The organism is Paractinoplanes durhamensis (genome assembly GCF_016862175.1).
Lineage (GTDB): Bacteria > Actinomycetota > Actinomycetes > Mycobacteriales > Micromonosporaceae > Actinoplanes > Actinoplanes durhamensis.
This window is the reverse complement of record NZ_BOML01000052.1, coordinates 113,798-171,468: the sequence shown is the minus strand read 5'-3', so window position 1 is coordinate 171,468 and position 57,671 is coordinate 113,798. Positions and strand designations below refer to the sequence as shown.

The 57,671-nt window shown below is 70.9% G+C and carries 50 protein-coding genes (2 of these 50 running past the window's edge); 36 read left to right on the top strand and 14 right to left on the bottom strand.

Features of this window, described 5'->3' with window-relative positions; genetic code table 11:
- Both Adu01nite_RS32675 and Adu01nite_RS32670 read left to right on the top strand, forming a co-directional pair.
- Positions 1–156, top strand: partial view of a histidine phosphatase family protein gene (locus tag Adu01nite_RS32675; RefSeq protein ID WP_203732692.1) — the 3' portion only. It extends 408 nt beyond the left edge of the window; 156 of the gene's 564 nt are visible here — the last part of the coding sequence; its start codon lies off the left edge, out of view; its stop codon occupies positions 154–156.
- A gap of 21 nt (positions 157–177) precedes the next feature.
- Positions 178–1,980, top strand: a complete 1,803-nt coding sequence (locus Adu01nite_RS32670; protein ID WP_203732690.1) for a LamG-like jellyroll fold domain-containing protein — start codon at positions 178–180, stop codon at positions 1,978–1,980.
- An 89-nt stretch (positions 1,981–2,069) separates the two neighbouring features.
- Here Adu01nite_RS32670 and Adu01nite_RS32665 read toward each other — a convergent pair whose 3' ends face one another.
- From Adu01nite_RS32665 to Adu01nite_RS32645, 5 genes are read right to left on the bottom strand one after another with little or no spacing between them, the layout of a single operon-like run.
- On the bottom strand, positions 2,070–2,774 hold the full coding sequence (locus tag Adu01nite_RS32665) for an ABC transporter ATP-binding protein (protein WP_203732688.1): 705 nt from the start codon (positions 2,772–2,774) through the stop codon (positions 2,070–2,072).
- Positions 2,767–3,510: an ABC transporter ATP-binding protein gene (locus Adu01nite_RS32660; RefSeq protein ID WP_203732687.1), complete on the bottom strand. Its 744-nt coding sequence runs from the start codon at positions 3,508–3,510 to the stop codon at positions 2,767–2,769. Before Adu01nite_RS32660 ends, Adu01nite_RS32665 begins: the two co-directional genes overlap by 8 nt.
- Positions 3,507–4,454, bottom strand: coding sequence for a branched-chain amino acid ABC transporter permease (locus tag Adu01nite_RS32655; RefSeq protein WP_203732684.1), 948 nt, complete (start codon positions 4,452–4,454; stop codon positions 3,507–3,509). The genes Adu01nite_RS32660 and Adu01nite_RS32655 overlap by 4 nt, the downstream gene beginning before the upstream one ends.
- Positions 4,451–5,326 (bottom strand): branched-chain amino acid ABC transporter permease, encoded by an 876-nt coding sequence (locus Adu01nite_RS32650; protein ID WP_203732682.1) that lies wholly within the window; start codon positions 5,324–5,326, stop codon positions 4,451–4,453. The genes Adu01nite_RS32655 and Adu01nite_RS32650 overlap by 4 nt, the downstream gene beginning before the upstream one ends.
- A gap of 7 nt (positions 5,327–5,333) precedes the next feature.
- Positions 5,334–6,590 (bottom strand): amino acid ABC transporter substrate-binding protein, encoded by a 1,257-nt coding sequence (locus Adu01nite_RS32645; protein WP_203732680.1) that lies wholly within the window; start codon positions 6,588–6,590, stop codon positions 5,334–5,336.
- 273 nt (positions 6,591–6,863) lie between these two features.
- Between Adu01nite_RS32645 and Adu01nite_RS32640 the strand changes: the two genes are divergently transcribed.
- The 4 genes from Adu01nite_RS32640 (at position 6,864) to Adu01nite_RS32625 (ending at position 10,136) form a co-directional block, all read left to right on the top strand.
- Entirely contained in the window at positions 6,864–7,577 is a 714-nt protein-coding gene (locus Adu01nite_RS32640; protein WP_203732678.1) for a FadR/GntR family transcriptional regulator, read from the top strand.
- Positions 7,578–7,664: 87 nt separating this feature from the next.
- Positions 7,665–9,059, top strand: coding sequence for a DHA2 family efflux MFS transporter permease subunit (locus tag Adu01nite_RS32635; RefSeq protein ID WP_203732676.1), 1,395 nt, complete (start codon positions 7,665–7,667; stop codon positions 9,057–9,059).
- A gap of 133 nt (positions 9,060–9,192) precedes the next feature.
- Positions 9,193–9,438 (top strand): hypothetical protein, encoded by a 246-nt coding sequence (locus tag Adu01nite_RS32630; protein WP_203732674.1) that lies wholly within the window; start codon positions 9,193–9,195, stop codon positions 9,436–9,438.
- A 125-nt stretch (positions 9,439–9,563) separates the two neighbouring features.
- A complete protein-coding gene (locus Adu01nite_RS32625; RefSeq protein WP_203732672.1) occupies positions 9,564–10,136 on the top strand; it encodes a class I SAM-dependent methyltransferase in 573 nt (190 codons plus the stop codon).
- 70 nt (positions 10,137–10,206) lie between these two features.
- Here Adu01nite_RS32625 and Adu01nite_RS32620 read toward each other — a convergent pair whose 3' ends face one another.
- Entirely contained in the window at positions 10,207–12,591 is a 2,385-nt protein-coding gene (locus Adu01nite_RS32620; RefSeq protein WP_203732670.1) for a beta-glucosidase family protein, read from the bottom strand.
- Between the two features lie 36 nt (positions 12,592–12,627).
- On the opposite strand from Adu01nite_RS32620, the gene Adu01nite_RS32615 reads away from it, so the two are divergent.
- On the top strand, positions 12,628–13,620 hold the full coding sequence (locus Adu01nite_RS32615) for a LacI family DNA-binding transcriptional regulator (RefSeq protein ID WP_203732669.1): 993 nt from the start codon (positions 12,628–12,630) through the stop codon (positions 13,618–13,620).
- A gap of 123 nt (positions 13,621–13,743) precedes the next feature.
- Positions 13,744–14,211 carry a hypothetical protein gene (locus Adu01nite_RS32610; protein ID WP_203732667.1) on the top strand — a complete coding sequence of 156 codons (468 nt, stop codon included), beginning with the start codon at positions 13,744–13,746 and terminating at the stop codon, positions 14,209–14,211.
- Between the two features lie 118 nt (positions 14,212–14,329).
- On the opposite strand, the gene Adu01nite_RS32605 is transcribed toward Adu01nite_RS32610, so the two are convergent.
- The gene (locus tag Adu01nite_RS32605; RefSeq protein ID WP_203732665.1) at positions 14,330–14,938 is read right to left on the bottom strand and encodes a hypothetical protein; all 609 of its coding nucleotides are present in this window, start codon (positions 14,936–14,938) and stop codon (positions 14,330–14,332) included.
- 189 nt (positions 14,939–15,127) lie between these two features.
- Here Adu01nite_RS32605 and Adu01nite_RS32600 point away from each other — a divergent pair, with 189 nt between their 5' ends.
- From Adu01nite_RS32600 to Adu01nite_RS32560, 9 genes are all read left to right on the top strand, one after another.
- A complete protein-coding gene (locus Adu01nite_RS32600) occupies positions 15,128–16,432 on the top strand; it encodes an efflux RND transporter periplasmic adaptor subunit (protein ID WP_203732663.1) in 1,305 nt (434 codons plus the stop codon).
- A gap of 69 nt (positions 16,433–16,501) precedes the next feature.
- The gene (locus Adu01nite_RS32595; protein ID WP_203732661.1) at positions 16,502–17,257 is read left to right on the top strand and encodes a response regulator transcription factor; all 756 of its coding nucleotides are present in this window, start codon (positions 16,502–16,504) and stop codon (positions 17,255–17,257) included.
- Positions 17,254–18,789, top strand: coding sequence for a sensor histidine kinase (locus Adu01nite_RS32590; RefSeq protein ID WP_203732660.1), 1,536 nt, complete (start codon positions 17,254–17,256; stop codon positions 18,787–18,789). Before Adu01nite_RS32595 ends, Adu01nite_RS32590 begins: the two co-directional genes overlap by 4 nt.
- 65 nt (positions 18,790–18,854) lie before the next feature.
- Positions 18,855–20,054 (top strand): efflux RND transporter periplasmic adaptor subunit, encoded by a 1,200-nt coding sequence (locus tag Adu01nite_RS32585; protein ID WP_203732657.1) that lies wholly within the window; start codon positions 18,855–18,857, stop codon positions 20,052–20,054.
- Positions 20,051–20,788 (top strand): ABC transporter ATP-binding protein, encoded by a 738-nt coding sequence (locus Adu01nite_RS32580; RefSeq protein ID WP_203732656.1) that lies wholly within the window; start codon positions 20,051–20,053, stop codon positions 20,786–20,788. Before Adu01nite_RS32585 ends, Adu01nite_RS32580 begins: the two co-directional genes overlap by 4 nt.
- On the top strand, positions 20,785–21,993 hold the full coding sequence (locus Adu01nite_RS32575; protein ID WP_203732654.1) for an ABC transporter permease: 1,209 nt from the start codon (positions 20,785–20,787) through the stop codon (positions 21,991–21,993). Before Adu01nite_RS32580 ends, Adu01nite_RS32575 begins: the two co-directional genes overlap by 4 nt.
- Positions 21,994–22,002: 9 nt before the next feature.
- Entirely contained in the window at positions 22,003–22,626 is a 624-nt protein-coding gene (locus tag Adu01nite_RS32570; RefSeq protein ID WP_239132860.1) for a hypothetical protein, read from the top strand.
- A gap of 112 nt (positions 22,627–22,738) precedes the next feature.
- Positions 22,739–25,513, top strand: coding sequence for a LuxR family transcriptional regulator (locus Adu01nite_RS32565; RefSeq protein WP_203732652.1), 2,775 nt, complete (start codon positions 22,739–22,741; stop codon positions 25,511–25,513).
- 173 nt (positions 25,514–25,686) lie between these two features.
- Positions 25,687–25,944 carry a hypothetical protein gene (locus tag Adu01nite_RS32560; RefSeq protein WP_203732650.1) on the top strand — a complete coding sequence of 86 codons (258 nt, stop codon included), beginning with the start codon at positions 25,687–25,689 and terminating at the stop codon, positions 25,942–25,944.
- On the opposite strand, the gene Adu01nite_RS32555 is transcribed toward Adu01nite_RS32560, so the two are convergent.
- Both Adu01nite_RS32555 and Adu01nite_RS32550 read right to left on the bottom strand, forming a co-directional pair.
- Positions 25,932–26,954: a TerC/Alx family metal homeostasis membrane protein gene (locus Adu01nite_RS32555; RefSeq protein WP_203732648.1), complete on the bottom strand. Its 1,023-nt coding sequence runs from the start codon at positions 26,952–26,954 to the stop codon at positions 25,932–25,934. The two genes, Adu01nite_RS32560 and Adu01nite_RS32555, sit on opposite strands and share 13 nt — an antisense overlap.
- Before the next feature lie 81 nt (positions 26,955–27,035).
- The gene (locus Adu01nite_RS32550) at positions 27,036–27,797 is read right to left on the bottom strand and encodes a dioxygenase family protein (protein ID WP_203732733.1); all 762 of its coding nucleotides are present in this window, start codon (positions 27,795–27,797) and stop codon (positions 27,036–27,038) included.
- 461 nt (positions 27,798–28,258) lie between these two features.
- On the opposite strand from Adu01nite_RS32550, the gene Adu01nite_RS32545 reads away from it, so the two are divergent.
- From Adu01nite_RS32545 to Adu01nite_RS32535, 3 genes are read left to right on the top strand one after another with little or no spacing between them, the layout of a single operon-like run.
- Positions 28,259–28,909 carry a GOLPH3/VPS74 family protein gene (locus Adu01nite_RS32545; RefSeq protein WP_203732646.1) on the top strand — a complete coding sequence of 217 codons (651 nt, stop codon included), beginning with the start codon at positions 28,259–28,261 and terminating at the stop codon, positions 28,907–28,909.
- Positions 28,910–28,962: 53 nt separating this feature from the next.
- A complete protein-coding gene (locus tag Adu01nite_RS32540) occupies positions 28,963–30,480 on the top strand; it encodes an APC family permease (RefSeq protein WP_239132858.1) in 1,518 nt (505 codons plus the stop codon).
- Positions 30,477–31,082 (top strand): GNAT family N-acetyltransferase, encoded by a 606-nt coding sequence (locus Adu01nite_RS32535; protein ID WP_203732644.1) that lies wholly within the window; start codon positions 30,477–30,479, stop codon positions 31,080–31,082. Before Adu01nite_RS32540 ends, Adu01nite_RS32535 begins: the two co-directional genes overlap by 4 nt.
- Positions 31,083–31,143: 61 nt before the next feature.
- On the opposite strand, the gene Adu01nite_RS32530 is transcribed toward Adu01nite_RS32535, so the two are convergent.
- Entirely contained in the window at positions 31,144–32,838 is a 1,695-nt protein-coding gene (locus Adu01nite_RS32530; RefSeq protein WP_203732642.1) for a serine/threonine-protein kinase, read from the bottom strand.
- A 179-nt stretch (positions 32,839–33,017) separates the two neighbouring features.
- The gene (locus tag Adu01nite_RS32525; protein WP_203732640.1) at positions 33,018–33,770 is read right to left on the bottom strand and encodes a GntR family transcriptional regulator; all 753 of its coding nucleotides are present in this window, start codon (positions 33,768–33,770) and stop codon (positions 33,018–33,020) included.
- A 242-nt stretch (positions 33,771–34,012) separates the two neighbouring features.
- Between Adu01nite_RS32525 and iolC the strand changes: the two genes are divergently transcribed.
- The 11 genes from iolC to Adu01nite_RS32470 are packed head-to-tail and all read left to right on the top strand — an operon-like array spanning position 34,013 to position 45,840.
- A complete protein-coding gene (gene iolC / locus Adu01nite_RS32520) occupies positions 34,013–34,969 on the top strand; it encodes a 5-dehydro-2-deoxygluconokinase (RefSeq protein ID WP_203732638.1) in 957 nt (318 codons plus the stop codon).
- Entirely contained in the window at positions 34,962–35,834 is an 873-nt protein-coding gene (locus Adu01nite_RS32515; RefSeq protein WP_203732636.1) for a Cgl0159 family (beta/alpha)8-fold protein, read from the top strand. The genes iolC and Adu01nite_RS32515 overlap by 8 nt, the downstream gene beginning before the upstream one ends.
- Complete coding sequence (gene iolB / locus Adu01nite_RS32510) at positions 35,834–36,721, top strand: 5-deoxy-glucuronate isomerase (protein ID WP_203732634.1); 888 nt, start codon at positions 35,834–35,836, stop codon at positions 36,719–36,721. Before Adu01nite_RS32515 ends, iolB begins: the two co-directional genes overlap by 1 nt.
- Positions 36,718–38,586, top strand: a complete 1,869-nt coding sequence (gene iolD, locus Adu01nite_RS32505; RefSeq protein ID WP_203732632.1) for a 3D-(3,5/4)-trihydroxycyclohexane-1,2-dione acylhydrolase (decyclizing) — start codon at positions 36,718–36,720, stop codon at positions 38,584–38,586. The genes iolB and iolD overlap by 4 nt, the downstream gene beginning before the upstream one ends.
- 12 nt (positions 38,587–38,598) lie before the next feature.
- On the top strand, positions 38,599–40,095 hold the full coding sequence (locus tag Adu01nite_RS32500) for a CoA-acylating methylmalonate-semialdehyde dehydrogenase (RefSeq protein WP_203732630.1): 1,497 nt from the start codon (positions 38,599–38,601) through the stop codon (positions 40,093–40,095).
- Positions 40,096–40,148: 53 nt separating this feature from the next.
- The gene (locus Adu01nite_RS32495) at positions 40,149–41,096 is read left to right on the top strand and encodes a TIM barrel protein (RefSeq protein ID WP_203732628.1); all 948 of its coding nucleotides are present in this window, start codon (positions 40,149–40,151) and stop codon (positions 41,094–41,096) included.
- On the top strand, positions 41,083–42,075 hold the full coding sequence (locus tag Adu01nite_RS32490; protein ID WP_203732626.1) for a sugar ABC transporter substrate-binding protein: 993 nt from the start codon (positions 41,083–41,085) through the stop codon (positions 42,073–42,075). The genes Adu01nite_RS32495 and Adu01nite_RS32490 overlap by 14 nt, the downstream gene beginning before the upstream one ends.
- Before the next feature lie 10 nt (positions 42,076–42,085).
- Entirely contained in the window at positions 42,086–43,141 is a 1,056-nt protein-coding gene (locus Adu01nite_RS32485; RefSeq protein ID WP_203732624.1) for an ABC transporter permease, read from the top strand.
- Between the two features lie 3 nt (positions 43,142–43,144).
- Positions 43,145–43,963, top strand: coding sequence for an ATP-binding cassette domain-containing protein (locus tag Adu01nite_RS32480; RefSeq protein ID WP_203732622.1), 819 nt, complete (start codon positions 43,145–43,147; stop codon positions 43,961–43,963).
- 9 nt (positions 43,964–43,972) lie between these two features.
- Complete coding sequence (locus Adu01nite_RS32475; protein ID WP_203732620.1) at positions 43,973–44,989, top strand: Gfo/Idh/MocA family protein; 1,017 nt, start codon at positions 43,973–43,975, stop codon at positions 44,987–44,989.
- On the top strand, positions 44,986–45,840 hold the full coding sequence (locus Adu01nite_RS32470) for a sugar phosphate isomerase/epimerase family protein (RefSeq protein ID WP_203732618.1): 855 nt from the start codon (positions 44,986–44,988) through the stop codon (positions 45,838–45,840). Before Adu01nite_RS32475 ends, Adu01nite_RS32470 begins: the two co-directional genes overlap by 4 nt.
- 15 nt (positions 45,841–45,855) lie before the next feature.
- On the opposite strand, the gene Adu01nite_RS32465 is transcribed toward Adu01nite_RS32470, so the two are convergent.
- Positions 45,856–48,669, bottom strand: coding sequence for a S8 family serine peptidase (locus Adu01nite_RS32465; RefSeq protein WP_203732616.1), 2,814 nt, complete (start codon positions 48,667–48,669; stop codon positions 45,856–45,858).
- Between the two features lie 76 nt (positions 48,670–48,745).
- Here Adu01nite_RS32465 and Adu01nite_RS32460 point away from each other — a divergent pair, with 76 nt between their 5' ends.
- From Adu01nite_RS32460 to Adu01nite_RS32440, 5 genes are all read left to right on the top strand, one after another.
- The gene (locus Adu01nite_RS32460) at positions 48,746–49,993 is read left to right on the top strand and encodes an FAD-binding protein (RefSeq protein ID WP_203732614.1); all 1,248 of its coding nucleotides are present in this window, start codon (positions 48,746–48,748) and stop codon (positions 49,991–49,993) included.
- A gap of 117 nt (positions 49,994–50,110) precedes the next feature.
- Entirely contained in the window at positions 50,111–51,268 is a 1,158-nt protein-coding gene (locus Adu01nite_RS32455) for a hypothetical protein (protein WP_203732612.1), read from the top strand.
- A gap of 106 nt (positions 51,269–51,374) precedes the next feature.
- Positions 51,375–53,408 carry an ATP-dependent zinc metalloprotease FtsH gene (gene ftsH / locus Adu01nite_RS32450; protein WP_239132857.1) on the top strand — a complete coding sequence of 678 codons (2,034 nt, stop codon included), beginning with the start codon at positions 51,375–51,377 and terminating at the stop codon, positions 53,406–53,408.
- A 179-nt stretch (positions 53,409–53,587) separates the two neighbouring features.
- Positions 53,588–54,499, top strand: coding sequence for a glycoside hydrolase family 16 protein (locus Adu01nite_RS32445; RefSeq protein WP_203732610.1), 912 nt, complete (start codon positions 53,588–53,590; stop codon positions 54,497–54,499).
- A 165-nt stretch (positions 54,500–54,664) separates the two neighbouring features.
- Entirely contained in the window at positions 54,665–55,537 is an 873-nt protein-coding gene (locus Adu01nite_RS32440; RefSeq protein WP_203732608.1) for a glycoside hydrolase family 16 protein, read from the top strand.
- Between the two features lies 1 nt (position 55,538).
- On the opposite strand, the gene Adu01nite_RS32435 is transcribed toward Adu01nite_RS32440, so the two are convergent.
- Positions 55,539–56,723: a PucR family transcriptional regulator gene (locus Adu01nite_RS32435; protein WP_203732606.1), complete on the bottom strand. Its 1,185-nt coding sequence runs from the start codon at positions 56,721–56,723 to the stop codon at positions 55,539–55,541.
- Positions 56,724–56,843: 120 nt separating this feature from the next.
- Positions 56,844–57,671, bottom strand: partial view of an MMPL family transporter gene (locus tag Adu01nite_RS32430; protein WP_203732604.1) — the end only. Its footprint extends 1,374 nt past the window's final position; 828 of the gene's 2,202 nt are visible here — the last part of the coding sequence; the start codon falls outside the window, past its right edge; its stop codon occupies positions 56,844–56,846.

The following is a 57,671-nucleotide window of genomic DNA, read 5'->3' as shown; positions in this document are numbered from 1 at the left end:
GCGCTGGTCGCGCACGGGCACTCGCTGCGGGTCGCCGGGGCGCGCTGGATCGGGCTGCCGGCGAGCGGCGGCGGGCTGCTCAAGCTCGGCACCGCGACCATCTCCACGCTGGGCTTCGAACATGAGAACCAGGTGATCGATTCCTGGAATGCCTGATCGCGGGCAGTATTGACGGCTGTGGAACGACGAAACCTGTTGCGCGCGGCGGTGGCCGTGCCGGTCCTCGGCGGGTTGCCCGCGGCCGAGGCGTCCGCGGGCGGGTTCGACCCGCACGATCCGCGCTTCGCGATCGCGGTGCTGCCGGACACCCAGTACCTGTTCGATGCGGACAGCTCCGACCCGGCGCCGCTCCGGGAGAGCCTCGGCTACCTGCTCGAACACCGGGCGGCCGACAACATCGCGTTCCTGGCCCAGCTCGGCGACCTCACCGAACACGGCGTCGAGGCGGAGTTCGACCTGGTGGGGGCGGAGTTCCGGCGGATCGACGGGCGGCTGCCGTACAGCGTGCTCGCCGGCAACCACGACGTCGTCATGGCCACCGACGATCAGCGGGGGCCGACCGCCTTCCTGGCCGCGTTCGGGCCGGCGCGGTTCGCCGGTTCGCCGACCTATCTGGGGGCCAGCGATGACGGCTACAACAGCGCCCATCTGATCACTGCGGGTGGGCGGGCGTGGCTGATTCTGGCGCTCGACTGGCGGATCTCCGACGGCGGGCTGGGCTGGGCCCGGGGGATATTGGCGAAATATCCGACCGTGCCGGCCATCGTCACCACCCACGACCTGGTCCTCGCCCACGACGACGGCGAGGCGTTTCTGTCCAGAAATGGTCATCGGTTGTGGGATCAGTTGATCAACGACAGCGACCAGATCTTCCTCACCCTCAACGGGCACTTCTGGCCGCCGGGCCGGGCCGTGCTCACCAATGCGGCCGGGCACGACGTTCACGTCCACATCACCAACTACCAGGATCGCTACTACGGCGGCGCGGCGATGATCCGGCTCTACCGCTTTGACCTGGGGCGGAACCGGATCGACGTGGAGACGTTGGCGCCCTGGCTACTGGCCCGCGACCCGGAGCGGCGCACTCCGCTCGAAGCGGAGACGATCGAGCTCACCTCCGACGTCGACCGGTTCAGCCTGGAGATCGACTTCGCGGCGCGGTTCGCCGGCTTCGCGCCGCCGCCGCTTCCGGCTCCGCGACCTGCGGAAACGGTCATCAACCGGGACACCGTGGCCTACTGGCGATTTGACGGCGCCGGCCAGTCGGTGGCTGACGGCGCGACCGTTCCGGATCGTACGGGTAAAGGAAATGATCTTTCGGTACGGCGTCTCGCCCACAGTGGTCCCGAGACGCTCATGTTCAGTGGCGACCACCATGCCGCCGCTCCGGGGCAGGCCAGCCTCCGCTTCGACGGCGGCCGGGACCCGGACCGGGGTGCGATCCTGCAGACCGGGCCGCGCGCGCCGATCAACGGCCTGACATTCCTGGACGGCTACACCATCGAGGTGTTCCTCAAACTGCCCGAGCCGTTCGACGGCGACCATGCCTGGATGGGCGTGCTGAGCTGGGAGGGGCGCAGCGGCGACGCCGGCAAACGCAGCGGCTGGTCCCCGCTCGAGCCGACGTGCAGCCTCAACGTCACTTCCGAACGATTTCTTCAGTACGTCGTGTACAGCGCGGACGGCGACCACAACCCGACCTCCTGGAGTCACGCCCTCCCCACCGGTGTCTGGCAGCACGTTGCGATCGTCAACGACGGGCGGCGCAGCATCGTCTGGGTCAACGGCTCCGAGATCGCCCGGAACTCGACCCGGCCGGCTCATGGCATCGCGACCGTCGGCCGGCCGTTCACGCTCGGGGCCACCTCCTTCGACCTCGCGTACGGGCAGGGGTTCTACGGCTGGCTCGGGGACGTCCGGATCACCGGGCGGCCGCTGAGGCCGGCCCAGTTCCTCCCGGCCGGCCACTACCGGCCGTGATCCGCGCGGGATGGCCGTTCGCCACCACCGCCGGTCCGGTGATCGAGGCAGCGAACTGCCGGCCGGCCACCGGCGACCGGCTGACCTCCTCAGACGCCGAGGTAGGCGGCGCGGACGGCGGGGTCGGCGAGCAGTTGCTCGCTGGTACCGGTGAGCGACACCGTGCCGGTCTCGATGACGTAGCCGCGGTCGGCCACCTTCAGGGCCCGGGCCAGGTTCTGCTCGACCAGCAGGATGGTGAGGCCGTCCGCGTGCAAGCGGCGCACGGCGGCGAACATCTGGCCGACCACGAGCGGCGCCAGGCCCAGGCTCGGCTCGTCCATCATGAGCAGCCGGGGGCGGCTCATCAGGGCGCGGCCGATGGCGACCATCTGCTGCTCGCCGCCGGACATGCTGCCGGCGAGCTGGCCGGCCCGGTCCTTCAGCTTGGGGAACAGGTCGTAGACGTGCGCGAAGGACTCGGCGGCCCGGGCCCGGGCCGCTCGGTCGTACGCGCCCAGCTCCAGGTTCTCCCGCACGGTCAGCTGCGGCCAGAGCTCGCGCCCCTCCGGGACCAGCGCGATGCCGAGGCCGGGCCGGCGGTGGGCCGGGACCCGGCGCAGCGGCTCGCCCTCGAACAGCAGGTCGCCCCGGGCCACCGGGCGGATCCCGGCGACCGCGCGCAGGATGGTGGTCTTGCCGGCTCCGTTCGCGCCGACCAGGGTCACCAGCTCACCCTCGGCAACGGTGAAGCCGACCCCGTAGAGAGCCTGGGCGTCGCCGTAGAAGACGTCGATGTCGCGGACCTCAAGCATCGGTGTCCTCCTGGTCGTCGCGCCCGAGGTAGGCCTCGATGACGAGCGGGTCGTTCGCCACCTCGGCGGGCAGGCCCTCGGCGATCTTGCGGCCGTGGTCGAGCACGACGACCCGGTCGGAGAGGCTCATCAGGGCGTGCATCACGTGTTCGATCATGATGATGGCGGTGCCACGATCGCGGATCTGCCGGATCAGCTCGACGAAGCGGGTCGCCTCGACCGGGTTGAGGCCGGCGACCACCTCGTCGAGCAGGAGCACGCGCGGGCCGGTCGCCAGGGCCCGGGCGACCTCGAGCCGTTTGCGGCCGGCCAGGGTCAGCTGGCCGGGCAGCCGGTCGGCCCGGTCGGCCAGGCCGATGAACTCGAGGATCTCCATGGCCGCGGCCCGCGGGTCGCGCCGGACGCCGCCGGGCCGGCCGTAGTGGTGGCCGACCAGGACGTTCTCCAGCACGGTGAGCCGGGCGAACGGCCGGACGATCTGGTGGGTGCGGCAGACGCCGAGATGGACCGAGCGATGGGCGCGTCTGCCGCTGACCGGTTTTCCGTCGAGCAGCACCCGGCCGGCGGTGGGCCGGATCGAGCCGGCCGCGACCGAGAACAGGGTGGTCTTGCCGGCGCCGTTCGGCCCGATCAGGCCGAGGATCTCACCCTCGTCGAGGTGGAAGTCGATCTCGTCGACGGCGCGCAGGCCGCCGAAGTGCCGGCTCACCGACTCACCGACCAGCAGGGTACTCATGTGGCCCGCCGAACCGGGATCGCCAACCGGTGCAGTCGCCGGACGAGCCCGGTCAGCCCGAGCGGCTCGAACAGGATGATCAGGATCAGCAGGGCGCCGTACAGGCCGAGGTAGAGCTCGGAGTAGTTGGCCAGCAGGAACTCCTGGATGATCACGAAGACGATCGCGCCCCAGACCGGGCCCAGGACGGTGCCGATGCCGCCGATCACCGCCATCAGGATCAGGCCGATCGACCGGTCGAAGCTGAACATGTCCTGCGGGTCGATGAACGCCTGGTAGGAGGCGTAGAAGCCGCCGCAGACGCCGACCATCGTGCCGGACAGGAACAGCACGATGTCCTGGTAGAGGGTCGGGTTCACGCCGAGGTCGCCGGCCGCCTCGACGTCCTCCTTGATGGCGGACAGACCCAGCCCGATCCTCGACCGGGCCAGCCCGTACGAGATCAGCACCGCGCCGCCGAGCAGGTAGAGGCCGTACCAGTAGAGCTGGTATTTGGTGGGGTTGCCGGCCAGCGGCAGGGACAGCCCGGAGGAGCCGCCGGTGAAGTCGGACCAGTAGGTGGCGACCAGACGGGTGGCCTCGCCCACGCCGATCGTCGCGATGGAGAAGTACGGGCCGCGCAGCCGCAGCGTCGGATGCCCCCAGAGCAGCCCGAACAACCCGGCGGCCAGCCCGCCGAGCAGCCACGCGACGCTGAACGGCAGCCCGGACGACAGCATGATCCGGGCGGCCACGAAGCCGCCGACGCCGAACATGGCCGCGTGCCCGAAGCTGATCTGGCCGACGTAGCCGCCGAGCCAATTCCAGGCCAGGGCGGCGGCCATGAACATGAAGGTGAGCCCGACGATGTTGTGGGTGTAGTCGCCGATCGGCAGGACCAACGGTGCTACCCACAGCGCGGCCAGCGCGGCCGCGAAGGCGAGCAGGAACCGCACCCGGCTCACCGCAGCACCCGCTGCCCGAACAGGCCACCCGGGCGCAGCACCAGCACGACGACCAGCAGCACGAAGCCGACCGCGGTGGTCAGGTATGGCGGCACCGCGTAGACCGCGAACACCTCGGCGAACGCGAGCACCAGGGCACCCAGTGCGATGCCGACGATGCTGCCCAGCCCGCCGAGCACGATGATCACGAAGCTCTTCAGCAGCTCGCTCGCGCCGAACGACGGGTTGAACGCGAACAGCGTCGACGCGAGCGTGCCGGCCAGCCCGGCGAGCGCGGTGCCGAGTCCGAACGTGAACACGTAGATCCGCTCCACATTGATCCCGGCCAGGGTGCAGCTGTCCGGGTTCTGCGCCACCGCCCGGATCGCCTTGCCCAGGTAGGTGCGGGTGAGCAGGAGATGCAGCGTGAACAGGGCGACCGTCGCCACCGCGAAGACGGCCAACCGGGTGGCCGAGAAGCTGCCGCCGAGGATCCGCACCGACGAGGTCGCGTAACCGGTGTGGATGACCTGCTCGTTGCCGGTGAACAGCAGGTAGGCCACGTTGCGGATGACCAGCCAGACGCCGAACAGCAGCAGCAGCGACTGCACCGCGCCGGCCGGCCCGCGCGGCAGGAACCGCACCAGGCCGAGATAGATGCCCACGCCGATGGCGAAGAACACCACCAGGACGATCGGGATGGCCAGGAACGGATCGATCGCGAAGCGGTCGAAGAGCTGCCAGGTGACGTACGCCGAGGCCATGATGATGCCGCCGTGCGCGAGATTGACGATGCGCAGAACCCCATAGATCAGACCGAGGCCGTACGCCATGGCGGCGTAGAACCCGGCGAGCAGCACCGCCGAGACGGCGAGGACGACGACCTCTCCCATGGCCGGATCAGCCCTTGCAGGCCGGGTTCGGCGCGACGCCCTTGCCGTTGGCCACGTCAGCCGGATAGATGATCGGCGAGGTGCCGTCCGGCAGGTTCTGCTGCACCACGAACGGGTAGTCGGCCTGCCCGCCCTTGTCGGCCGGGTAGCTGAGCTTGCCGCCGGGCAGGATGGAATCCATGGTCAGCGCGGACAGTTTCGCCCGGACCTGCTCCTTGTCGACCGTCCCGGCCTGGGCGATCGCGGTGAACAGCGACCGGGCCGCCTCGTAGCCGAGCGCCTGGTACCACTCGGGGTCGGTGCCGTACTTGGCCTTGAACTTGTCGACGAACTCCTTGTTGAGGCCGGCGTTGCCCAGCTGCTTGTTCCACCACACCGCGGACAGGATGTAGTTGACGCCCTCGGCACCGAGGGCGGTGCGGGCGTCCGACTCGGTGCCCCGGGCGCCGTAGGTGAGCACCTTGGTGCACATCGCCGAGCTGAGGTACTGCCGCTGCATGGTGATGAAGTCGGGCAGGTGGGCGTCGATCATCAGCAGGTCGGCCTTGGCACCGCGGACCTTGCTGAGGATGGCCGAGAAGTCCTTGCCGTCCAGCGCGAACGACTCGTCGGTGACGACCTGATAGCCGGAGCTGTGCGCGGCCGTGAAGTCCTGGACACCCTTGCGGAAGTCCTTGCCGTGCGAGGTGTTCTCCCAGACGATCGCGACCCGGGCCGGCTTGGGCAGGGCGCCGGCCGCCTGCTGCTGGTCGATCCACTGCATCTCGGTGTTCGCCAGGTTGGCGACCGGGGCCAGGGTGCCGAACACCCACTTGAATCCCTTGGCGTAGATCGAGGTCGCGGCGCCACCGCCGTTGACGTACGGGATCTGATTCTGCTCGGCGACCGTGCTCTGGGCCTCGACCACGGCCGTCGAGTACGTACCCAGAAAGAAGTTGACCTTGTCCTGGGTGATCAGGCGTTGCGCGAGGTTGACCGCCTTGGCCTGATCGGTGGTGTCGTCCAGCAGGTTCAGCTGGACCGGCACCTTCTTGCCGCCGAGGTCGATGCCCCCGTCGGCGTTCTCCACCTCGACGGCGAGCTCGTAGCCCTGCTTGAACCGGCCGCCGGTCTTGGACTCGGTGCCGGTCAGCGGCAGGGTCGATCCGATCACGATCTTGTCCGGTATCGCGGTGTTCGCGGAGTCGTCATCGGTGTCCTTGCTCGGCACGCAGCCGGTCAGCAGCAGGACGGTCACGCCGACGAAAACGGTTGAGCGGTTCACGGCAGATCCTTTCCGGAGCTATCGCCGGTAACCCCGTCGGCGATGCCGTGCACCAGCCCGGCGCGGACGAGGTCCTGAGGGCGCAGTCGCAGCTGCGCGGCAAGATCGGGCGCGTCGCCGGGGTCGAGCTTGAGAATCGCCCGGATAGCCCGGCCGGTCCAGCGGGTCGACCGCCACCGCCCCCGCCGCTGAGTGGCATAGTGGTCTATTGGCTAGCCCACTTTGGCAATCAACGATGGTCAATGTCAAGGTGATGTGATTCCCGGAGGCACCGTGTCCGACGCCCTACGCCCGATCGGACGGCAGCGCCTGTACGAGCAGGTCATCGAGCAGCTGCGCGCCTACGCCACGGCTCACGACCTGAAGGCCGGCGATCGGCTGCCGGCCGAACGCGTACTCGCCGACCGACTCGAGGTCAGCCGGGTCTCGATCAAGCAGGCCATCGTCGCCCTCGAGGTGCAGGGCCTGCTCGAGGTCCGCCACGGCGGGGGCACCTACCTGCGGCGGGACAGCCTCGACGTCGAACCGTTCGAGGTGCTGGCCGACCGCAAGCGCCGGCTGCCCGACGTCCTCGACGCCCGCGAGGCCCTCGAGACCAAACTCGCCGAGCTTGCGGCCCGCCGCCGCACCGAGGAGGACCTGGCCGAGATCGACCGGGCGCTGGAGTACATGCGCGCCGAGATCGATGCGGGCGAGCTCGGGATCGAGGGGGATCGGCGGTTCCATGCCGCGGTCACCGCGGCGGCGCACAGCGCGCTGATGGCGCAGTTCATGCAGTCGATGGCGGAGCGGATCGGGGAGAGCCGCCATGAGTCGCTGCGGCAGCCCGGCCGGCCGGCCCGCTCGTTCGCCCAGCATCAGCGGATCGCGGAGGCCATCCGCGCCGGCCACGGGCCGGCCGCCGCGGCCGCGATGCGTCGTCACGTGCACTCGGTCAGCCGGGTGCGGCTCCTCGACTGGGAGCCGGAGGCCGACCCGGCCGGATGACGGCCGGTCGCCGTGGTTGTTGACCCGGATGTGGCCGGGGGCGAACCACTGGGCGGCGTGCCTGGTCGTTCCGCCATGATCTACGGCATGACGAGGAGTGCGCGCTGGCTGGCGCTGCTGGTGGCGGGCGCGTACTTCATGGAGTTCCTGGACGCCACGGTGATCGCGCCGGCCGCGCCGCACATCGCCGCCGACCTCGGCATCGCGCCGGTCACCGTGAACGTGGCGATCACCGCCTACGTGCTGACCATCGCCGTGCTCATCCCGATCAGCGGGTGGCTCACCGAACGGTTCGGCGCCCGGCGCGTCTTCGCCCTCGCGATCGCGATCTTCACGCTCGCCTCGGCCGGTTGCGCCGCCGCCGTCGACCTGCCGATGCTGGTCGCCACCCGGGTCCTGCAGGGCGTCGGCGGGGCGATGATGGTGCCGGTCGGCCGGCTCGTGGTGATCCGCACGACCGAGAAGACCGACCTGGTCCGGGCGGTCGCCTACCTCACCTGGCCGGCCCTGGTCGCGCCGCTGCTGGCCCCGGCGCTCGGCGGCTTCCTCAGCGAGTACGCCTCCTGGCGCTGGATCTTCCTGATCAACCTGCCGCTCGGCGTGGTCGCGTTGCTGCTGTCCTTCCGGCTCGTCCCGGACGTGCGCTCCGACGACCCGGGGCCGCTCGACTGGCGGGGCTTCCTGCTCGTGGCGGGCGGCATCGCGGCGCTCGTCTTCGGCCTCGAAGGGGTGGCCTCCGCGCACCCCCGGTGGGCCCTCGTGATCGGCGCGCTGCTGGTGGCGGCGGCCGCGCTCACCGCCACCGTCGTGCATCTTCTCCGCTATCGGCGCCCGCTCGTCGATCTCCGGATCCTTCGGGTACGCACGTATCGGGTCACCGCTCTCGGCGGCTCGGTGTTCCGGGCCGTGATCACCGCTATTCCGTTCCTGCTGCCGCTGTTCTTCCAGCTCGGCTTCGGGTGGACGGCGGCGCAGGCCGGGCTTGTGGTGATCGCACTGTTCGCCGGGAACGTCGGGATCAAGCCGGCGACCACGCCGCTGATGCGCCGCTTCGGGATCCGGACGGTCATGCTCGTGTCGGTGCTTATGTCGGCGGCCTGCCTGGTCGGGATCGCTTTTCTGCAGCCGTCCACGCCTCTGGTGCTGCTGCTGGTGCTGCTCACGCTGAGCGGGATCTTCCGGTCGGTCGGGTTCACCACCTACAACTCGGTGGCGTTCGCCGACGTGCCGGCCGAGCGGATGACCGGCGCCAACACGCTCATGTCCACGGTGCAGGAGCTGGGCGGCGGGCTCGGGGTGGCGGTGGGGGCGCTGCTGGTGCGGCTCGGCGCCGGCGTGAACTCCGCAGCCGGCTCCTCCGTGGATGACGCCTACCGCTTCGCGTTCGTGCTCCTGGCCGTGCTTCTGGTCGTGCCGGCGGCCGACGCGTTCCGCCTGCCGCGCGAGGCGGGCAACGTGGTGACCGGCCGCGCCGCGGCCTGATCGGAATGTGTCCTAACCGGACAGTCCTTCTCGCACACACGAATGATCAACAAGTCTCCCCATCGGCCGGTCCGGAGCGCCGGGTCGGCCGAGAGCCCACGCCCGTCACCAGCACTATTTTCATGATCGTTGCGTGGTGCGAGGGGGAGACGTGGGGCTGCTCAGCCGACTGTTCCGGCGGTGCTTCCGCCGCCGGCCCGCGCCGCCGGGGCCGGTCGGGGGCGGGGTGCTGGCACAGACCCGGGCCTGGGAACTCGAACAGCCGATCCACGACAGCGAGGTGCCGGGTGCAACGGGAGTCCACGCCGAGCGACGGGCCGCCGAGGAGATCGAACGCCCGCGACCGTGCGACGGGCGGCGTCGGTCGGAGGATGAGTAGCCGGTGCGGCCATGCCTGATGCCGGGCTCGGATGCTTGAATGCCTGGATGAGTGGCCGGGACTGGCTTCAGTGGCATGAGGCTTACGAGGTATCAGGTTCGTCCCAGGCGCGCCGGCTCGTCGTCGTGCAGCGCTATCTCACGACGGCTCTGGACGGCAGGCCGGGGCGATTGGTCAGCCTCTGTGCGGGTGACGGCCGGGACGTGCTTCCGGCATTGGCGGCGCATCCGGGCGGCCGAGACGTGCGTGCGGTGCTGGTGGAGCTCGACCCGGCGCTGTCCGGGCGGGCTCGGCTCGCGGCGGAGGCGCTCGGCCTGCCGAGCGTCGAGGTGCGCACCGCCGACGCCGGAGATCCGGTTGCGTACCGCGACGTCGTGCCGGTCGACGTGCTGCTGGCCTGCGGCGTCTTCGGTAACATCAGCCCCGGGGACATGCGGCGCACGGTCGCCGCGTTCCCGTCCTTCCTGGCGCCGGGCGGTGTCGTGATCTGGACCCGGGGCCGGGGAGATGTCGCCGCCGACCCGAGCGCCGAGGTCCGGGCGTGCTTTGTCGCCGAGGGCTTCGAGGAACTGGCTTTCACCGCGCCGGACGACGCAGGATTCCGAGTCGGCATGTCGCGCTTGGCCACCGCCACCGCCACCGCCACCGCCACCGCCGGAGCGGCGACGGCGACCGGGCGTCTGTTCGCCTTCCGTTGAGCCGCGCAGCTTCGCGCGCGGCGGCTCGGCCGCCGCTGTCCCGGCGCCGTGCGACGCCGGGACCGGCCGGTCAGGACACGGTTGCGCGGATGTCGCCCAAGCCTCTGGCCACCAGGAACTCGCCGCCGTCGGCCAGGCGGGACCACGATCCCGAGTTGGTGTCCCACCGGCGCCACAAGCGGCTGTCCGTCTGGACGACCACCCTCGCCGACTCCCCGGGTGCGACGTTCACGGCGGTCCAACCCACGAGGCGGATCGGCTCGTCGGGCTCGACCGGGCGCAGGTAGACCTGGACTATCTCGCGGCTCGGGTGCGCGCCGACGTTGGTCACCGTTGCGGTTACGGCGGGGGCGTCGCCGGTGATCAGGCGTACGTCGGTGTACTCCCACTTGCCGTAACCCAGGCCGTGGCCCAGCCAGAACGCCGGCTCGGCGGCCCGTCCGGCGAAGTGGCCCCGGTAGCCGATGAACGTGCCCTCGGTGTAGGGCAGCTTGCCGTCCACCGGCGTCACCGACCATGCCGGTGTCGCCGCGTCGGCGGCCGGGAACGTCGTCACCAGGCGGCCGGCCGGTTCGATGGTGCCGAGCAGGGCCGCGGCGATCGCGTGGCCGCCCTCCTGGCCGGGCAGGCCGGCCCACAGCACCGCGTCGACCCTCGACAGCCACGGCATGATGACCGGGGTGGCCGCGTTGACCACCACGATCGTGCGGCGGGCGGCGCCGGCCACCGCCTCCACCAGGGCGTCCTGGGCGCCGGGCAGGTGCAGTGTGGACTTGTCGACCGACTCGGTCTCCTGCTCCTCGGTCAGGCCGACGACCACCACGGCCACGTCGGCGCCGGCCGCGGCGCGCACCGCCTCGTCGATCACGTCCACCGTTTCGCGGGAGGCGGCGCGGCCGATCAGACCGAAAAGGCCCATCGGCGTGGTCAGCGTGACGGTCGCGGTGAACAGGTCGCCGGCCGCCACCGTGAAGCGGTCGGTGCGCAGTGGGGGAGTCAGGACCTCCTCGCCGAAGCCGCTGCCGCTGGCCTCCAGCGAATAGGACAAAGCGGCGGAAGCGGAGGCGACGGCGACCTTCCAGTCGCCGACGCCGAGCACCCCGAGCTCCACCTCGCCGGATACGGCGATATTTCCGGACAGGACGGCGGTCGTCGCCGACTCGGGGAAATCGTCGTCCATGCCGACCATCGTCCTGGCCTGGGCACAGAACCGCTGCTCCAGCTCCTGGCCGGCGGCGTCGTAGAGGACGACCCTGATGCCGGGATCGCCGGTGGCCGGGTCGGTCAGGAAACCGTCGCGGGCGGGCACCGGGCGGGTCCGGACCTCGACCCCGTCCACCACCGTGAGGTCGCCCAGCAGCTCACCGAGGCCGGTGGCCACGCTCACCTGGTACGGCGGGTTGACCTGCGCCGAACCGCCGCCCATGTCGATCGTCTCGACCGCGTGCCGGCCGATCAGCGCCACCGACGACGTGGGCGACAACGGCAGCACGTCGGCGTCGTTCTTCAGGACCGTGATGCCGGTGGCGGCGAGGCGGGTGAGCTGGTCACGGCGTACGCCCGAATCCGGCGCCGGAAGCGACGACGGCCAGGACCTCTCCGCGCCCAGCGCGCCCACCCGTTTGGCCAGGAGCAGCAGGCGGTCCAGGTGATCGTCGATCACGGCCTCGTCGACCTCACCGGACTGCACCGCCGCCACCAGGGCGTCGCCCCACGGGCCGGCGGGGCCGGGCATGACCAGGTCGAGGCCGCCGTTCGCCGCCGGCGCGGCGGTCTTGGTGGCGAACCAGTCGGACATCACCAGGCCGCGGTAGCCCCACGTGTCCTTGACGATCTCGTTGATCACGTGGTGCTGCTCGGTGGCGGCGACGCCGTTGACGTCGTTGTAGGCGGCCATCATCGTCCACGCGTCGAGGGCCATCTCGAACGGCAGCAGGTAGAGCTCGCGCAGCGTCTTCTCGTCGACCACGCTGTCCACCGTGTTGCGGTCGGTCTCCGACTCGTTCGCGACCAGGTGCTTCAGGCACGCGGCGATCCCGGACTCCTGCAAACCCCGCACGTAGGCGGCGGCCAGGCGGCCGGTCAGCAACGGATCTTCCGAGTACGCCTCGAAGAGCCGGCCACCCAGCGGACTGCGATGCAGGTTGATCGTCGGGCCGAGCACCACGTGGATCTGCTGGGCCATCGCCTCCTCGGCGAGCAGCCGGCCGACCTCGTAGGCGGTGTCCTCGTCCCACGCCGAGGCGAGCAGGGTGGCGTTGGGGAACAGCGACACGACCCGGCCGCCGGAGAACTTGAGGCCGCGCACGCCGGTCGGGCCGTCCGAGAAACGCAGCTCGCCGAGGCCGATGGACTCCTCGGGGGCGAGCGTGAAGGCGGTGGCGCCGGTGAGCAGCCGCACCTTGGCGGGCAGATCCAGCGACTTGACGAACGGGGCGATGTCGTCGGTGGGCATGGCCCCATGGTTACACGTGTAAGTAAGGTTGTCATCATGGCCGAACGCACCGCCCAGCGGGTCACCAGCGCCGACGTCGCGCGGGTGGCCGGCGTCTCCCGGGCCACCGTCAGCTACGTCCTGAACGACACGCCGGGGCAGACCATCTCGCCGACCACCCGCACCCGGGTTCTCGACGCCGCCGCCCGCCTCGGCTATGCGCCCAGCGCCGCCGCCCGCGCGCTGCGTACCGGCCGTTCCGACGTGGTGCTCTGCCTGCTGCCGGACTGGCCGATCGGGCCCGAGGTCGGCTCGATGCTGGGCAACCTGTCCACCGCGCTGGCCCGGCACGGCTTCACCTTCGTCGTGCACCCGGGCAACCGGGAGGACCGGCCGATCAGCGAGATCTGGAAGGCGATCACGCCGGCCGCGGTGATCGCCTTCGCCGACTTCTCGCCGGGGGAGATCACCGCGATGCGCGCGGCCGGGGTCGCGCTGGTGGTCGCGCTGCTCGGCCGGGGGCCGCAGGACCGGCGCGAGCTGGAGATGCCGCAACAGCTGATCGGGCGGCGGCAGGCCGGGCACCTGATCGCCGCCGGGCATCGGAAGATCGGTTACGCCTGGCCCGACGACGAGCGGGTGCGGATCTTCGCGGAGCCGCGGCTGGCCGGCGTCCGCGCCGAATGCCGGGAGAGCCGGGTGGGTGGTCCGGCGAGCGAGACGGTCGCGCTGGATGCGGAGCAGGCAACTATTGCGGTACGCCGTTGGCACGCGGCCGGGGTCACCGCGGTGTGCGCCTACAACGACGAGGTAGCGCTCGCGGTGCTGGCCGGCGTACGGCTGCTGGGAATTGACGGTCCTGCCGTGATCGGCGTGGATGACATCCCGGCCGCGCGCCTGGCCGTGCCCGCGCTGACCACCGTCACCACCGACCAGGCCGCGGTCGCCGCCTACCTGTCCGCGACGGTGGTCGCCGCGATCAACGAGCACCCGGCGCCGACCCTGCCCGCGGAGGCCCTGGTCCATGTCATCAAGCGCGAGAGTGCTTGATCACCGACTTCTTTTACTTTGATTTTGGCGTACATGAAACGCACAGGCGCGGCACATCGGTGCCCCAGCTCACCGGCGAATGGTGAAGGTACCCGAGAAACACCGCCCACCAGGGGGTCCGCCATGCTTGTGCAGCTCAACCGCCACACCGAAGCCCGTGACTTCAGCGCCACCGCGACCGACCTCCCGCTCAACCCGGCCAGCCTGCCCACCGCGGGCCCGCGCCCGGTGGTAGCGGTGCTCGGGGCGCCCGGCCGGGTCAACGGCCTCGCCCAGCACCTCCCGGCCGGCTGGTCGGTGCGGTTCTCCCGCGACCTCGACGATGTCACCGCGGACGAGCTGGTGCTGTTCGCCGGCGCCACGGTCCGCGACGTCGTCCTGGCCCGCCGGCTGCTGCCGAGCCGGACCCAGGTGATCGCGCTGGTCGACGACGCCGCCCCGGCCGAGACGGTGGCCGGCGTGCTCACCGCCGGTGCCGACGCCTGCGTGCGTGGCGGTCAGCCGGCGATACTCGCCAGCCACCTGGTGGCCTGCCGCCGACGGCTGATGGCCGGCCGCTGGGCCCAGCTCAACGAACAGGACCGGCACTGACCGTGAACCCGGGCCGCTCGCGGCCGGGGGCCACGTCGCGAACGACCCGGAAATCAGGCCGCGTCGCCGATGCCGTTACGGGGGATACGGCACCGGCGACGCGGAGATCACCGCCCGTTCAGGCGGTCGGGGTGGCGCTGGCCTGCGGCTGCAGCACCTTGCAGGTCTCGATCGCCTTCTTGACGGTGGCGTCCGAGGTGTCGAGGTCGCCGGCGCTCGCGGTGACGCCGTGCTCCTTCAAGCAGTTCTGATAAGCGGCGTTACGGCCGTTGCCACCGCCGCCGTTGCGCCCGGCACCGAACGAGGGCCGGACCGAGGCACACGCCTCCTGCGCCTTCTGCCAGGTCGCGTCGTCCACGTTGTCGGGCTTCTGGAAGCCGCCCATGCCGCCGCCCGGGAAGCCACCACCACCGGGGCCGCCGCTGCCCGAGGGCCGGGGCATCGCGGACGGGTTGCCGGACGGGCCGCCACCGGGGAAGCCGCCCTCGCCGGGACCGCCCGACGCGCCGTTGCGCGCACCACGCGACGGCATCGTGATGGTGACGCCGTTCTTCGCCAGGCACTCCTGGTAGGCGGCGAACGCGGTGTTGCCGTTGCCGTTGCCGTTCCCGCTGTTCGAGGAATCGTCCGAACTGCCGCCGCCACATGCGGCGACCAGGAGCACGGCTGCGGACGCGACGAACAGCGCCGCCGCCCGGCGGGGCGCCTTCGAACTGACCTTGCGCACGATGCCTTCTTTCCTCGGCACGGATGTCGGGGGCCCACCCAACCCGGACAACCTGCACAGAATGTCGGGAGATCCTCGGAGTTCGCTCGGAGAGGCTGTGTCAGAGCTGTGCCCGGCGATCTTGGCTCCGAGCCAACTCCGAGCCAGGACCGAGCAATCGGCGAGGACGACCGGGAACACTTCCCCGCCATGGGTGAAGCTCTGGCCGGTCGACGGCGCTGGATCTGGGTCGCTGCGGCTGTCGTCGTGCTCGCACTGATCGTGTACGGGGTGGTGCACGCGTTGACCGCGGACGCCACCGAGAAGCCGAAGGCGGCCGCCACCGTGGCGGTCGACCGCGGCGACGTGACCACCGAGGTGGCCACCACGGGCACGTTGCAGCCGGCGCAGACGCGAAGTCTGTCGTTCGCGGTGGCGTCCGAGGTGGAGAGCGTCTCCGTCCGGGCCGGCACCACCGTCACCGCCGGTCAGACGCTGGCGAAGGTCGACGACACGGATGCGGCCGAGGCCGTCGACGACGCGCAGACCTCCCTCGACGACGCCGAGGACGCCCTGGCCACCGCCAAGGCGAACGCGTCGAAGACGTCCACCACCGCCAGCACGTGCGGGACGAACGTGGCCGCGGCCTATCGGGGCGGCACCACTACCCCGACCACGTCGCCGACCCCGACGGCAACCGCTTCGCCGACGGCCACCGCGACCACGTCGCCCACCGCGACCGCCACGGCGACCGCGACCAGGACGGCGACCGTCGCACCGACCACGACCAAGGGCAGCGGCGGAAAGACCGGCACCGGGAGTGGCACGGGGAGTGGGAGCGGCAGCTGCTCCGGCACCACCTCCGGCGGCAGCAGCAGCGGTGGCGGCCAGCAGGGCGGGCAGAGCAGCAGCACCGACTCGATCCTCAGCGCCCAGCAGCGGGTGACGCAGGCCAACACCACCCTGGAAGAGGCCGAGGAGGCGCTCGAGGGCGCCACCATCACGGCGCCGATCGCCGGCCGGATCATCAGCGTCAGCGGCAAGGTCGGCAGCCAGGTCAGCGCCGGTTCCACGTTCATCACCCTCGCCGACGTGTACGACATGCAGATCAGCGCCGCCTTCCCGGAGGCCGACGCGGACCGTCTCGCGGTGAAGCAGAAGGGTGTGGTCACCCTGGCCGACCGGGCGGGCAAGGAGTTCAAGTCGACCGTCGTGCAGGTCGACCCGACCGGCACCAGCGACGGCACCATGGTCACCTACGGCGTGCTGCTCTCCTTCGACGAGGCGCCGGAGGACCTGCTGGTCGGCCAGAGCGCATCGGTGAAGATCACCACCGGCTCGAAGACCGGCGTGCTCCGGGTGCCCAGCACCGCGGTGCACAATGTCCAGGGCGACAAGGGGACGGTGCTCAAGAACGGCACCCAGACCGAGGTCGGGGTCGGCCTGCGCGGCGACCAGTACACCGAGATCACCACCGGTCTCACCGAGGGTGATGAAGTGACCCGATCTTGGTGACAGCGGGTGTACAGCTCGCTCTCGCACGATTCATAGGGAATTCCTAGGTAGCGTTGATACTCATTCCGGGTGCTATCTGATTCCCGTTCCTCAGTCGCGCTCGGCGAACCGCCCGCGCGGACCGCCCGGGTCCTGGTCGTCGACGACGAGCCGAACATCTCGGCCCTGCTCAGCGCCACGCTCCGGTTGGTCGAGTTCGATGTCCGGGTGGTCGACTCCGGCCACCGTGCCCTGGTGGCGGTGGAGGAGTTCGAGCCCGACCTGGTCGTGCTCGACGTGATGCTGCCCGACCTGGACGGCTTCGACGTCGCCAAGCGGCTGCGCGCCACCGGCAGCCGGGTGCCGGTGCTCTTCCTGACCGCCCGCGACGCCGTCGAGGACCGGATCTCCGGCCTCTCGGCCGGCGCCGACGACTACGTCACCAAGCCGTTCAGCCTGGAGGAGGTCGTGCTCCGGATCCGGGCGATCCTGCGGCGCAGCCAGCCCGAGCTGGAGGCGCCGGCCGCGGACACCGGGGTGCTGCGCTACGCCGACCTGGAGCTCGACGAGGACGCGCACGAGGTGCGCCGGGCCGGTCGCCTGATCGACCTGTCGCCGACCGAGTTCAACCTGCTCCGCTACCTGATGATCAACGCGGGCCGGGTGGTCAGCAAGGCGCAGATCCTGGACCGGGTCTGGAAGTACGACTTCGGCGGCGACGGCCGCATCGTCGAGTCGTACGTCTACTACCTCCGCCGCAAGATCGACAAGACCGACCCGCCGCTCATCCACACCGTCCGCGGTGTCGGCTACGCGCTGCGGTTGCCGCGCGGCGGCGAGGAGTGACCTCCCGGCTCCGCTGGCGGCCGCGGCAGTGGAGCCACTGGACCCTGCGGTCCCGCCTCGTCCTGGTGGTGGCCGCGCTCGCCGCGGTCGCGCTGCTCGTCGCCAACATCGCCGGGCTGGTGCTGATCCGCACCTACCTGCTCGGCCGGATCGACGACCAGCTCAGCGGGATGGCCCGGCCGTTCGCCGAGGACCGCCCGATCGGCACCAACTACTTCCCCCGGGGCCGCTTCCAGCGGATCGGCCCCGACCAGCTGGTGTACGTCTACAACGCGGACGGCTCGCTGAACGCGACGCGCAGCTACACCAGCACCACCAGCGACAAGCCGCTCCCGAACGCCGAGGAGTTCGCCGAGGTCAAGGCCCGGGCCGCCACCGCCAAGCCGTACACGTTGAACGGCACCGGCGCCGCCGCCGACTTCCGGGTGATCGCCGTGCCGGTGCCGGACACGGCCGGCGGCGGCTACGCGGTCATCGGCGTCTCGCTCTCCGAGGTGCAGCAGACCACCGACCAGCTCCTGCTCATCGACGCCGGCGTGTCCGCGCTGGTGCTGGCCCTGCTGGCCGGGGGAGCGTGGTTCGTGGTGCGGCTCGGCCTGCGCCCGCTCACCGAGATGGAACGGCTCGCCACCGACATCTCGGCCGGCAACCTCTCCGGCCGGGTCGCCGGCACCGACTCGCACACCGAGCCGGGCAAGCTCGGCGTCGCGCTCAACTCGATGCTCACCCGGATCGAGGCCGAGGTCGACGCCCGCACCGCCAGCGAGCAGCGGCTCCGCCAGTTCGTCGCGGACGCCTCGCACGAGCTGCGCACCCCGCTCACCTCGATCCGCGGCTTCGCCGAGCTGTACCGGCGGGGCGGCGCACCCCCGGGGGCGGCGCTGGACGAGACGATGAGCCGGATCGAGGGCGAGGCCGGCCGGATGGGTGTCCTGGTCGAGGACCTGCTGATGCTGGCCCGCCTCGACCGGCAACGGCCGCCCGCACTGCGCCCGGTCGACCTGCTGGAGATCGCCGCCGACACCATCCGGGACGCGCACGCCCGGGTCCCCGGCCGGCCGGTCAAGCTGGCCGGCCTGGAGGACGACACCGACACGTTCGAGCCGGCCACCGTGCTCGGCGACGAGCACGGGCTGCGGCAGGTGGCCACCAATCTGGTCGCCAACGCCCTGCAGCACACCCCGGCCCGCTCCCAGGTCACCGTCCGGGTCGGCCGTCTCGCGGCCCGGCCGCCGCACGCCACCACCGTGCTGTCCGGCCCGGCCACCGTGCGTCCGGGCCTGCCGCTGGCCGTCTTCGAGGTCACCGACGACGGGCCCGGTGTGCCGCCGTCGCATGCGCCGCGGGTCTTCGAACGGCTCTACCGGGCGGACTCCAGCCGCACCCGCGGCAAGGGCGGCGGATCGGGTCTCGGGCTGTCCATCGTCGCGGCGATCGTTCACGGTCACGGAGGGTGGGTGGAACTCGACGCGCCACGCGGGGGAGGGTCGACTTTCCGGGTGCTGCTGCCCACTTCCGGTGACGCGCCGTGAGATTCCGAGCTGGCTCCGAGCTTCCGACGAAGATCCTCCCAGGCCGCCCCACCACAGTGTCCCGCATGCCAGCGCGCCTTAACCTGCGACGTCCCACAGTGGCGGTCAACGCCGCCCTCGGAGTCGCCCTCGTCGCCGGGGCCTTCTGGGCGTACGAGACCCTGTCAGGACCGGACACCACGACGGCCGCCAACGCCTCGGTCCGCTCGGTGGCGGTCCAGACGGGCACGGTCACCAAGACCGTGACCGCCGACGGAACCGTCGAGAGCGCGAGCACGGCGTCCGCCAGTTTCGTGACCGGCGGAACGGTCACCGCGATCAACGTCAAGGTCGGATCGGTGGTGAAGAAGGGGCAGGTGCTCGCGAAGGTCGATCCGGCCGACGCGCAGCGCACCCTGGACGCCGCCGAGGCCGACCTGGACGCCGCGAACGACTCGCTCGACCGGGCCGAGACCGCCGGGTCGGACACCTCCAGCGCCGAGAACGAGGTCGAACAGGCCCAGCTCGCGGTCGACTCGGCCGAGGCCGGGGTCGAGGGCTGTGTGCTCAAGGCCCCGATGGCCGGCACCGTCACCGCGGTCAGCGGCACGCTCGGCAGCTCGTCCTCCGGCACCGGCTCCTCGTCCAGCGGCAGCAGCAGTGGCGGCGGCAGCCAGGGCGGCGGCAGCTCGTCCTCGAGCAGTTCGTCGTCCTCCTCGTCCGGCTTCGTCGAGATCGCCGACCTGACCAAGATGCAGGTCACCGCGGCCTTCGCCGAGGCCGACGCGACCAAGCTCAAGGAGAAGCAGGTCGCCCAGGTCACCTGGAACGCGCTGTCCGGCACCGCCGCGGCCGCCAAGGTCACCGCGATCGACCCGTCCGCGACCACCAGCAACAGCGTGGTCACCTACGGGGTCACGCTGACCCTGGACAAGGTGCCGACCGGCGCCAAGGTCGGCCAGACCGTGTCGGTTTCGGTCACCACCGGCAGCGTGGAGAACGCGACCTTCGTCAACTCGGCCGCCGTCACCACGGTCGGCACCCGGCACTCGGTGACCGTGGTCGCCAACGGCGCCCAGGAGACCCGGCAGGTCGAGATCGGGCTCGAGGGCGACGAGGCCACCCAGATCACCTCCGGGGTCACCGCCGGCGAGCAGGTCGTCCTGAAGACCACGACGACCAGCACCAACAGCAATCAGGGCGGCTTCGGGAACTTCGGTGGCGGCGGCGCCCCCGGCGGCGGCACCGGCAACTTCGGTGGCGGCACCGGCGGTGGACCGCGATGAGCCGGCCGGTCCTCGAGGTCCACGACCTCAGAAAGATCTACGGCGAGGGCGAGGCGACGGTACGCGCCCTGGACGGGGTGTCGCTCGTCGTCGAGCGGGGCGACTACGTGGCCATCATGGGCTCGTCCGGCTCCGGCAAGTCGACCCTGATGAACATCCTCGGTGCGCTCGACGTGCCGTCGTCCGGCACCTACCACCTGGACGGCGTGGACGTGAGCAAGCTGGCCGACCGGCAGCTGGCCCTGGCCCGTAACCGGCTCATCGGCTTCATCTTCCAGGCGTTCAACCTCATCCCGCGGACCTCCGCGGTGGCGAACGTCGAGCTTCCCCTCGCGTACGCCGGGGTGAAGCCGAAGGAACGCCGCCGCCGGGCCCTCGCCGCTCTCGGGGTGGTCGGCCTCGCCGACCGTGCCCGGCACGAGCCCAACCAGCTCTCCGGTGGTCAGCAGCAGCGCGTCGCGGTGGCCCGGGCACTGGTCACCGAGCCGGCCCTGCTGCTCGCCGACGAGCCGACCGGTAACCTCGACAGCCACTCCACCGAGGACGTTCTCAACGTCTTCGACCAGCTCAGCACGGCCGGCCGCACCATCGTGATCATCACGCACGAGCCGGAGGTCGGCGCCCGCGCCAAGCGGCTGATCCGCCTGGTCGACGGAAAGATCGTCGAGGACAACCGGCAGTCGCCGCTCCACCAGCCGCCGGTGGGCGCCTTCGCAGGACGGCACGCCCAATGAGCTTCCAAGAGGTAGTGCGCTTCGCACTTCGCGGTCTCAGCGCCAACAAGCTGCGGTCTTCGCTCACCATGCTCGGCATCCTGATCGGTGTCGCGGCGGTGATTCTGCTGGTCGCGGTCGGCAACGGGTCGGCCAAGGCGATCAGCGACCGGATCGAGGCGCTCGGCACCAACACCATCACGGTGATGAGCGCCGGCCGCGGCGGGTCGACCAACACCGCGCTCACCACCGAGATGGCCGACGCGCTCACCGACGAGTCGATGGCCCCCGACGTGAAGTCGGTGTCGCCGGTGGTCAGCTCGTCCGCGACGATCACCTACGAGGGCACCGACCACGACGTCAACTCGTTCGTCGGCACCACCCCCGGCTGGTTCACCGCGTCGAACACCCCGGTCGGCGAGGGCGCGGCGTTCACCGCCGACGACGAGGCCCAGGCCCGGCGGGTCGTGGTGCTCGGCCAGACCGTGGTCGAGGAACTCTTCCCCGGCGTCGACCCGATCGACAAGCAGGTCACCGTGGGCGGCGCGCTGTTCACCGTGGTCGGCGTGCTGGACGAGAAGAGCTCCACCGGCCAGAACGACGCCAACGACACCGCGGTGGCGCCGATGAGCGCGGTCCGTCAGGTGCTCACCGGCTACGGCGCCCTCAGCTCGATTTTGGTCGAGGCCAAGGACCCGGACAAGGTCGACCTGGTGCAGTCGGAGGTCTCCACGATCCTCGACCAGCGGATGACCGCCACGTCCTCCTCGACCAGCACGACCAGCACGCCCTACCGGATCCAGAACGCGTCCCAGCTGCTGGAGACGCAGACCGCGACGGCCGACACGTTCACCACGCTGCTCGGCGCGGTCGCCGCGATCAGCCTGCTGGTCGGCGGCATCGGCATCACCAACATCATGCTGGTCACGGTCACCGAGCGAACGCGGGAGATCGGCATCCGCAAGGCGCTCGGCGCCCCCAGGCGGGTGATCCTCACCCAGTTCCTGATCGAGGCGACCCTGTTGAGTGTGATCGGCGGCGCCCTGGGCGTCGCGGCCGCACTGATCGGCAGCAGCTTCGAGATCGTCGGGGTCAAACCGGTGATCGTGCCCAGCTCGGTCGGGCTCGCCCTGGGCGTGTCCATCGCCATCGGACTGTTCTTCGGCGGCCTGCCCGCCAGCCGCGCCGCCCGCCTGCGTCCCATCGACGCGCTGCGTTACGAGTGAGGACCCGCTGTGACTCCTTTGAATGACGACACCGCCGTTATCTCCACCGTCCCGGATTACGACGAGCCCCGGGCGAACGACGACCTGGCGGTGGAACTCGCCAAGGCCGCGCCGAAGAAGTGGTGGAACAAGGCCACCATCGTGCTCACCGCGGTCGTGCTGCTGGTCGGCGGCTTCGTCGGCGGCCTGCAGGCGCAGAAGCAGTGGGGCACCTCGTCGACCACCACCGCCGGCGGCCGCACCGGCACCGGCAACTTCCCCGGTGGCGGCACCGGGGCGGGCCGCTACGGCGCCGGGGCCGGTGCCTACGGCGGCGGCTTCCCGGGCGGCGGCACCGGCACCGGCCAGCAGGGTGCGGGCACGGGCCAGCAGGGTGCGGCCAACGGCGGCACGGCCACCACCGCGGCGGCCGGCACCACCGGCACGGTGAAGCTGGTCGACGGGACGACGATCTACGTGCAGACCGAGAGCGGCGACGTGGTGACCGTCAAGACCGACGGCAAGACCACGGTGTCGACCGCGAGCAAGGGCAAGGTCTCCGACGTCAAGGCCGGTCAGTCGATCACCGTGCAGGGCGCGACCGGTACCGACGGCACGGTCACCGCGACCTCGGTGACCGCGGGTGCTAAATAGATCGATCTCTTGCATGTGACAAGGTCAATATGTTGTCACATGTGAAGGCATTGATGCATGCCCCTTAGGTTCCTACGCTGAATCCACAGCTCGGACCTAGGGGGTGACCCGCGTGCAGGCCGACGCGACGCTCCTCCGTGGCCGTGGCGCGCTCCTCGCCGCCGTCGAAAGCCGACTCGCGGCCGGCGGCGGTGTCGCGCTGCACGGCCCGGCCGGGATCGGCCGGACCGCGATCCTCGACGCGGTCGCGTCGACCGCGTCCGCGCGCGGCGAGCTGGTGCTCCGGTTGCGGCCGGTGCGCACCGAGCGCTCCCTGCCGTACGCCGGAATCGCCGACCTCGTCTCGCAGCTGCCGGAGGATGCCGCCGCCGCCCTGCCGCCCGCCCAGCGTGCCGCGCTGGCCGCGCTGCGGCAGGGCCTGCCGCCCCGGGGCGGGACCGCCGCGCTGGTCCGCCGGCTCGTGCTGCCGCTGCTGCTGGCGCACTGCGCCCGCCGCCGCGCCGTGCTGCTGGTCCTCGACGACGCGCAGTGGCTCGACGCCGAGTCGGCCGAGATGATCGGCTTCGCCATGCGTCGCCGGCCCGGCCCCCGCGTCCGGGTGGTCGCCGCGCAGCGCCGCCCCGACCCGGCCGGCAAGCGCCGGGCCGCCCGGCTGTGCCCCGCGCCGGTCCTCGAGCTGGCCGTGCCGCCGCTGGACGCCGACGACCTGACCGCCCTGCTCGAGGCCCGCGGCCTGCCCTGCCGCACCGCCAGCCGGATGCACGAGGCCAGCGCCGGCAACCCGTTCCTCGCCCTCGCGTTCGGCGGCGCGGTCGCCCCCGGCCCGGCCTGGCGCCCCGCCCCGATCCCGGAGGCGGCCCGCGAGCTGCTGCGCGACCGGCTGCTCGCGCTGCCGGCCGACGTGCAGGGCACCCTGCTGGTGGCGGCGCTGGCCACCGAACCGACGATCACCGTTCTGCTGCGGGCCGGCCGCGACGACGCCGCCCGCGACCTGCGGCTCGCCGCCGCCGGCGGGGCGGTCGAGCTGGCCGGCGACGCGATCCGGTTCACCCCGCCGCTGCTCGCCCAGGTGCTCGCCGAGGACTCCACCGCCGCCGAACGCTCGGCCGTGCACACGGCCCTGGCGGCCGGCGCGATCGACCCCCTCGAAGCGCTGCGGCACCGGGCGCTGCGCACCGCCCGGCCGGACGCCGCGGTCGCCCGGTCGCTGGGGGCGGCCGCCGACCGCTGCGCCGACCGTGGGGCCGGCCGCACCGCCGCCGAGCTCTACCTGCTCGCCGCCGACCGCTGCCCGCACACGCTCACCGCGCAACGGCTCGACTGGCTGGTCGTCGCCGCCCGCACCGCGCTCACCGGCGGCGCGTCCGCGCTGGCCGGCCGGGCCGCCGAGGCGGTGATCGCCGCGGACGCCCCGGCCGGGCACCGGGTCCGGGCCCGGCTGGTGCTGCTCGACCTGGCCGGGCAGGCCCTGGCCGAGATGGGCGAGACGTTCGCGGCCGCCCTCGCCGAGGCCGGTGACGACCCGGCGCTGCTCGCCCCGGTCCGGCTGCGGCTCACCTGGGCGGCGTTCCTCACCGGCGACCCCGACCGGGCCGCCACCGAGGCCGCGCGCACGGTTGCCGCCGCCCGGCAGGCCGGCGACCCGACCACCGAGGCGATGGCGCTCAGCCTGATCGCCCAGGTGCAGCGGCTGCGCGGCGAGGCGCACTGGACCGAGACGCTGGGCCAGGCCCTGGAGTTGCCGGCCACCCCCGCGCCGGACTGGCTGCACTACGGCCCGCGCTACATGGCGGCCCGGTTCGCCATGATGGACGACCGGCTCGACGAGGCCCGCGAGGAGCTGCTCAAACTGCTGGTGGTCGCCGAGCACGACCGGATCGGTGAGGCCCGGGTCGAGGTGCTGCGCAGCCTGTCCGAGGTGGCCACCCGGGCCGGCCGCTGCCGCGACGCCCTGCAGTATGCGCACCGTGCCGTCGAGGCCGCCCAGTTCGCCGGCCTCAGCCCCGGCCCCACCTGGTATACGGCGGCCGTGGCCGAGCTGGCCGGCGGCAGCCTCGCCGCCGCGGCCGGGTTCGCCCGCCGCGGGGTGCGCGCCTCCGAACAGGAGGGGGACAGCCTCTACCTGCGCCGCAACCTGCACGCGCTGGGCCAGGCCGAGCTGCGCGCGGGGGACACCCGGGGCGGGGTGGCGGCGCTGCGCCGGCTGCGCGACCTGGAGGCCGACTCCGGTGGCGCCGACCCGATGATCGTGCGCTGGCACGGCGACCTGGCCGGCGGGCTGGCCTCGCTCGGCGAGCACGCCGAGGCGGCGGCCACCCTGGCCGAGGCACGGGCCGCCGCGCACCGGCTCGGCAACACCCCCGGCACCCTCGGCTACCTCGACCGGGCCACCGCGGTGGTGCTCTCCGAGAGCGGCCAGGCCGACTCGGCGGTGGTGCTGTCGGCCGCCGCCGCCCAGCACTTCGAGCAGCTGCACCAGCCGATCGAGCAGGCCCACGCGCTGCTCGTGCAGGGCGGGGCCGAGCGGCGCCGCCGCCGGTACGCGGCGGCCCGGATGGCGATCAGCGCGGCGCTGACCATCTTCCTGGCCGCCGACGCGAAACCGTGGGCCGAGCAGACCGAGCGCGCGCTGGCCCGCACCGAGGGCACCTCGGCCCCGGCCGACCTCGGTCTCACCTCGACCGAGCTGCGCATCGCCGGGCTGGTCCGGGACGGCGCCAGCAACCGGGAGATCGCCACCCAGCTCTACCTCAGCGTCAAGACCGTCGAGGCGACGCTGACCCGGGTCTACCGCAAGCTCGGCGTCCGCTCCCGCACCCAGTTGCTGTCCCGTCTGCAGGGCGTCGAGAACCCGCCCCAGGTGTCCGAAGTCACGACGAGCGCCTGACCAGCCAATTGTCGACGGAGAGTGACCCCGGCGACATCCAGCGCGTGGTGGCCGTCACTTTTGGATCGGGAGTTTTACCTGCTCGATTTGGGGATGAAGCGGCAGGAGAGGATGGTTGTAGGTGAAGGCGACGAAGCCTCTCGCCACTACTATCCGTAAGGGGACCCGCAACCATGCAGCTCTCCAGGAGACTCCGCGACGCACGTACCAGCCTGGCCAACCGCCGGACCATGCGTGTCGCCCACCGCCGGCTCGCCGATGAGCTCGCGTCGTTCCGCACCGTCGCCGAGCGCGCCGAGCTCGACGAGCTCCTCAGCCGCCACAGCAGCGAGGAGACCCGGGAGATCCGGGCCATCCTCTACCGTCAGGACCTCGAGCGTCAGCAGACCAGCGCCCGGCAGACCGCCGGCCTCGGTGGCTACCTCGGCTGAGCCTGGTCGTCGCTGACCACCGGCGTACTGCTACTGGCCCGGACGCTGCCCGCATGGGCCTTCGCGTCCGGGTCTTTTCGCACCTTCATCAGGCTGGCCACCGTGGTGACGACCAGGACGACCACGATCACGACGAGGGAGATGCCGGTGCTGACCTCGGGCACCGAGTTGCTGATGTCCTTGTGCGCCCAGTGCAGCACCAGCTTCGCGCCGATGAAGGCCAGGATGATCGCCAGCCCGGTGGACAGGTAGACCAGCCGGTCGAGCAGGCCCTTCACCAGGAAGAACAGGGCACGCAGGCCGAGCAGGGCGAAGGCGTTGGCGATGAAGACGATGTACGCCTCGTCGGTCACGCCGAACACGGCCGGGATCGAGTCGAGCGCGAACAGGATGTCCGAGCTGCCGATCGCGATCAGCACCAGGAAGAGCGGCGTGAACATCCGCCGGCCGTCGATCTTGGTGATCATCTTGCCGCCGACGTAGTCGTCGGTCATCGGCAGGAACCGGCGGCCGGCCTTGACCAGCGCGTTGTCCTCGATGTCCGGGTCCTCGTCGCGGTGCCGGAACAGCTGCACCGCGGTGAAGATCAGCAGCAGGCCGAACAGCAGGAACATGAAGGAGAACAGGCTGAGCAGGGTCGCGCCGAGCGCGATGAAGATGACCCGCAGCACCAGCGCGATGATGATGCCGAAGGTCAGCACTTCCTGCTGATACTTCTCCGGCACCGCGAACGTCGTCATGATGATCACGAAGACGAACAGATTGTCGACCGAGAGACTCTTCTCGACGATGTAACCGGCAAAATACTGGGCTCCGAAATCCCAGCCCGAGACCATGCCGAAGACGACGCCGAACGCGATCGCCACCGCGATGTAGAAGGTGGACCAGGCGGCCGCCTCACGGAAACCGACGGCGTGCGGACGCAGCACGCCGAGGGTCAGGTCGAGGGCGAGCAGGGCGACGATGACGCCGATCGTCAGCGTCCAGCCGAGCGCGGTGACCTCAAGCATCAGGGAAGAACCTCCGGGCTATGAAGCGGGGTGATTCCTAAGAATTGTCCCCGCTTCCCCTGGGAAGTACCTGACAAACGGCTACGCGACCTGGAACGACCTCTTGGCCAGGCCCATCCAGAAGCCGTCGATCGGCTGCTCCGGCGCCCGCTCCGGGTCGTCGGCCGCGCCCAGGGTGAGGAACATCGGCGCGAAGTGCTCGATCGTCGGGTGCGCGAACGGCATGCCCGGCGCCCGGTCGCGGAACTCGGCCAGCTCGTCGACGGCGCCGCGGGCCAGCGTCTCGGCCGCCCAGGCGTCGAACTCGCGGGACCAGCCGGGCGCCGCCGCCTGCGGCCGCCAGTCGCGCAGGAACGGCAGGCCGTGGGTGGTGAAGCCGGAGCCGACGATCAGGACGCCCTCGTCGCGCAGCGGCGCGAGCCGGCGGCCCAGGTCGAGGAGCCGGTCCGGTTCGAGGGTGGGCAGCGACATCTGCAGCACCGGGATGTCGGCGTCGGGGTACATGACGGTCAGCGGCACGTATGCCCCGTGGTCGAGGCCGCGGTCGGTGCGGGCGACCCGCTCGCTGTCCGGCATCAGCTTCTCGATCCGGGCGGCCAGCTCGGGGGCGCCGGGGGCGGCGTACTTCGTCTCGTAGAAGCGGCGCTCGAAGCCGCCGAAGTCGTAGACCAGCGGCACCGTCTCGGTCGCGCCGAGCATCAGCGGCGCCGACTCCCAGTGCGCGGAGGCCATCAGGATCGCCTTCGGCCGGGGGAGGCCGGCCGTGAGCTCCTGCAGCTGGGCAACCCAGCGTTCGTCGTCGACCAGGGGCGGGGCGCCGTGGCTCAGGAACAGGGCGGGCATGCGGCTCACGGGAAACCTCCGTTGAAGCTTCAACTAACTGAAGGCAAGAGTACGCCGACTTATTTGCGCCGTCAACTAACTGCCGGTCAACACTACGCTGAGTATATGTCGGCGATCATCAATACTGTCCGTTATGGTTCGATTGCTGCCGGATCAAGCCATCGGGGTCGATCGACATGATCGCCACGCAGTAACTCGGACGTGGGTTAAATTCGTTTTACAAGCAGTCGCCACTCTTTTAAGCGCTGCTGGTCAGAGGCTTTGCCAGAAATGCATTTTCGATCCGGCCATGGTGGATCCGAAGTTGCTCCGCATAGGACGTTGCAACTTGCACCTCGCGCTGGCATGCTACGCGATGTTGCGCTGGGGGGCGCGCACGGTTACTAATAGCGACAATCGATGGAAACTACCGTCGGTAATCGCTACCGGAAGACACCGCACCACATAAGGAGGGCCCCGGAGTGGCGTCGTCGCCGCAACTCCCCCTCGCCGATGATCTGTTCTTGACCGCGCACGACACGGTCAAAGGCAAGTCCCTGCTGACGCCGGCCACCCTTGGTCTCGGGCTCGCAGCGGCACTCATCGGCGAACTCGTTTTCTGGCGGCGGCTGGATCTGATCGACGGGAAGCTCGCGCTTATCGACGATCGGCCGACCGGCGATCCGGCCACCACCGCGGTTCTGGACCAGCTGTTGCGCGAGGGGCATCACCGCGCGGTCCGCGACTGGATCTCATTCCTGGCCACCGGCATAGCCACCGACCTGGTGGAACGCCGTCTCTCCCGGGCCGGGCTGCTGCTGCGGCAGGAGAAGCGCGGCCTGCTCGGCACCAAGGTGTCGTTCGTCCCGGCCGACTCGATGGTGGCCGGCTGGCCCGCCACCCGGATCCGCACCTTCATCGGGCGCGGCGAGCTGCTGGACGTCCCCGATCTGGTCCTCGGCGGTCTGATCATGGCCACCGGTCTCGACCAGCACGTCTTCCTCACCCTTGACGCCCGTGGCCGCGGGCAGCTGTTCGATCAGTTCCGGCGCCGCCTTCCGGCCATGCTGCAGGATCTCGTCGCGCACTGTGAGGCCTCGGTCGGCGACGCCGTCATGGCCCGGCGCGCCTGATCCACCCCCCACCACCCCCTCGAAACCCCCTCAACCCCCTCCTGGAGACCCGCGTGTCCACCACCGCTTCACCGCCGCAGAGTCAGCTCTCATCAGCTTTGGCTCGCGACCGCCTCGGCGTCGCCGCGGTGGTCTTCTTCGTCATGTCCGCGGCCGCGCCGCTGACCGTGGTCGCGGGCGTCGTGCCCACCGGCCTCGCGGTCACCGGCCTGACCGGCATCTCCATCGCGTTCGCGGCATTGGCCGTCGTTCTCGCCCTGTTCGCCGTCGGCTATGTGGCAATGGCCCGGCACATCGCGAACGCCGGCGCGTTCTACGCCTACATCTCGCAGGGCATCGGCCGGCCGGTCGGCGTCGGCGCGTCCTGGCTGGCCCTCGCGGCCTACAACTGCTTCCAGATCGCCGCGTACGGCGGCTTCGGCGCGATCGCGTCCCCGCTGTTCAAGGACTGGTTCGGCCTCGACATCCAGTGGTGGATCCTGGCCCTGGTCTGCTGGGCGATCACCGCCGTTCTCGGCGTGCGCGACGTCGCGGTCAACGGCAAGGTGCTCGCCACCCTGCTGGTCGCCGAGATCATCCTGGTCGTGGTGTTCAGCTTCGCCGACCTGTTCTCGCCGAACTTCCACGCCTCGTCGGCCCCGGTCGACCCGGGCAGCCTGGTCGGTGCCGGCTCCGGCGCCCTGCTGGCCATGGCGATCACCGGCTTCGTCGGCTTCGAGCAGTCCGTGGTGTTCTCCGAGGAGTCCCGCGACCCGCGCCGCACCGTCTCCCGCGCCACCTACATCGCCATCTCGCTGATCGCCGTGCTCTACGGCTTCGCCGCCTGGACGATGATCTCCGCCGCCGGTGACGACGTGGTCGCCCGGGCCGGCAACGAGGGCCCCGACCTGTTCTTCAACGTGGCGTCCGACCAGCTCGGCAGCACCGCCGTGCACCTCGGCCACGCGCTGTTCCTGACCTCGCTGATCGCCGCGATGATCTCGTTCCACAACATCATCTCGCGGTACACCTTCTCGCTCGGCCGCGAAGGCGTGCTGCCGCGCGCCTTCGGCAAGACGGTGCCCGGCACCGGCGCCCCCAAGAACGGCTCGCTCGCCCAGTCGGCGCTCGGCCTGGCCGTCATCGTGCTCTACGCCGTGATGGGCTGGGACCCGCTGGTCCAGATGTTCTTCTGGGGCGGTTCGGCCGGCGGCATCGGCGTCCTGCTGCTGATCACCGTCACCTCGATCGCGGTCATCGGCTACTTCGCCAAGCACCCGGAGGGTGAGGACTTCTGGCACCGCATCGGCGCCCCGGTCCTCGGCACCATCCTGCTGCTGGTGATGAGCTACCTGACGCTCGCCAACATCGCCACCCTGTTCGGCGTCGAGCCGGGCAGCGGCCCGACCTGGGTCGTCCCGCTGACCTTCGGCGTCGTCGTGATCGCCGGCGTGCTCTGGGCGCTGGTGCTGCGCAGCAGCCGCCCGGACGTCTACTCCGGCATCGGCCTCGGTGCCCGCAGCTCGCAGTCGGGCAGCGGCGGCGGCGGATTCGCCGCGGCGCTCGCCGGCGACCAGGGGCAGCACCAGTGACGGAGAAGTTCGAGATCCGGCCGGCGCGCGAGGACGAGCTCGCCACGGTCGGTGCCCTGATCAGCCAGTCCTTCTTCCACCTCGGCGCCTGCGTCTATCTGGTGCCGCCGGTGGAGGACAGGTTGAAGGTGCACAACGACTACTTCACCCTGCTCACCGAGCACGCGCACAACTACGGCCGGGTCGACGTGATCGACGACCCGTCCGGTGACGGCCTCGCCGCCACCGCGGTCTGGTTCGACTACACCCGCGAGGCGCCCGACCCGCCGAACTACGACGAGCGGCTGCAGGGCCTGGCGGGGGAGTACCTCGACCGGTTCCAGGCGCTCGACGAGCTCTTCGCCGCGCACCACCCGCACGACCCGCACTGGCACCTCGCGTTCCTGGCGGTCCATCCGGACCGCCAGGCGCACGGTCTCGGCGGGAAGCTGATGGCGCGCACCCACGACGAGCTCGACGCGGCCGGCGTTCCGCAGTACCTCGAGGCGACGAACGAGAACAACGTGCGTCTCTACCGGCGGACCGGCTACGTCGACATGCAGCCGTTCGAGATGCCGTTGCCCGACGGCACGAACTTCTTCCGGATGTGGCGCAAGGTCTGACCCTGGACCTGAGCAGAAGGGGCGCGACCACCGTCCGGTCGCGCCCCTTCTGCACGCTCACTCACCAGTCGAACTCGGGGCTCCGCGCGCTCCCGGCCGGCAGCAGCGGCCGCTCGGTGTAGCGCCAGCTCTCCGCCACCACGTACCGCCCGCCGCGCGGCGGCTCCAGCTCGGCCGGCCCGCAGCTGTGCTTCAGGGCGAAGTCGGTGAACATCAAACCCTTGCAGGTGTACGGGCCGGCCACCACCTCGTCGCTCGACGCGTCCCGCACCGTCAGCGACACGTCGGCCTGGATGCCCGGAGCCGCCTCGATCTGGCCCATCACCCGCACCGCCGGGCCCACCGAGTGACATGGCCGGGCCAGCACCGGATGACCGAGACTCCAGCTGTACTCGTCGCCGCACCGCCACGGTCCGAACTCGACCTGCGCGCCGGCCTGCACCGGTCCGGCCGAGATTCCCGCCGACACCTGGGCCCCGCCATCCGGCGGCTCCGGTGCCGCCGTGATCCCGGCGGCGTGGCCGGTGAGGCCGGCCGCCTGGACCGCGGCGACCGGTGTCGGGGCCGCTTTCGACGGGATCGTGGGCGCCGCTCCGGCCACTCCATCGGCGGCCGGCCCGCTCGGCCGAGGCCCGGCCGGCGGGTCGGCGCTGATCGCCTCCGGCGTCTCCGGCGTGTTCAGCAACTCCCAGGCCTTGAAGCCGCCCAGGCCGGAGAGCACCACCGCCGCCGCGACCAGGGTGGCCATCAGCCCGTGCCGCCGGAACATCCACGACCGGGGGCCGTTGCGCGGGGGCCGGCGCCGGGCCGCCGGCCGCAGCGACGGATGCGGGCGGCCGAGCTGCGCGGTCGCCCCGGACAGCTCCGCGGCCCCGGCCGTGACCGCGGTCAGCGCCGGCATCCCGGCCACCGACCGGGCGAGTTCGCGCAGCGCGGTGCCCAGCTCGGCGGCCGACGGGCGGCGGCCCGGATCCTTGTCCAGGCACCATTCGATCAGCGACCACACCGCGGGCGGCATGCCCGGCGGCGGCACCGGCGTGTCCTCCAGGTGCCGGCCGAGCACGGCCAGGGGCTCACCGGAATACGGCGGCCGGCCGGTGACCAGCTCGAACAGCACGATGCCGGCCGAGTAGACGTCGGATGCGGGCTCGGCGTCGCCCTGGATCGCCTCCGGTGCCATGTAGTGCGGCGTGCCGACGATCGCCTGCGGGGTGGTGAGGCCGGCCGCGTCGAGGACCCGGGCGATGCCGAAATCGGTCAGCCGGACGTCGTACCGGCCGTCCTCGCTCTCCTGCAGCAGGATGTTGTCCGGCTTCACGTCCCGGTGCACCACGCCCAGCTCGTGCGCCTGGCCGAGGGCCGCCGCGACCTGGGCGAGCAGCAGCGCGGCCTCGGCCGGCGGCAGCGTCCCGGCCGACTGCAGCCGGTTGCGCAGGCTGCCGCCGCTCACGTAGTCCATCACCAGGGCGAGCGAGCCGCCCACGCTGAAAAGGTCGTGCACGCCGACGATGTTCTCGTGCCGCATCATCATCAGGATGGTGCGTTCCTGGACGAAGCGGATGACCAGTTTCGGTTGCCGCAGCAATCCCTCGTGCAGCAGCTTCACCGCCACGGGCTCGCCGGTCGACCGGTCGATGCCGCGCCACACGGTGCCGGTGGCACCGTGCCCGACCGGGCAGACGAGCACGTAGGAGTTCCCTACGCAGCGGCCGCTCAGATCGGCGGTGGCGGCCCCGTCCGGGGTGGCCCCACTCATGGAGAGGGATGACTGCAAGTGACGCCGTCCTTCCGAGATCTCGGTGCATGACGCCGGATGGCGACGCCGATCGTCCCGATCGATCCCGGTTGGAGCAACCTGATGATGCCCGTTCTGTCACATTCGGCGAGTCGCCGTCACTGCCCGTATCCGAGGATTCACCTGACTCGTTTCACTTCTCAGCCTGCTGAGAGGTTCAGCTCGAAGCTGTAGCGGCTGGCCCGGTAGAGGTGGCTGCCGTATTCGAGGGCCCGGCCGCGGTCGTCCCAGGCCGTCCGGGTCATGGTCAGCAGGGATGCTCCGCGCTTCTCCTCGAGGGTGCGGGCCTCGGTGGCGGTCGCCGAGCGGGCGCCGATCACCTGGGTGGCGATCCGCGGCACGTGGCCGGCCCGGCGCAGCAACTCGTAGAGGCCGCGCTCGGCCAGGTCGGCCGGCGTCACCTCCAGGACGTCGCGCGGGATGGCGTTGTGCATCAGGGCCAGCGGCTCGCCGCCGGCGAAGCGCAGCCGCTCGATCCAGGTCACCTCGGTGCCGATGGGCAGGTTGAGGGCGGCGGCGACGGTCGCGTCGGCGGCGACGACCTTGAGGTCGAGGACCGTGGTGTGCGGCTCCTTGGCCCCGGCGATCAGGTCGTCGTAGAGGCTGGACAGCTCGACCGGGCGGCGCACCTTGGGGTGCACGACCTGGGTGCCGACGCCGCGCTTGCGCACCAGCATGCCGCGCTCGACGAGGTATTGGATCGCGCGGCGCGTCGTCGGGCGGGACACACCGAGCCGCTCGGCGAGGTCCACCTCGTTCTCGATCCGGGCGCCGACGCCGATCTCGCCCTTCTCGATGAGCTCCTGCAAGCGCGTCGCCACCTGGTAATACAGCGGCACCGGGCTGCTCCGGTCCACTTCCACCGGGCGCGCCGGGGTGAGATCGGAAGTCACGACGTCCCCCAAGATTTTCCATGTCTGCTCAAGACTCTGTTCAATGTCCGCTCAAGACTTTGTCAGGACAAAGTATTGACGTAAGAGCCCTCACGTTATTACATCGAGGACAGCAAACCTAGCGTCGCCGGTCGGCTACCGACGGCATCAACCGCTTCTTCATCGCGCCGTAACGAGCACGGCATCAGCGCGCCGACGCGCGCCCATTTTGGGACCAATTGCCGGAGAGCGAAGGGACTCGCATGCCCGCCGACGAGGTACTGACGATCGGACGTATAGGCGTTGACCTGTACCCACAGCAGATCGGGGTCTCGCTGCGTGAGGTGCAGACCTTCGCCAAGTTCCTCGGCGGCAGCGCGTCCAATGTGGCGGTCGCGGCCGCCCGCTACGGCCGGCGCAGCGCGGTGATCACCCGCACCGGCGACGACCCGTTCGGCGCGTTCCTGCACGACGCGCTGCGCGGCTTCGGGGTGGACGATCGCTTCGTCACGCCGGTGCCGCAGCTGCCGACGCCGGTGACGTTCTGCGAGATCTTCCCGCCGGACGACTTCCCGCTCTACTTCTACCGCTTCCCCAAGGCCCCCGACCTGGAGATCAACGAGTCCGAGCTGGACCTCGACGCGGTGCGCACGGCCGGCATCTTCTGGATCACCGGCACCGGCCTGTCCCAGGAGCCGTCGCGCTCGGCCACCCTCGCCGCGCTGAAAGCCCGCGGCCGGGCCGAGCACACCGTCTTCGACCTCGACTACCGGCCGATGTTCTGGGAGTCCCGCGAGGTGGCCCGCCGGTGGTATGCGGAGGCGCTGCCCTACGCGACGGTCGCGGTCGGCAACCTCGACGAGGCGTACACCGCGGTCGGTGTCCGCACCCCGGCCGAGGCGGCCGACGCGCTGCACGCGGCCGGTGTCGAGCTGGCCGTGATCAAGCAGGGCCCGAAGGGCGTGCTCGCGTCGCGGAAGGACGGTGAGCGGGTCGAGGTGCCGCCGGTCCCGGTCGACGTGGTCAACGGCCTCGGCGCCGGGGACGCGTTCGGCGGCGCCCTCTGCCACGGCCTGCTCGCGGGCTGGGATCTCGGGGCGACGATGCGCTTCGCCAATGCCGCCGGAGCGATCGTCGCATCCCGGCTGTCCTGCGCGGACGCGATGCCGACCGAGGCCGAGGTCCGCGCGCTGACCGGCGCGGAGGCTCTCCGTGGCTGAGCTCGCCGACCTGCTGGAAGTGCGCCGGACGAACCCGGACGCGATCGCCGCCGCGGCCGTCGCGCGGAAACGGCCGGCGAACCTGTTCGGCGGGCCGCACGGCAAGCTGATGATCATCGCGGCCGACCACCCGGCGCGCGGCGCGCTGCGGGCCGGCGCCGACCCGCTCGCCATGGCCAACCGGGTCGAGCTGCTCGACCGGCTGCGCACCGCGCTGGCCCGGCCGGGCGTCAACGGCGTGCTCGGCACCCCCGACATCCTGGAAGACCTGCTGCTGCTCGGCGCCCTCGACGACAAGGTCGTGATCGGCTCGATGAACCGGGGCGGGCTGGCCGGGACGTCGTTCGAGATGGACGACCGGTTCACCGCCTACGACGCGGACAGCATCGCGGCGGCCGGGTTCGAGGGCGGCAAGATGCTGCTGCGCATCGACCCGGACGACGCCGGCACCGTGGCCACCCTGGCGGCCTGCGGCACCGCGGTGAGCGAGCTGGCCGCGCACCGCCGGATGGCGATGGTGGAACCGTTCATCTCGCACCGGGTCGACGGCCGGGTCCGCAACGAGCTGACCGCCGAGGCGATGATCCGGGCGATGACGGTCTCGGCCGGCCTGGGCACCACGTCCGCGTACACCTGGCTGAAGGTGCCGGTGGTGCCGGACATGGCCCGGGTCATGGCGGCCACCACGCTGCCCGCGCTGATCCTCGGCGGCGAGGTGTCCGACGACGCGTCGGCCGCCTACGCGCAGTGGGCCGAGGCGCTGAGCCAGCCGACCGTGCAGGGCCTGGTGATCGGGCGTTCGCTGCTCTACCCGTCCAAGGGCAGCGTCGCCGACGCCGTCGACCGGGCCGTGGAGCTGCTGTGATGGCCAGGGTCAATCCGTTGATGCGGCGGGGGAGCACGTCCGACAAGCCGTTCGAGACGGTGGTGTCGCCGGAGAACGCCGGCTGGCGGTACAGCGGGCTGCGCGTCCTCGACCTGCCGATCGGGGCGCGGGCCCGGTTCCACACCGGGCCGGACGAGATGCTGGTCCTGCCGCTGGTCGGCGGCTGCGACGTGACCTGCGACGACGAGCGGGTCACGCTGACCGGGCGGCGGTCGGTGTTCTCCCGGGTCACTGACTTCGCGTACGTCCCGCGGGATTCGTCGGTGACCGTGCGGGCGCCGAACGGCGGCCGGTTCGCGTTGCCCGCGGCCCGCGCCGAGCGGCGGCTGCCGTTCCGCTACGGGCCGGCCGAGGACGTGCCGGTCGAGCTGCGCGGGGCCGGCCAGGCCAGCCGCCAGGTCAACAACTTCTGCACGCCGGAGAGCTTCGAGGCGGACCGGCTGATCGCCTGCGAGGTGCTCACCCCGGGCGGCAACTGGTCCTCCTACCCGCCGCACAAGCACGACGAGATCGCCGCCGGCGAATCCAGCCTGGAGGAGATCTACTACTTCGAGGTGGCGCCGTCGCCGGCGGGCGGTGCCGGGGCCGGCTTCCAGCGGGTGTACGGCCACCCGGACCGCCCGATCGACGTCTGCGCCGAGGTGCACTCCGGCGATGTCGTGCTGATCCCGTACGGCTGGCACGGCCCGTCGATGGCCGCCCCCGGCTACGACCTCTACTACCTGAACGTGATGGCCGGGCCGGGCGACCGGGAGTGGCTGGTGCGCGACGACCCGGCGCACGGCTGGGTGCGCGGCTCCTGGGCCGGTGTGCCGGTCGACCCCCGGCTGCCCCTGACCTCCTGCAAGGAAAGGACTCGCTCGTGAGACTCACCGTCGGCCAGGCCGTCGTCCGGTTCCTGGCCAACCAGTGGACCGAGCGCGACGGGGTGGAACAGCGCACGATCGCCGGTTGCTTCGGCATCTTCGGCCACGGCAACGTGGCCGGCATCGGGCAGGCGCTCCTGCAGGCGCAGCGGACCGGCCTCGTTGAATCGGATTCAGTGGATCTTCCTTATTATCTCGCCCGCAACGAGCAGGCGATGGTGCACGCGGCGGCCGGCTTCGCCCGGATGAAGAACCGGCTGTCCACGATGGCCTGCACCGCGTCGATCGGACCGGGCTCGACAAACATGCTCACCGGGGCGGCGCTGGCCACCGTCAACCGGCTGCCGGTGCTGCTGCTGCCGTCGGACGTCTTCGCCACCCGGGCCGCCTCGCCGGTGCTGCAGGAGCTGGAGGACCCGCGGTCGTACGACGTGAGCGTCAACGACGCGTTCCGGCCGCTGTCCCGTTTCTTCGACCGCGTCTGGCGGCCCGAGCAGCTGCCGTCGGCGCTGCTGGCGGCGATGCGGGTGCTGACCGACCCGGTGGAGACCGGCGCGGTCACCCTCTGCCTCCCGCAGGACGTGCAGGCCGAGGCGTACGACTTCCCGGACGCGCTGTTCGCCAAGCGGGTCTGGCACGTGCCGCGACCGCTCGCCGAGCCGGCCGCAGTCGAGCGCGCGGCCGAGGTGCTGCGCAACGCCAAGCGGCCGCTGCTGATCGCCGGGGGCGGGGTCATCTACGCCGAGGCGTCGGCCGAGCTGGACCGGTTCGCCCGGGCGACCGGCATCCCGGTCGCCGACACCCAGGCCGGCAAGGGCGCGCTCAGCTGGGACCACCCCAACTCGGTCGGCGGGGTGGGCTCGACCGGCGCGCCGGTCGCCAACCGGCTGGCCCGCGACGCCGACGTGATCATCGGGGTGGGCACGCGCTACAGCGACTTCACCACCGCCTCCCGGACGGCGTTCGCGAACCCGGACGTCAAGTTCATCAACATCAACGTGGCCGGGTTCGACGCGGCCAAGCAGTCCGCCTACCCGATCGTCGCGGACGCCCGGGACGGGCTGCGGGCGCTGCAGGACGCCCTCGACGGCAAGCAGTTCCCGACCGGTTACCGGGTCGGCGTCGCCGAGTGGCAGGTGACCGTGGATTCGGCGTACCGCATGGGGCATGGACCCCTGCCCGCTCAGGCCGAGGTGATCGGGGTTGTCAACGAGGCGTGCGCGGAACGCGACGTGGTGGTGCAGGCGGCCGGCAGCATGCCCGGTGACCTGCAGTTGCTGTGGCGGGCCCGGGATCCGAAGCAGTACCACGTGGAGTACGGCTACTCCTGCATGGGCTTCGAGATCGCCGGTGCGCTCGGCATCAAGATGGCCGACCCGTCCCGCGAGGTCTATGCGCTGGTCGGCGACGGCTCCTACCTGATGATGTCGCAGGAGATCGTGACCGCGATCGCCGAGGGCATCAAGCTGATCGTCGTCCTGGTGCAGAACCACGGCTTCGCGTCGATCGGCGCGCTGAGCGAGTCGCTCGGCTCGCAGCGGTTCGGCACCAGCTACCGCTTCCGCGGCGACCGGCAGGACTACGACGGCAACTACCTGCCGGTGGATCTCGCGGCCAACGCGGAGAGCCTCGGCGCCGGCGTCATCCGCTGCCGGACGATCGCCGACCTGCGCGACGGGCTGAAGCGCGCGCGGGAGGCCGACCGGCTGACGGTCGTGCACATCGAGACCGACCCGCTGTCGCCGGTGCCCTCCTCGGAGTCGTGGTGGGACGTGCCGGTGCCGGAAGTTTCCGATCTGTCGACAACTCAAGCGGCCCGCGGCGTGTACGACACCGCCAAGCGTGGCCAGCGGCAATACCTCTAGACGGGACAGCAGATGGCAACCATCGAGCACTGGATCGGCGGGGAGTTCACCGCCGGCCAGTCGGCAAGAAGAAGCCCGGTCTTCAACCCGGCGACCGGCGAGCAGCAGCACGAGGTGGTGCTGGCCTCGGCGGCCGACGTGAACGCGGCGGTGGGGGCGGCGAAGGCGGCCTTCGCGTCGTGGAGCCAGGCGTCGCTCAGCAAGCGTACGAAAATCCTCTTCAACTTCCGCGAGCTGGTGAACGCGCGGGTCGGCCAGATCGCCGAGCTCATCTCCGACGAGCACGGCAAGGTGCTCTCCGACGCGGCCGGCGAGGTGCAGCGCGGCCTCGAGGTGATCGAGTTCGCCTGCGGCATCCCGGAGCTGCTCAAGGGCTCCTACACCGACCAGGCCTCGACCGGCGTCGACGTGTTCAGCTTCCGCGAGCCGCTCGGCGTCTGCGCCGGCATCACCCCGTTCAACTTCCCGGCCATGGTGCCGATGTGGATGCACCCGGTCGCGATCGCCTGCGGCAACACGTTCGTGCTCAAGCCCAGCGAGCGCGACCCGAGCGCGTCCAACTACGTGGCCGGGCTGTGGCGCGAGGCCGGGCTGCCGGCCGGCGTGTTCAACGTGCTGCACGGCGACAAGGAGGCGGTCGACGGCCTGCTCCGGCACCCGGACGTCGCGGCCGTCTCGTTCGTCGGCTCCACCCCGATCGCCCGCTACATCCACCAGGAGGCGAGCGCCGGCGGCAAGCGGGTGCAGGCGCTCGGCGGGGCCAAGAACCACGCCATCATCCTGCCCGACGCCGACCTCGACTTCGCCGCCCAGCACCTGGTCGCGGCCGCGTTCGGCTCGGCCGGGGAGCGGTGCATGGCGATCTCGGCGGCGGTCGCGGTCGGCAGCGCAGGGGACGCGCTGATGGACCTGGTGTCGCGCAAGGCGGCCGAGGTGAAGGTGGGTCCCGGCCGCGACCCGAGCTCGGAGATGGGCCCGGTGGTGACCGCGGCGGCCAAGGAGAGGATCGAGTCGCTGATCGGCAGCGGCGAGAAGCAGGGCGCGAAGCTGCTGGTCGACGGGCGCGGGCTGCGCGTCGACGGGCACGAGGGCGGGTTCTTCGTCGGGCCGACCGTGATCGACCAGGTGCAGCCGTCGATGGACGTCTACACCGAGGAGATCTTCGGGCCGGTGCTGTCCACCGTGCGGGCCGACGACGTGGACTCGGCCATCGACCTGATCAACGCCAATCCGTACGGGAACGGCACCGCGATCTTCACCAGCAGCGGTGAGGCCGCGCGCCGATTCCAGCGTGGGGTGCGGGTCGGCATGATCGGGATCAACGTCCCCATCCCGGTGCCGATGGCCTACTACTCCTTCGGCGGGTGGAAGGACTCGCTGTTCGGCGACAAGCACGTCCACGGCCCCGAAGGGGTCTCGTTCTACACCCGCGGCAAGGTCGTGACCTCGCGGTGGCCGCACGTCGATCACGCGTCCGGCGCTTCCCTGCACTTCCCAACGGCTAGCTAAGGACCTCCACCGCCCCGCCGCCACCCTTGACCCGACTGAAGGCTGGTCTTTTTATGGAAATCCGTCATCTGCAACTGGGTTCCTGCCCCGACTCGTGGGGTGTCTGGTATGCCGACGACCCGCGTCAGACCCCCTGGCGGCGGTTCCTCGACGAGATGGTGGCGTCCGGCTACCACTGGCTGGAGCTCGGGCCGTACGGCTACCTGCCGACCGATCCCGCCCAGCTCGCCGACGAGCTGGCCGAGCGCGGGCTGTCGGTGGCCGGCGGCACGGTCGCCGGGGCCGGCGGGCCGCACAAGGACTTCGGCGCGGTCGTCGAGGCGACCCGCAAGGTGGCCGCGCTGACCGCGGCGGTCGGCGGCGAGAACGTCATCTTCGTGCCGGTGCCCGGCTACCGCGACGACGTCACCGGCGCCTACCTGGAGGCCGCCGCGCTGGACGCCGACCAGTGGAAGTCGCTGACCGACAACAGCAACACGCTCGGGCGGATCCTGCTCGAGGAGTACGGCCTGCACATGCGCTTCCACCCGCACGCGGACTACCAGGTGGAGACCCAGGAGCAGACCGAGCGCTACCTGGCCGGGACCGACCCGCGGTTCGTGTCGCTGTGCCTGGACACCGGCCACCTCGCCTACCGCCGCGCCGACGTCCCGGGGCTGATCCGCAAATACCCGGACCGGGTGGGCTACGTCCACATCAAGCAGATGGACCCGGCGATCGCCGCCCGCGCGGTGCGGGAGGATCTCGCGTTCGGCCAGGCCGTCGCGATGGGCGCCAGCGTCGAGCCACCGGCCGGCAGCCCGGACATCCCGGCCGTGATGGACGCCCTGAGCGAGCTCGACGCCGAGCTGTTCGTCGTGGTCGAGCAGGACATGTACCCGATCGCGTTCGACGTGCCGCTGCCGATCGCCCAGCGCACCCGCTCCTACCTGAACTCCGTCGGCCTCCACTCCCGGGCCGGCACCGTCCACCACAAGGAGATACCCGATGATCCGGCCTAGCCGTACCCTTCGCGTCGTCGCCGCTCTCTCCGTGACCGCCCTCGCGGCCACGGCCTGCAGCGGCGGTGGCCGCGAGAAAACCGACGACACGACCAGCGGCGGCGGCAACGCCGCCGGCAGCTCCGGGTACACGATCGCGTTCATCACCCACGAGACGCCCGGCGACACCTTCTGGGACAAGGTCAAGAACGGCGCCCAGCAGGCGGCCAAGGACACCGGCGTCACGATCAAGTACTCGAACGACCCGGAGGCGCCCAAGCAGGCGGTGCTCATCCAGAACGCGGTCGACTCCAAGGTGAACGGCATCGCCACCACGCTGGTCACCCCGGACGCCCTGGCCGGCTCGGTGAAGGCGGCCACCGACGCCGGCATCCCGGTGGTCGGCTTCAACTCCGGCATCGACGACTACCAGCGGCTCGGCGCGTTGATGTACTTCGGCTCGGACGAGACCCTGGCCGGGACCGCGGCCGGCAAGCGGATCGGCGAGGCCGGCGGCAAGCACCCGCTGTGCGTGATCCAGCAGACCGGGTCGGTGGCCCTCGAAGCGCGCTGTGCCGGCGTCAGGAGCTCGGTGCCGGGCGCCGAGAACATCCAGGTCAACGGGGCCGACGACGCGGCCGTGACGTCGACGCTGCAGGCCAAGCTGGCCCAGGACAAGACGATCGACTACATCGTGACGCTGGGCGCCCCGCAGGCGATCGACGCGCTCAAGGCGATCGACCAGGCCGGCAGCAAGGCCAAGGTGGTCACCTTCGACCTCAACCAGGAGGCCGCCCAGGACATCAAGGCCGGCAAGATCGAATTCTCGATCGACCAGCAGCCGTACGTCCAGGGCTACATGGCCGTCACCTCGCTCTACCTGAACATCAAGAACGGCAACGACATCGGCGGCGGCAAGGCCGTGCTGACCGGGCCGTCCTTCGTGGACAAGAACAACATCGACAAGATCCTCCCCTTCACCAAGAACAACACGCGGTAGGCGAGCGGTCATGACACAGACACTCGAAGCGCCGCCCGCGCCGACCCCGTCCAACCGGGTCAAGCTCGGTCTGTCCAACCGGCTGCTGGCCCGGCCCGAGATCGGCGCCCTGGTGGCCGCCGTGATCATCTTCATCTTCTTCCTGGCGCTCGCGCCGTCCTTCCGGTCGGCCGAGTCCTTCTTCACCGTGCTCTACCAGTCGTCGGTGATCGGCATCGTCGCCTGCGGGGTCGGCCTGCTGATGATCGGCGGCGAGTTCGACCTGTCGGCCGGCGTCATCGTCTACACGGCCGGCCTGTTCAACTCGATGTTCTGCTGGTATTACGGCGTCAACCTGTGGATCGGCGCGCTGCTGTCGCTCGCGTTCTGCCTGCTGATCGGCTTCCTCAACGGCTACCTCGTGATGCGGACCGGCATCCCCAGCTTCCTGATCACACTCGGCACGTTCTTCGTCCTGCAGGGCGCCAACCTCGGCGTCACCAAGCTGGTCACCGGGACGGTCTCCAGCCTGGACGTGAGCAAGGTCGACGGGTACGCCTCGCTCGGCAAGGTCTTCTCGTCCAGCTTCAAGATCGGGTCGGTGACGGTCTGGACCTCGGTCATCTGGTGGATCCTGTTCGTGGCCATCGCCGCCTGGGCGCTGCAGCGGACCCGGGTCGGCAACTGGATCTTCGCGGTGGGCGGTAACCCGGACAGCGCGCGAGCGGTCGGCGTGCCCGTCCTGCGTACGAAAATCGGGCTCTTCATGACGGTGTCTTTTCTCGGCTGGTTCGTCGGGATGCACCAGCTGTACCGGTTCAACACGCTGCAGGCCGGCGGCGGCGTCGGCAACGAGTTCCTCTACATCATCGCGGCGGTGGTCGGCGGCACCCTGCTGACCGGCGGCTTCGGCAACTCGATCGGGGTCGCGATCGGCGCGTTCATCTTCGGCATGACCAGCCTCGGCATCATCTACGCCGGCTGGGACCCGAACTGGTTCAAGGCCTTCCTCGGCGTGATGCTGCTGCTCGCGGTGCTGGTCAACCTGTACGTCAAGCGGATGTCGACGATGCGGAAGGTGGGCTGAGCCGTGACCGACACCCTCGCGTCGCACGCGGACCGGCAGCTGTACAAGGGCGAACCGCTCATCGAGATGGACGACGTCGGCAAGTCCTACGGCGCGATCCGGGCGCTGCGCGGCATCAACCTGCGGGTCAACGCGGGCGAGGTCACCTGCGTGCTCGGCGACAACGGCGCCGGCAAGTCCACCCTCATCAAGATCATGTCGGGGTTGCACCCGCACAACGAGGGCACCCTGCGCGTCGACGGCACCCCGGTCACGTTCAGCAGCCCCCGCGAGTCCCTGGCGCACGGCATCGCGACCGTCTACCAGGACCTCGCGGTGGTCGGGCTGATGGAGGTCTGGCGTAACTTCTTCCTCGGCTCCGAGCTCACCGCCGGCAACTTCCCCCTCGCCGGGCTCAAGGTGCGGCGGATGCGCGAGATCGCCGACGAGGAACTGCGCAAGATGGGCATCGTCGTCAAGGACATCAACCAGCCGATCGGCACCCTCTCCGGCGGGCAGCGGCAGTGCGTCGCCATCGCCCGGGCCGTCTACTTCGGCGCGCGGGTGCTGATCCTCGACGAGCCGACCGCCGCGCTCGGCGTCAAACAGTCCGGCGTGGTCCTCAAATACGTGGCCGCGGCCCGCGCCGCCGGCCTCGGCGTCGTCTTCATCACCCACAACCCGCACCACGCCTACATGGTCGGGGACCACTTCGTGATCCTGAAGCTCGGCGAGACCGCCCTCGACAAGACCCGCAAGGAGGTCAGCCTCGACGAGCTGACCACGCAGATGGCCGGCGGCGACGAGTTGGCCGAGCTGTCCCACGAACTCGGCCGCAAATAAGGAGACCCCATGCTCAACGTTGGTGTCATCGGCACCGGCATGATCGGCCAGGACCACATCCGGCGGATGACCACGGTCCTCTCCGGGGTGGCCGTCACCGCGGTCTCGGACGTCGACTCGGCGATCGCCGCCGAGGTCGGCGCCCGGATCGGGGCGACCGTCCACCCGGCCGGCGGGGACGTGGTCGGCGACCCGAACGTGGATGCCGTGCTGGTCTGCTCCTGGGGTCCGACCCACGAGCAGTACGTGCTGGCCGCCATCGCCGCCGGCAAGCCGGTGTTCTGCGAGAAGCCGCTCGCCACCACCCAGGAGGCATGTCTGCGGATCGTCGAGGCCGAGGTGGCCTACGGCAGCCGGCTCGTCCAGGTCGGCTACATGCGGCGGTTCGACTTCGCCTACCGCCAGCTCAAGCTGACCCTCGACTCCGGTGAGATCGGCTCGCCGCTGATGATGCACTGCGCCCACCGCAACGCGAGCGTGCCGCCGTTCTACCAGAAGGAGATGGCGATCACCGACACGGCGGTGCACGAGATCGACATGGTGCGCTGGATGTTCGGTGGCGAGATCGCGGCCGCGCGGGTCCTCGTACCCAAGAAAAGCCGGAACGGCGGCGCCCTGCAGGACCCACTGTTGTTGATCCTGGAGATGGATGACGGAGTCATCGTCGACGTCGAGCTCTCGGTCAACATCCGCTACGGATACGACATCCGGGGCGAGATCGTGGGGGAGGACGGCACGGCCGCGCTGGGCAGCCTGTCGCCGCTGGAGATCCGGACGGCGAAACAGCTGATCACGCCGGTCCCGGCCGATTGGCGGGAACGCTTCCTGCAGGCGTACGACGTGGAGATCCAGGAGTGGGTGCACGCCATCTCGCTCGGCGGGCAGCCGCTCGGCCCGACCTCCTGGGACGGCTACGCGGCCGCGGTCGTCTCCGATGCCGCGGTCAAGGCCCTGCAGACCGGCGAGCGCATCCCGGTCACCCTGGCCGAGCGGCCGAAGCTGTATGAAACGGAAGTCGCCGCATGAAGATCGCGCTCGACCCCTACATGCTGCGCCGGGTGCCGCTCCTGGAACTGCCCGGCCTGGTGGCCGACCTCGGCTACCGCTACATCGAGATGTCCCCGCGGGACGACTTCCTGCCGTTCTTCCGGCACCCGCGGATCGACGACGCCGGGGTGGCCGCGTTCAAGCGGGAGCTGGCCGCGGCCGGCGTCGAGGTGGCCTCGATGCTGCCGCTCTACCGCTGGTCGGGGCCGGACGAGGACGCCCGGCAGGCGGCCGTCCGCTACTGGAAGCGGGCCATCCAGATCACCGTCGACCTCGGGGTCGACGTGATGAACTCCGAGTTCAACGGCCGCCCCGACCGGCCGGACGAGAGCGAGGCGCAGTTCTGGCGGTCCCTCGACGAGCTGCTGCCGATCTTCGAACGGGAAGGCGTGCGGCTCGTCCTGGAGCCGCACCCGGACGACTTCATCGAGGACGGCATCGCCGGGGTGGACATGGTCCGCGGGATCAATTCCGACCTGGTCTCGTTCCTCTACTGCGCGCCGCACACCTTCCACCAGGGCGGTGACCTGGCGGCCGTGCTGCGGTACGCCGGGCCGCTGCTCACCCAGCTGCACCTCGCCGACTCGTTCGACCACACCGGGTCGTCCGGGCTGCGCTACATCGTCAACCCGCCCGGTTCGGCCGCCCGGGTCCACCAGCACCTGGACATCGGGCAGGGCGAGGTCGACTGGGACCTGTTCTTCGCCACCCTCGCCGAGGTCGGCTTCGACGGGATCGCCACCGTCTGTGTCTTCGCATGGGAAGAGCGGGCCGAGGAATCGGCCCGCTCCAACCTTGCCCAGGTAAATCAATACCTGCAAAAGCACTGAGTTCCTTGGCGTACGTCAGGCGATGGTGAACGTCTTCTGGATGGTGGTGGCGTTACCGAGCTTGTCGGTCGCCGTCACCGTCCAGGTGACGTTGCCCTTGGCCATCGCGCTGGTGTCCACGGTCAGCGTGTACGGGCCGGTGCCGGAGGTGGCCAGGGTCTGACCGTTGGCGTCGACCATCTCCACCGACGCGATGCCGGCCAGGTCGCTGACGCTCAGCTTGATCTGGGTGTTGGCCGCCGCCGCGATCTTGGCGTTCGAGGTGACCGCGAGGCGCGGGCCGGCGTAGTCGACGATGACCGTCTTGGCGACGCTGAAGCTGTTGCCGGCCGTGTCGGTCGTCTTGATCGACAGCCCGACCGCGCCGGTCAGCCCGGTCGTGTCCCAGTCGATCGACCACGGGGCCGAGGTGGTCTGGGCGACCGACTTGCCCTTGACCAGCAGCTCCATGCTCGCGGTGTCGTCCGACGGGCTGGTCAGCGCGATCGTCTGGGTCCCGTTGACGTAGGTCGGCAGCGTCCACAGCGCCGACGGTGCCGTGTTGTCCACCGCGAACGAGCTGGTCGCGGTGGTGACGTTGCCGGCGAAGTCGGTGGCGGTGACGGTCGCCGAGATCTCCCCGGTGATGCCGGTGCTGACCCACTTCACCGTGTACGGCGCGGCCGTCGCGGTGAGCTGCACGCTGCGGCCGGTCGGCAGGGCCAGGACCACCTTCGCGGTCTTGATGCCGGTGTCGTCGGTGATGTCCGGGGTGATCGCGATGAGGCCACGGGCCGGCGCCACCGGGCTGGTCGAGACCGCGCCGACGACCGGCGCGAGGTTGTCCAGCAGCAGCGTCTTGTCGAGCGTGCTGATCAGGCCGAGCTTGTCGGTGGCGCGCAGGGTCAGCGTGGTGGCCCCGCTGAACTGGGTGGTGTCGATCGCGATCGAGTACGGCGAGGCGGTGTCGGTGCCGAGCACGTTGCCGTCGGCGTCGAGCACGTCGACCGCGGCGACGCCGGTCCCGTCGGTGGCCCCGGCCTTGATCTCGACCGTGCCGCGCAGTGCCGTCTTCGCCCCGATGTTCGGGCCGTTCCAGGTCAGCTTCGGCCCGGCGTTGTCGACCACGGTGCTGCGGGCGACGGTGGTGCTGTTGCCGGCCACGTCGGTGACCACGATCTTGAGGGAGGCCGAGCCGCTGACCGCGGTGGTGTCCCACTCGTACGTCCAGGGGTCGGTGGTGACCTCGCCGACCTTGACGCCACGGACGTAGACCTCCATCCGGGCGGTGTCGTCGGACGGCGCGTCCAGCGTGATCGGCGTGACGCCGGTGACGTAGGACGGCATGGTGACCGTCGCCGACGGCGGGGTGTTGTCCACCGTGACGGCGGTGCTCGCGGTGGTGGTGTTGCCGGCGGTGTCGCTGGCGGTGACCACGATGGTGGCGGTGCCGGTCGACCCGATGCTGCTGAACGCCATCGTCCACGGCGCGCGGGCGGCGGTGACGTTGATGGTCTTGCCGAGCGGCATGGTGACGGCCATCTTGACCGACTTGACCGTGCCGCCGTTCGAGGTGACCGTCGGCGTGACGGTAACCGTGCCCTTGACCGGGGACTTCGGGCTGACCGCGACGTCCGAGATGACCAGCGGCTGCTGCTGGGTGTTGTCGGAGATCGCCGCGATGGTGCCCTCGGCGTCGACCCGGCCGTTGGCGACCCAGGAGCCGACCGCGTCGGCCGAGCTCTCCAGGGCCGAGCGGACCTCGGCGGCGGTGGCGGCCGGGTTGGCCGACAGGGCGAGCGCGGCGACACCGGAGACGACCGGGGCGGCCGAGCTGGTGCCGTCGAACGAGTAGAAGCCGCCGGTCTGGTCCTCGGCGATGTTGCTGCCGGGCGCGGCCAGGTCGACCCACTGGTCGGCCGAGGAGTTGTAGTTCGACCACGAGTAGCGGCCGTCGGTCTGGGTCGAGCCGGCCACCGCGATCGTGGTCGCGATGGCGGCCGGGTAGGCGCGGGTGGTCGAGCCGTCGTTACCGGCCGAGGCGATCACGACGACGCCGTGGTCGTCGGCGTACGTGACCGCGGTCTCCAGCAGCTGGCTGTCCTGCGCGCCGCCGAGCGACATGTTGATGATCTGGGCGCCGTGGTCGACGGCGTAGACGATTCCCTTGGCGATGTTGTCGTGCGTACCGCTGCCGTCCGCGCCGAGCACCTTGACCGGCAGGATCTGGCACTTCCAGCACACGCCGGCGCCGCCGGTCGCGTTGTTCCCGGTCGCCGCGATCACGCTGGACACCATCGTGCCGTGGCCCTCGTCGTCGCTCGGGTCGGCGTCGTTGTTGACGAAGTCGTAGCCGGACAGGACCCGGCCGGCGATGTCGCTGACGCTGGTCACGCCGGTGTCGACGACCGCGACGACCACGCTCGAACCGGTGGTGACGTTCCAGGCGGGCGGCACCTTCGCCGTGGTCAGACCCCACTGCTTGCTGTAGAGCGGGTCGTTCGGCGAGATCACGTCGGCCTGGACGACCGCGTTCGGCTCGACGTAGGCGACGTCCGGGTTCGCCCTCAGCTCGGCCATCGCGTCGGCCGCCTGGTCGGCGGGCACGGCCACGGTGACGGCCTTCAGCTCGGGCGCGGCGTCGCTGGCCAGGACGCGTACGTCCGGGTCGGCGTCGAGCTTGCGGACGGTGGCGGTGGCTTGTGCCGCAGAACGCAGGCCGATGATCAGCTCGGTCGCGGTGCTGGTCGAGGTCTTCGTGGCGGCGAGGACCGGGGTGGCGGTTGCGGACAGGCCGAGCGAAGCGGCGGCGATGACCGCGGTGGCCGCGGCAGGGAGTCGATACTTCACAGCGGGGAACATCGGCGGGCCGGTCGGGTTACTCAAGATCTTTTCCAACCGGAAACCGGGGCCATAAGCTGGGACGATGAGTGAGCGTGTGACGAACTGGGCCGGCAATATCGTTTTCGGTGCGAGGCGGTTGCATCGCCCGACGAACGTCGATCAGATCCAGGAGCTGGTTGCGGCCGGGGGACCGCTACGGGTGCTGGGCAGTGGCCACTCGTTCAACCGGATGGCCGACACCGACGGCGACCTGATCTCGCTGGCCGACCTGCCGCGGATCGTGGAGATCGCGCCGGACCGCCGGTCGGTCCGGGTCGACGGCGGCATCCGCTACGGCGAGCTGGCGGTGCGCCTGCACGAGGAGGGCCTGGCCCTGCGGAACATGGCGTCGCTGCCGCACATCTCGGTGGCCGGGGCGGTCGCCACCGCCACCCACGGCTCCGGCGTGCGCAACGCCAACCTGGCCACCACCGTCTCGTCGCTGGAGCTGATCGACGGCACCGGCCGGCCGGTGACCCTGACCCGCAAGGACCCTGACCTGCTCGGCGCGGTCGTCGGGCTGGGCGCGCCGGGCATCGTCACCGCGCTCACCCTCGACGTGGTGCCCACCTTCGAGCTGCGCCAGTACGTGTACGACACGGTGCCGCGCGCCTCGATCGAGGCGAGCCTGCCGGAGATGCTGGCCGACGGCTACAGCGTCAGCCTGTTCACCGACTGGACGTCGCTCGACGCCAACATGGGCTGGCTCAAGCGCGCTTCCCAGCTGGAGGGGGAATGGTTCGGGGCGCACCGGGCCGACGGGCCGCGCCACCCGGTGCCCGGCATGCCGCCCGCCAACAGCACCGACCAGTCCGGCGAGATGGGCCCCTGGCACACCCGGCTGCCGCACTTCCGGATGGAGTTCACCCCGAGCGCCGGCGCCGAGCTCCAGTCCGAGTGGCACGTGGCGGCCGGGGACGCGCTGGCCGCGCTGGACGCGGTGGCGGCCGTCCGCGAGCGGGTGGCGCCGGTGCTGCAGGTCTGCGAGGTCCGCGCGATCGCGGCCGACGAGCTGTGGCTGAGCCCGAACTACCACCGGGACAGCGTCGCGCTGCACTTCACCTGGATCGCCGACACCGACGCGGTGATGCCGGTGGTGGCCGAGGTCGAGGAGCGGCTCGCGCCGCTGCACCCGCGCCCGCACTGGGGCAAGGTCTTCACCACCGGCCCGGCGACGCTGGCGGCGGAGTATGCGAAGTTCGGCGATTTCCGGGAACTCGTCAGCCGCTACGACCCGGCCGGAACGTTCCGTAATCCCTGGTTGGACATGGTGCTGGGTGGTGTCCAGTAAACCGGTAACAACCTGGACGGATAAATTTATTCTTAAGCGTTGATCCGTCCATGGGAGCGCTCCCGTATTGCCAGCCGAAGCCAAATGGTTCAGGCATAGGGGAAGGCGCAGGTTCCAATGTACAGGTCCCGGTCGTACAAGAAACCCACCAGTAACGCGCGCCGCTGGCAGATCGGTGCCGTGGCCGGGGTTGCGGTCGTCATCGCGGGTGTCGGTCTCGGTGTCGCCTCCGCCGCCGAGGCCGTCCCGACGGTCAACTGTCCCGCCGTCAAGATCGGCGTGGCCGTACCGGCTCAGGCGCAGGCCGAGGTGGCGAGCAACCTCCAGCTGCTCAACACCCAGATCAACGAGGCCAACACCCGGCTGAAGAACACGGTCGGCCAGGGCGGCGACGCCTTCATCCAGAACGCGATCCTCGGCCCGCTGGCCGACAAGCGGTTCGCCACCATCAACCGGATGGAGACGGCGATCGGCCGCAACGCCGCCAAGCCGGACCTGAACGCCGAAGGCCTCAAGACCTGCACCCTGAACCAGGCCGGCGGCGCGTCGGCCGCCCAGCCGGTCGAGGTGCCCACGGCCGCGGCCGGCGGCAACGCGGCCGGCAACGGATCGGGCGCGGCCTCCGCAGTCGGCAACATCAGCTGCCCGCAGGTCACCGTGAACGTGGCGGTGCCGGAGTCGGCCGCCGCCGAGGTGCAGCGCAACCTGGAGCTGCTCAACACCCAGATCACCGAGGCGCAGAAGCGCCTGGAGACCTCGGTCGGCCAGGGCGGCGACGCCTTCGTGCAGAACGCGATCCTCGGCCCGCTGGCCGACAAGCGGTTCGCCACGATCAACCGGATCGAGACCGCGATCGGCCGCCGGGCGGTCAAGCCGGATCTGAACGCCGAGGGCCTCAAGACCTGCTCGGTGAGCAGCAGCGCCGGTGCCGCGCAGGGCACCGCGGTGCAGGTGCAGGACGCCGCCGCCGTCGCGGCCGCCGCCGGCACCATCGTCTGCCCGGCCGTGAACGTGAACGTCGCGGTCCCGGCCCAGGCCGCCGCCGAGGTGCAGCGCAACCTCGAGCTGCTCAGCACCCAGATCGCCGAGGCCAACAAGCGGCTGGTCAGCTCGGTCGGCCAGGGCGGCGACGCCTTCGTGCAGAACGCGATCCTCGGCCCGCTGGCCGACAAGCGGTTCTCGACCATCAACCGGATCGAGACCGCGATCGGCCGCAACGCGGCCAAGCCGAACCTGAACGCCGAGGGCCTCAAGACCTGCGCCCTGCAGAAGTAACCCGCTCCTGAACGGATCTCCGGGTGCCCCCAACGGTGGTGGGGTGCCCGGAGATCTTCGTTACGGGGGCGGATTCCCGTCATACATCGGCGCTACCTTTGCGTTCATGCCCGCCGATGCGCCGAAACAGCCCACCCGTCACCCGTGGCGGGTCGAGGGAGCACCACCCACGCCCGAGACCGACGGCCCGAAGAAGCCGCGCCCGGCGTGGATGCGCTTCGGCTGGATGCTCGTCCTGCTGCTCGCGGTCAACTGGATCGTCTCGTCGTTCCTGCTGTCGCCGCCCGAGCGCACCTCGGTCTCCTACACCTTCTTCCTCACCCAGGTGCAGGCCGCCAACATCAAGGATTTCACCTCCACCGGCGACACCATCGAGGGCGAGTTCACCAAGAAGGCGTCCTACACGCCGTCCGGTGAGACCAAGGCCGAAGAGGTCGACCGCTTCACCACCCAGCGGCCCTCGTTCGCCGACGACGACCTGTTCGCGAAGCTCCAGGCGGCGAACGTGCCGGTCAACGCCGACCCGCCGGACGCGCCCGCACCGATCTGGCAGCAGATCCTGGTCGGCTTCGGCCCGACGATCCTGCTGGTCGGGCTGCTCTTCTGGGTGGGCCGGCGGATGGCGGCCGGGGCCGGTGGCGGGCTCGGCGGCTTCGGCCGGTCGCGGGCCAAGCTCTACCAGCCCGAGTCCGGGCCGCGCACCACGTTCGCCGACGTGGCCGGCATCGAGGAGGTCGAGCAGGAGGTCACCGAGATCGTCGACTTCCTGCGCGAGCCGGAGAAATACCGCAAGCTCGGCGCGCAGATCCCGCACGGCGTGCTGCTGTCCGGCCCGCCCGGCACCGGCAAGACCCTGCTCGCCCGGGCGGTGGCCGGCGAGGCCGAGGTGCCGTTCTTCTCGATCTCCGCGTCCGAGTTCATCGAGATGATCGTGGGCGTCGGCGCGAGCCGGGTGCGTGACCTGTTCGACCAGGCCAAGAAGGTCGCGCCGTCGATCATCTTCATCGACGAGCTGGACGCGATCGGCCGCGCCCGGGGCGGCGCCCAGTCGCTCGGCGGCAACGACGAGCGCGAGCAGACCCTCAACCAGATCCTCACCGAGATGGACGGCTTCACCGGCAGCGAGGGCGTGGTCGTGCTGGCCGCCACCAACCGCGCCGAGATCCTCGACGCGGCGCTGCTGCGGCCCGGCCGCTTCGACCGCCGGGTCACGGTCAGCCCGCCCGACCAGGCCGGCCGCCGGGCCATCCTCGCCGTGCACACCCGCGGCGTCCCGGTCGCGCCCGGCGTCGACCTCGACGCGCTCGCCTCGTCGACCCCCGGCATGGTCGGCGCCGACCTGAAGAACCTGATCAACGAGGCCGCCCTGCTCGCCGCCCGCCGCGGGCACGACCAGGTGCAGACGCCCGACTTCACCGACGCGCTCGAAAAGATCATGCTGGGCACCGTCCGCGGCATCATGCTCACCCCCGACGAGAAGGAGCGCACCGCGTTCCACGAGTCCGGCCACGCGCTGCTCGGCATGCTCACCCCGGGCGCCGACCCGGTCCGCAAGATCTCGATCATCCCGCGCGGCCAGGCCCTCGGCGTCACCTTCCAGAGCCCGTCCACCGACCGCTACGGCTACTCGGCGAAATACCTGCGCGGCCGGATCATCGGCGCGCTCGGCGGCCGGGCCGCCGAGGAGGTCGTCTACGGCGACATGACCACCGGGGCCGAGTCCGACCTCGACCAGGTCAGCAACATCGCCCGGCAGATGGTCGGCCGGTGGGGCATGTCCGACGCGATCGGCCCGGTCACCGTGCTGCCGCCGCCCGGCCAGGAGTCGCCGCTCGGCCTCGACGGCGTCGCCCCGGCGACCAAGGAACTGGTCGACGCGGAGGTGCGCAAGATCGTCGACGAGTGCTACGCCGACGCCCTGCGCCTGCTGCGCGAGCACCGCACCCAGCTCAACCAGCTGGCCGGCAAGCTCCTGCAGAGCGAGACCCTGGACGAGGACGACGCGTACGCCGCGGCCGGCATCGACCGCGGCAACGCGCCCGGTGCGGTGGCCCGTGGTGAGGCGCCCGGCAGCACGCCCGCGCCGGGCATTCCCCCAGCTCCGGCCTTCCCGGACGCCTCCACATCTGCCCCTGCATGATCGCCTGATCACGCAGCGCGAGATTTTGTTACGTCCGGGCGGCCCACCTCCACCGCTGGGTCGTAATCCAGAGCCGTTCCGCCGGTCCCGCATGCTGAAGATCAGCGGAAACATGGCAAGGCGTGCCCGGTCGTCGTACGTCTGGAGGAGTTTTGTTAAAGCGGATTACCGCGACCGGTGTGGGGCTCGTCCTCCTGTGCGCCACTGCGGCGTGCGGGTCGGACGCGCGGGACGAACTCGCCCTGACCACGCCGAGCACGTCCGTACCAACCATCGGCATCGCCCCGGCGCCCGCAGTTTCCGGGTCCGGCGTGCCATCGGTGAGCGCGTCGCCGCAGCAGAAGCTCGGTGCGGCCGCTTACACCACCAGCACCACCGCACCCAAGGCCGCGACCGCCACCACGGCGGCCAAGCCGGCCAACCCGGCCGGCTGGGGGAGCCCGGTCATGGTGCAGGACTTCAACGGCAGCTCGCTGCCCGCCCAGTGGGGCACCTACGACAGCCCGAACGGCACCCCGCCCCGCAGCGGCGACATGGTGTCGGTCTCGAACGGGATGCTGCACATCGCCGGCGGGGTGAACTCGCGCGTCGGCAAGGACGTCGGCGGCGGCGTGATGTACCTGAAGGCGCAGAAGTACGGCCGGTGGGAGGTCCGCTTCCGAGCCCAGGCCGGTGCCGGTTACGGCGCGTTCGTGCTGCTCTGGCCGCAGAACAACGAGGACTGGCCGACCGTCGGCGAGATCGACCTGGCCGAGGTGGTGGCCAGCGACCGCAGCACGTTCGGCACGTTCCTGCACCACGGCAGCGCCAACCACCAGGTCGGCCTGGACGCCACCAAGGCCGACTTCACCGAGTTCCACACCGTCGCGGTCGAGTGGCTGCCCACCCGGGTGACCTATTACCTCGACGGCAAGAAATTCTTCAACGTGACCCCGTCGCAGATCGAGACCGGGCTGCCCACCGAGTCGGCGATGAATTTGGCGATGCAGCTCGACCAGGGCTGCGGCGGATACATCGCCTGCCGTAACGGGTCAACCCCCTCCCGGGTCGTTATGGACGTCGACTGGGTGCGGGTCTATCAGGCGCCCTGACACGTCGGCCAGAGACCTACGACCTGCGGTCCCTTGGACCGCAGGTCGTAATCTTAGGTTTGTTGACCAACACGAGTCCCGGGTGTCGTCAGATAGTTGGCAACGTGCGCCGGATCACCTACGGTGCACGGGGACCTGAACGGTATTCGTCCTCCGGGAGGGGTTTTGCTCAAGCGGTTGGCCGCGATCGGCGTGGGGCTTGCCCTGGTGTGCGCGACCGCGGCATGTCGGGGGACCGAGGCGGGCGACGGGCCGGATGCGTCCCCGTCCAGTGAGTGGATCGCGGGCAGTGTCTCGCCCGGGCAGTCGAAGCCCGGCACGAAGGCCAGCGGCCCGGCCACCTCGGTCAGCCCCAAGCCGGGCACCGAGGTCAACTGGGGCGACCCGGCCGTGGTGGAAAACTTCAACGGCCCGCTGAACAGCCGCTGGGGCGTCTACGACAGCCCGGACTCCAAGCCGCCGCGCAGCTCGGACATGGTGTCGGTGTCGGGCGGGATGCTGCACCTCTCCGGTGGCGTGAGCCAGAAGGCCGGCAAGGACGTCGGGGCCGGCCTCGGCTACTTCCGCGAGCAGATGTTCGGCAAGTGGGAGGTGCGGTTCCGGGTGCAGGCCGGCGCCGGGTACGCACCCGCGGTCCTGCTCTGGCCGGAGGACAACGCCGACTGGCCCGCGCACGGCGAGATCGACATGATGGAGGTCATCGACCCGAAGCGGCAGGGCGGCGGCACCTACCTGCACCACGGCAAGGACAACGCGCACGTCGGCGTCGACTACAAGAAGGCCGACTTCACGAAGTTCCACACCGTCGGCGTCGAATGGCTGCCCTCCCGGGTCACCTTCTTCCTGGACGGCCAGCCCTACTTCAACGTGACCGCCGACATGATCGACACCGGGCTGCCCGACGAGGGCCCGATGCACCTGGCGCTCCAGCTCGACCAGGGTTGCGGCTACCCGATCCCGTGCCGCAACGCGCAGACCCCGGAGAAGGTCGTGATGGACGTGGACTACATCAAGATCTGGAAGTACAAGAAGAAGTAGGTTACGAGGCCGGGTCGGCCGGGCGGTGCGACCAGGTTCGCAGGGCCCACCACCAGCGCACGGTGTCGAGCACCGGCAGGCCCTCGGCCGGGGTGCCGAAGCCGGTCAGGTCCTGCAGCCGGCGCAGCCGGTAGCGGACCGTGTTGGGGTGCAGGTGCAGGGCGCCGGCCGTCAGGTCGAGCCGCTGGCCGTGGTCGAGGTAGGCGAGGGCGGTGCCGACCAGCTCGCGGTGGAAGTCGTCGCCGGGGGAGAGGGCACCGAGCAGCCCCTCGCTCAGGAACACCGCCAGCATCGGCTGGGCGGCCAGGGCGGTCTCGCCGGCCAGCTCGACCACGTCGCAGATGCCGGTGGACTCCCGGGAGCGGGCCGCCTGCAGGGCGGTGCGGCCCAGCCGGTAGGCGGCGCGGGCCTGGTCGAGGGTCACCGGCGGGGTGGTCACCACCAGGACCGACGGGTCGAGGGCACGGCTGCCGGGCAGCCGCGGGGTGAGGCCGCTGAGCCGGCCACCGACCGGGGCCAGCACCCCGCCGCAGCGGGCGAACGCCTGCTCGAGCGCGCGCACCCGGACCGGGTCGACCACGTCGGAGAGCACGCAGTGGTAGGTGCCGCCGTCGTGCAGCCCGAACCGGCCCGGATCCTCCTCGGGGGCGGTCGGGCCGCCGTCGTCGTCGAGGAGCAGGCGGCGCAGCACCCGGATCCGGGCGGTCCGGTCGTCCCGGTTGAGGTCCCGCTCGGCCTCCCGGTAGCCGTCCATCACGTGGCGTTCCAGGTCGGTGCCGTAGCGGTCCAGCTTCAGCAGGGCCTGGAGCAGCTCGTCGTACGGGATGCCGGCCTCGCGGCCCCGGTTGATCGCGATCTCCAGCAGCCGGCTGCGGCCGCCGTGCACCCCGGCCAGCAGGCCGGCCACCGGCACGCCGAGCGCGGCCCGCTCGGCGCCGAACCGGTGCGCCTCGCTGAAGTCGAGGTCGGGGCCGAAGTCGCCCTCGGACAGCGCCCGGGCGAACGCGGTGAAGCCGGCCGCGAGCAGCGCGGCCACGTGCCGGCGGCTCTCCGCCCAGGGCAGCCGGGCCACCTCCGGGAAGTTGGCCCGGGCCGAGGCGACCACATCGTCGACCAGATCGGTGTCGGTGGCCAGCTCCTGCACGAGTTCCGCGACGGTGCCGGTCAGGGAGGATTCCAGGGGCATCGGGGGGCCACCCTCTCTTGTTCCGCGTACGTTACCGGAAGGTAACAGCGGCGGCAGCTGACAAAGCCTACAAAAAACGGGCGGACCGCTCCACATGGGAGCGGTCCGCCGTTCGTTCGATCAAACCCCCACAAGCTCGGGCTTGCGCTCGTCGGGCGGGGCTGCAGCGGCGTGCCGGCCCCGCGGCCGCATGAACCTCGGCGCCCACCAGTTGGCCGGGCCGAGCAGCGTCATCAGCGACGGCAGCACCACCGCCCGGATGATGGTCGCGTCCAGCAGGATCGCCGCGGCCAGGCCGACGCCCAGCTGCTTCATGTCGATCGTGCTGAGCGTCGCGAAGATCGAGAAGACCGCGACCATCACGATGGCGGCGCTGCTGACCGTGCCGGCCGAGCCGGTGATGCCCTCGGCGACCGCCTCCCGGGTCGGCACGCCGCGGTTGACCGCCTCGCGGATCCGGCTGACCACGAAGACGTGGTAGTCCATCGACAGGCCGAACAGGACCACGAACAGGAACATCGGCAGCCAGGTGACGATCGCGCCGGTCGAGGTGAAGCTGAGCAGGTCCTCCGCCCAGGTGTGCTGGAAGACCAGCACCATCAGGCCGTAGGCGGCACCGGCGGAGAGCAGGTTCAGCCCGATCGCGGTGAGCGCCACCACGACCGACCGGAACGTCCACGCCATCACCAGGAAGGTCAGCAGCAGCACGAAGCCGGCCACGATCGGCAGGGTCTGCCAGATGTGCTTGGCGTAGTCCTCGTTCTCGGCCACCGCCCCGGCGACCGCGTACGTCGCGCCGGTGACGCCGCCGAGCGCGGCCGGGACCAGGGTCTTCCGGAGCTCGTGCAGGCTGTCCGCGGCCTCGTCGCTGCGGGCGGTGAACGGCGTGGCCAGGTCGAGCACCGACACCGTGCCGTCGGCCGAGACGTCGATCTTCGGGCCGTCCGC

Excerpts from the sequence above, each read along its gene's own strand:
- Adu01nite_RS32585 (WP_203732657.1), top strand. The coding sequence starts at position 18,855 with ATGCCAGCGCGCCTTAACCTGCGACGTCCCACAGTGGCGGTCAACGCC.
- Adu01nite_RS32620 (WP_203732670.1), bottom strand. The coding sequence starts at position 12,591 with ATGCCCACCGACGACATCGCCCCGTTCGTCAAGTCGCTGGATCTGCCC.
- Adu01nite_RS32460 (WP_203732614.1), top strand. The coding sequence starts at position 48,746 with ATGAGTGAGCGTGTGACGAACTGGGCCGGCAATATCGTTTTCGGTGCG.
- Adu01nite_RS32635 (WP_203732676.1), top strand. The coding sequence starts at position 7,665 with ATGACGAGGAGTGCGCGCTGGCTGGCGCTGCTGGTGGCGGGCGCGTAC.
- Adu01nite_RS32490 (WP_203732626.1), top strand. The coding sequence starts at position 41,083 with ATGATCCGGCCTAGCCGTACCCTTCGCGTCGTCGCCGCTCTCTCCGTG.
- Adu01nite_RS32550 (WP_203732733.1), bottom strand. The coding sequence starts at position 27,797 with ATGCCCGCCCTGTTCCTGAGCCACGGCGCCCCGCCCCTGGTCGACGAC.
- Adu01nite_RS32665 (WP_203732688.1), bottom strand. The coding sequence starts at position 2,774 with ATGCTTGAGGTCCGCGACATCGACGTCTTCTACGGCGACGCCCAGGCT.
- Adu01nite_RS32615 (WP_203732669.1), top strand. The coding sequence starts at position 12,628 with ATGGCCGAACGCACCGCCCAGCGGGTCACCAGCGCCGACGTCGCGCGG.
- ftsH (WP_239132857.1), top strand. The coding sequence starts at position 51,375 with ATGCCCGCCGATGCGCCGAAACAGCCCACCCGTCACCCGTGGCGGGTC.
- Adu01nite_RS32485 (WP_203732624.1), top strand. The coding sequence starts at position 42,086 with ATGACACAGACACTCGAAGCGCCGCCCGCGCCGACCCCGTCCAACCGG.
- iolB (WP_203732634.1), top strand. The coding sequence starts at position 35,834 with ATGGCCAGGGTCAATCCGTTGATGCGGCGGGGGAGCACGTCCGACAAG.
- Adu01nite_RS32435 (WP_203732606.1), bottom strand. The coding sequence starts at position 56,723 with ATGCCCCTGGAATCCTCCCTGACCGGCACCGTCGCGGAACTCGTGCAG.
- Adu01nite_RS32580 (WP_203732656.1), top strand. The coding sequence starts at position 20,051 with ATGAGCCGGCCGGTCCTCGAGGTCCACGACCTCAGAAAGATCTACGGC.
- Adu01nite_RS32660 (WP_203732687.1), bottom strand. The coding sequence starts at position 3,510 with ATGAGTACCCTGCTGGTCGGTGAGTCGGTGAGCCGGCACTTCGGCGGC.
- Adu01nite_RS32470 (WP_203732618.1), top strand. The coding sequence starts at position 44,986 with ATGAAGATCGCGCTCGACCCCTACATGCTGCGCCGGGTGCCGCTCCTG.
- Adu01nite_RS32455 (WP_203732612.1), top strand. The coding sequence starts at position 50,111 with ATGTACAGGTCCCGGTCGTACAAGAAACCCACCAGTAACGCGCGCCGC.
- Adu01nite_RS32560 (WP_203732650.1), top strand. The coding sequence starts at position 25,687 with ATGCAGCTCTCCAGGAGACTCCGCGACGCACGTACCAGCCTGGCCAAC.
- Adu01nite_RS32500 (WP_203732630.1), top strand. The coding sequence starts at position 38,599 with ATGGCAACCATCGAGCACTGGATCGGCGGGGAGTTCACCGCCGGCCAG.
- iolC (WP_203732638.1), top strand. The coding sequence starts at position 34,013 with ATGCCCGCCGACGAGGTACTGACGATCGGACGTATAGGCGTTGACCTG.
- Adu01nite_RS32600 (WP_203732663.1), top strand. The coding sequence starts at position 15,128 with ATGGGTGAAGCTCTGGCCGGTCGACGGCGCTGGATCTGGGTCGCTGCG.
- Adu01nite_RS32495 (WP_203732628.1), top strand. The coding sequence starts at position 40,149 with ATGGAAATCCGTCATCTGCAACTGGGTTCCTGCCCCGACTCGTGGGGT.
- Adu01nite_RS32475 (WP_203732620.1), top strand. The coding sequence starts at position 43,973 with ATGCTCAACGTTGGTGTCATCGGCACCGGCATGATCGGCCAGGACCAC.
- Adu01nite_RS32575 (WP_203732654.1), top strand. The coding sequence starts at position 20,785 with ATGAGCTTCCAAGAGGTAGTGCGCTTCGCACTTCGCGGTCTCAGCGCC.
- Adu01nite_RS32530 (WP_203732642.1), bottom strand. The coding sequence starts at position 32,838 with ATGAGTGGGGCCACCCCGGACGGGGCCGCCACCGCCGATCTGAGCGGC.
- Adu01nite_RS32650 (WP_203732682.1), bottom strand. The coding sequence starts at position 5,326 with ATGGGAGAGGTCGTCGTCCTCGCCGTCTCGGCGGTGCTGCTCGCCGGG.
- Adu01nite_RS32610 (WP_203732667.1), top strand. The coding sequence starts at position 13,744 with ATGCTTGTGCAGCTCAACCGCCACACCGAAGCCCGTGACTTCAGCGCC.
- Adu01nite_RS32555 (WP_203732648.1), bottom strand. The coding sequence starts at position 26,954 with ATGCTTGAGGTCACCGCGCTCGGCTGGACGCTGACGATCGGCGTCATC.